The organism is Brucella sp. IR073, assembly GCF_049065735.1.
Taxonomy (GTDB): Bacteria; Pseudomonadota; Alphaproteobacteria; order Rhizobiales; family Rhizobiaceae; genus Paramesorhizobium.
In genome coordinates, this window is the sequence record NZ_JBAKHD010000007.1 from 57,672 (window position 1) to 113,420 (window position 55,749).

The following is a 55,749-nucleotide window of genomic DNA, read 5'->3' on the forward strand; positions in this document are numbered from 1 at the left end:
GACGGCGATGACGGCCGGATAGCTTGGCACCATGAGGCTCACCTTCCGCGACAGTCCCACCGCTGCCAGCGCCTCATCGACCGGTCCGTGAAAACGCCCGCGCCTTGACGAAATGACATGTTCGCAGGCGGCGTATCGCTTGGCGGTGATTGGCTTCTCCGCCAGCAGGGGATGTCCGGCCCGCGCGACGCCGGCGTAGGTGTTTTTAAAGAGCGTCTGGCCGCGCAGCTCCGCCCCGTCGCCGGGAATGACGCCTATGTCCAGATCGATCATCGCATCCCGCAGGGGCTGGATTTGCTTGTCCGGCTTGGGCGCGAAGCACAGCCGTACGCCGGGCGCGGCGCTGGAGACAATAGCACTGAGCCGCGCGGCATGGAGCAGCACGAAGGCGTCGTTTGCGCGGATCGTGAAATCCCGTCCCACCCGCCGGATATCGATGGCGGGCGAGGGGCTGAGCACCGTCCGGGCCGCCGCGGTCAGCGCGTGAACCTGTTCAGCGATGGCTTCGGCGTGCGGCGTGGCGCGCATGCCGCGCCCGGCCTGTACGAGTATCGGGTCGCCAAGCGCCGCCCGCAGCCGCGACAGCGTCCGGCTCATGGCGGAGGTGCTCAAGCCCAGCTTACGCGCCGTCCCCGATACGCTCCGCTCGTTGAGCAGGGCATCCAGGGCCACAAGCAGGTTCAGGTCGATATCAGGCATGTTCTATCCGGTCGAGCAAATTGCTTTCAGACGGGATCACTCGAAACCATTCTAAATCGTTGTCGCGATGGAGATGTCGAGGCATGGATTCCTGTGACAAGCACAGGAATGACGGAAGTGGGATGGCTGCTCCTCAATGAGGACCGCCGTGCATGCTGCGGGGTTGAGATTATCGGTGATATCAAAGCAACCCGTCATTCCTGTGCTTGTCACAGGAATCCATGCCTCAACGTTGCCACCGACACGAGGGTGAAGATACGCACATTGCTTCCGTCTAAAAACAAACAACTCAAGAACGTGATGCGATTAAGCCCATGCGGGCATCCTACTCTAACGAGATATGGCGTCTGGCGCAACGGTGGTTTTCCGGCCTTGCGTCTGGCGCAAATTGCGGACCGGGAATATCGATGGCGCAACGCATAATCGAACAAGGTGATTTCCCATGTCCGTCACATCGGTGGCGAGCCAGGCCCATGACGGGCTTCCGGCTCCGCGGCGCTATCTGGCCGTCGGCCTTTTGCTTCTGACGCTGGTGCTCGTCGTCCTCGACGGCGCCATTGCCAATGTCGCGCTGCCATCCATCGCCGCCTCGCTGGCGGCCGATCCCAGCCGCACGGTCTGGGTCGTCTCAAGCTATCAGCTGGCCGTGCTCATAGCCCTTCTGCCCTGCGGCGCTTTGGGGGAGATTCACGGCCCCCGGCGTGTTTACCTCCTCGGGGTGGCGCTGTTCACGGTCGCTTCCGCGGCCTGCGCCTTTGCCTGGAGCCTGCCCTTTCTGGTGGCCGCGCGGTTCGTGCAAGGGCTGGGCGCGGGGGCCATCATGGCTCTGGCGGTCATGAACCTGCGTTTCGCGGTGCCGCAGCGCATGCTTGGCACCATCATCGGCTTCAATGCGATGACGGTTGCGATTTCCTCTGCCGCCGGTCCCGCCGTAGCCGGGGCGATCCTGTCGATCGCCAGCTGGCCATGGCTCTTCGCCGTCAACATACCGCTTGGGATCATCGTGGTCGTCTGCGGCCGGGTTCTGGGTCCGGTGCCGGGCATCCACCGGCAGGTGAACGCCAAGGTCTTGCTCGCCAACACGCTGATGTTCATGCTTTTTCTCATCGGGGCGGAGCTGATGGCCAAGTCTCCCGTCGGCGGCGTCATCCTCATTGGCGGCTCGGCCCTGTGCCTCCTAGCCTTGCTGCGTCTCGAGCGCGGCAGTCCCGCCCCCATCGTGCCGGTGGATCTTTTGGCCGAGCCTGCATTCCGCGTCGCGGTCATCGCCTCCGTTACCTGCTTTACTGGCCAGATGCTGAGCTATGTGGCCCTGCCATTCTATCTGCAGCATACGCTGGGCATGACACCGGCCCTGACCGGGCTCTACATGATACCCTGGCCTGCGGCGACTGCCATTGTCGCGCCAATCTCGGGGCGGCTTGCGGACCGCTTCAAGACGGCCTGGCTCTGTGCCGGGGGCGGGGCGCTGTTCGCCTGCGGTCTGCTCATTGCAGGCCTCTGTCCGCCCGATCCGCGCGGCATCGCCTTTCTGGCGGGCTCGGTTCTCGCGGGCGCCGGTTTCGGCCTGTTCCAGACACCGAATAACCGGATTCTGCTTCTTTCGGCCCCGAAAGCCCGTAGCGGCGCGGCGGGCGCGATGCAGGGAACGGCACGCCTGCTCGGGCAAACCCTGGGCGCGATCTCAATGTCGATCATCTTCGCCGCCACGCCTGTGACGCGCGCACCCTCCGTCGCGCTCGTTCTCGCCGGCATTTGCGCAGCCATCGCCAGCGTCGTCAGCTTCAGCCGAGCCCGCTACGAGGGTGTGGGGGATACGGGGGAGAGCGGTTAAAAGCGTCGCGAAGGAACTCGCAGATGTAGGGAAAGCTTACAGCGGAAGGATCGAATGCCGCGCATCAAGCAAAATGAGCTGGCGGCAGGATCTATAGCCCTCACTGGTCGGAGTGAGAGGATTCGAACCTCCGACCCCCTCGTCCCGAACGAGGTGCGCTACCAGGCTGCGCTACACTCCGTGACCAGTGAGGCGGCTTATAGCGCCGTGCTTTTTCCGCTGCAAGACGTTTTGTCAAAAAACGCGCGCAATAATAAGTGGGCGATGTCCACATCGGAAGGCGATAATTTTATGTCCGTTGTTCACAAATGGACTTTAATCATATAGGTTCCGCGCAAATTCAAGGCCGCCGCATGTGGCGGCAAGCGGAAAGAGAAACAGGAAACGTATGGCGAAAGAAGAAGTCCTCGAATTTCCCGGCGTCGTGACGGAGCTGCTGCCCAACGCGATGTTTCGGGTCAAACTCGAAAACGAACATGAGATTATTGCCCACACGGCCGGCCGCATGCGCAAGAATCGCATTCGCGTCCTGGCCGGCGATAAGGTGCTTGTCGAGATGACGCCTTATGACTTGACCAAAGGGCGCATTACCTACCGTTTCAAATAATCCGTTTCGCCTGGCATTTCGGCAAGGGATGGACCCAATGAGCGCTCAACAGAAGCTTGTTCTTGCCTCCGGGTCTCCGCGCCGGATCGAGCTTTTGGAGCAGGCGGGCATCGAGCCCGATTTTCTTTATCCGGCGGATATTGATGAAACGCCGCTGCGCGCCGAGCATCCCCGCTCGCTGGCGCGCCGTTTGTCGCGCCTGAAGACGGAAAAGGCCGTCGAGAATCTCCGGGGAGACACCCAGCTGGCCGAAGCTTATGTGCTGGGGGCCGACACGGTGGTGGCCGTCGGCCGCCGGATTCTGCCGAAAACCGAGCTGCAGGACGAAGCGCGGGAATGCCTGCGCCTGCTTTCCGGGCGGTCGCATAAGGTCTTCACCGGCGTTTGCCTCGTCACGCCGAAAGGCCGCGTCCGGCAGACGCTCGTCGAAAGCCGTGTGCGCTTCGAACGGCTGACCCGCGAGCAAATCGACAGCTATCTTGCCTCGGGGGAATGGCGCGGCAAGGCGGGCGGCTATGCGATCCAGGGCTTTGCCGGAAGCTTCGTCGTCAAGCTCGTCGGTTCCTATACCAATGTCGTCGGTCTGCCGCTGCACGAGACGGTCAGCCTTTTGACCGGCGAGGGCTATAAGGTTTATACTGCCTGGACGACGGGCAAGCACTGAAGATTTCATGAGCGGCAAGAAAGCAATATCGGCGGCCCCCGGCGCCAAGGTGACACCTCTGCGCCCGACGCGGCCCTGCCCGGAATGCGGCAAGCCTTCGAGCCGCGATTCCTATCCCTTCTGCTCATCGCGCTGCCGCGATATCGATCTTAACCGCTGGCTGTCGGGCGCTTATGTGATTCCGGCAGTGGAAGGTGCCGAAGATAGCGACGATTCGGATAAGGGCGAGGAATAAGGATCAGGTGGCCGGGTCCGCTTCGGGTATTGGCAAGCGGGAAAGCACGATCCCGATGGCGCGCAGCACCGCGACGCTTTCTGCAATCGGCATCGCAGGCGATTGCGTTTCGCCTGAACGTAGCGCATCCATGACCGCGATTGCCTGGAACTGCAGCCCGCTGCCGGCAAAGGGATAATGCTCGATCTGGCGTCCCCAGAGGCGGCTCACGGATGAGGGAAGGCGGGAGAGAAGTTTTGCCAAAGGCCTCTCACCATCAGCCAGCGGCCCGATGAGCGAGGATTTCATCGCTGATTGCGAATAGACCGTCAGGCGCTGGGCGCTCGGAAGCGGCCCCTCTATCCGCAGCGCGCCGGTAGTGCCTTCGATGAAGAAATGATTCGCTCCGTCGCGGTCGAACCCGCAGGAAAGCTCCGCGTCGGCGTCCGCATAATGCAGATTGATTTCACTGCGCATGTCGACGCCGGTTTTGGCGCTGAACCAGCGGCCCGAGACCTGGTCCGGCTCGCCCAGGAAATACATCGCCAGCGATACGGGATAGACACCGAGATCGAGTGCCGCGCCGCCGCCCATCGCGCGCGAAAAGTACCGGCTTTCGGGATCGAATGCGCGATAGCAGGAGAGATCGGCGGTGATTTTGCGTATGTCCCCGATGGCTCCCGCCTCGACATAGGCCTTCGCGGCCTGGACGGCGGGGAGAAATCGCGTCCACATCGCCTCCATGGCGAAGCTGTTCTGCCGCGCGGCCTCGCGCTCGATCACTTCGGCCTCGGGCGCGGAGGGCGCGAGCGGCTTCTCCGTGAGGATGGCCTTGCGGCTGCGCAAGACCCGCAAGCTCTGTGCCAGGTGCAGGGAATTGGGCGTGGCGATATAGACCGCCTTGATACGCGGGTCGGACAGAAAGTGCTCGATGTTGGAATAGGCTTCCCTGGCGCCGGTCTCGGCGCGAAACTGCTCCGCCTTCTCAGGGTCGCGGGACAGGACCGCTTGCAATACGGCGCCGGGCACGAACGCGAGATCGGAGGCAAAGCGCCGCGCGATTTCGCCCGTCCCAACGATTCCCCACCCGATTGTCTTCACCGCCAGCACCCATCCTCGTCATGCTATAACAGCATGGGAATGGAAATGCGGGGAAACTAGAGCAATTTTAATCATTTGCGCTGCTTTTCCACTGAAATTGGTGAAGAAAATCCTGCCGCCGGCTAAAATCACGCCGCCGAAAAAATCATGAAAATTTTCTGATACGGGTGCTGGACAGCGGGGAATTTAGTGTTATAACCCACGCGCTTCCGGCGGATAGCCACATTCGCCAGCCTGCTTCGGTAGGGAAGCAAGGGATGCCTAGGTAGCTCAGTTGGTAGAGCAGCGGACTGAAAATCCGCGTGTCGGTGGTTCGATTCCGCCCCTAGGCACCATTTGTTTTTCAACAGTATTTAGCGAAACCAAAAGCCTCGGCGCGCATTCTTACAGTTCCACTGTTCGAATCGTTGCTTGATGAGGTGTTAAATTGGAAAGAGCTTTCGGAAGGATCGCGAACACGGTTGCCACTCTCACAGGTCATCCGTTTACCTTTCTCCTCTGCGTGCTTGTGGTGGTCATCTGGGGGGCAACCGGGCCACTCTTCCATTTTTCCGACACGTGGCAATTGATCATCAATACCGGAACGACCATCGTGACGTTCCTGATGGTGTTCCTGATCCAGAACACGCAGAATCGCGACGGCGCGGCGATCCAGGCGAAGCTCGACGAGCTTATCCGCGTGAGCGAGGCGCACAACAGCTTTATCGGGATCGAGCACCTGCCCGTCTCGGAGGTGGAAGAGTTCCGCCGCAAATGCGAGGACGCGGCGAAAATCTTCCGTGAGGCGAGGCTATAGCTCGCCTTACTTCCTGTACTTGCGATGCACCGGCTTATGCTGCGGCGCGGGCGTATCCGCGGCCTGTGCCACATTCTGCCCGGCGCTCTGCGTCGCGTTTACGGCATTGGCAGTGTCCTGTCCGACGCCGCGAATGGTATTGGCGCAGGCCGAAAGGGTGAAGAGCGTGACGGCGAGGGTCGCAATTGTCATGGTCGTTTTCATCGAATCCATCCCATTTTCAAAAAATGTACGCCGGATGAACGTCGGTACCGCTTGAAATGTTCCAATAGCGAATCGGAACCTTTGCCGCACTCCTTATAAGCTATTGGGAACGAAGGGCCTTTTCCGCGCGTTTCGATTCCGGAACCAGTCGGGGAGACATATGATGGCCGGAAAGTCGATTTGGCGAAGCTATAGTTACGCGTGGATAACGCTTGGGTTCTTCATCGTCACGATCGCCGGACATTGGCTGTTCGGCTGGTTCGCCTTCGTGAATGAGCAGCACAGCCATGGCGAGCCGGCGACGTTCGGCCCGTTTTTCGTTGAGATGATGCGCGATACGCTGGAGAACTGGCAGTCGGAGTTCCTGCAACTGCTCTGGCAGGTCGGAGGCCTGGCCTTCCTGCTCTTCCTGGGCTCACCGCAATCGAAAGAGGGCAATGACCGCCTGGAAGCCAAGGTGGACGAGCTGCTCAGGCATCTCGACCCCAAGCGCGGCGAAGCCATTATCAAGGAAATCGACGAGCGCTATTCAGGGCGGCATACAGACAGCCCGCATGCGCACCGGTGAGGTTTATCCTTCCTCGTCGAGCTCAGGATAATGACGGAAGAGGCCGGTCTCGTTGAAGGCCAGCCGCCGCCCCGAAGCGAGATAGCGCTTGATGTTCGGGCGCTCTCTCACCGCGTCATGAATCCCCGCGAGAACAGGATATTGGCTGGCAGAGTCTTTCATGGCGCGGGGAAAGGCATAGCGCAGACCTTCGATCACCTGAAAGAGCGATAGGTCTACATAGCTCAGCCGGTCGCCGACGATGTGCTTGCTGCCCTGAGGGTTCTGCTGCGCCACGCGCTCGAAATAGCCCAGGAATTTCGGCAGGCGCTCTCTCAGGAACTGGATGGAATACGCCTTGGCCGCGTCCTTCTGGTCTTCGTAATAGAGCGAAACCGCGATTGGATGATGGGTGTTGTGAATCTCGGCGAGGAAATCGGTGATCGTCAGCTGCAGCCCGTTTGCAAAATAGCGCAGCGTCTCGTCCTCTGGAACAAGGCCAAGCTTCGGTCCGAGATATAAAAGGATGTTCGCCACATGCGAGACGATCACATCCCCGTCCTTCAGGAAGGGCGGGGCGAAGGGAGGCTCAACATTGCTTTTCATGATCTTCATCATCGCCGCAGTGCCTCCCGGCTCGCGGGCGAAGTCGACATAGTCAGATCCGGCCTCCTCCAGTGCCAACCGGATAAACTCGCCGCGGCCCTGCAGACCGTCCCAATAATAAAGCTGGTATGCCATGCGAGACCTCCATGCGATCAGCCGGCCTGTCAGGCGTGAACGCCGGCGTCGACTGCGTTGAGATAATCGAGAACGTCCTGCCCGCGTCCGCTGCGCACGAGCTCTCTCGCTGTCCGTCCCGAAAAGCCTGGCAGCGGCTGGGATCGATACCAGGCATAGGCCATGAACAAGGAGCCGAAGCGGGGCCTGACCGTCTTCACGATTTCGATCATCTTGCTTTCAACGAGCGCCATCTCGATCATCCCCGGAGCGCTGCCTTGGATAAAGCGATCATAGCGCCTGACAACGTGATGGCCAAGGCGTGATTGCGAGTTCTACCGCAGCGCCTTCCCCTCCTTGTTGAAAAGATGCAGCTTGGCCGGATCGGCTGTCAGGCGCACCTTGTCGCCGCGCTTGAAAGGCTGGGTGCCCGGGAGTTTGGCGATCAGCGGCTCGCTGCCATGGTCGACATCGATATAAAGGAGCGTGACTTCGCCCAGCGCCTCGATGATTCCAATCGTGCCTTCGATGATGAAGGTCCCCCCGTTGGCGACGCTCAGATCCTCGGGCCGTACGCCGAAATGGACGCTTGCGCCTTTTTCGGATTCCGGCGTGGGGATATCGAGCGTCACACTGACGCCTTGCGGCAGCGAGACGGTGGTCTTCGCGCCAGTGGCCGTGATGGTCGCAGGGATGATGTTCATCGCGGGAGAGCCGATGAATTGGGCGACGAACAGGTTTGCGGGCCGCTCGTAGAGTTCGAGCGGCGGGCCGGCCTGCTCAATGCGCCCGCTCGAGAGGACCACGATGCGATCGGCCAGCGTCATCGCCTCCACTTGATCATGCGTCACATAGATCATGGTGGTATCAGGCATCGACTCGTTCAGTTTGGCGATCTCGATGCGGGTTGCGGCGCGTAGCGCGGCGTCGAGGTTTGACAGAGGCTCATCGAACAGGAACACTTTCGGGTCGCGGCAGATGGCCCGGCCGATGGCGACGCGCTGGCGCTGGCCGCCGGAAAGCGCTTTCGGCAGGCGGTCGAGATATGGGGTCAGCTGCAGGATCTCCGCAGCGGACCGCACGCGCCGGTCGATCTCCGCCTTCGATTCCTTGGCGATGCGCATGCCGAAGGCCATGTTGTCGTAGACCGACATATGCGGATAAAGCGCATAGGACTGAAACACCATGGCGATGCCGCGCTTCGATGGCGGTACGTCGTTGACGACCTCGCCGCCGATCTCCAGCGTGCCATCAGAGATAGTCTCGAGCCCGGCGATCATTCGCAAAAGGGTCGACTTGCCGCATCCGGACGGGCCGACGAAGACGACGAATTCGCCTTGCTCGATTTCAAGGTCGATCCCGTGGATCACCTTGTGCGTACCGTAGGACTTTTCGATATTTTTCAGCTTTACGGTTGTCATGCGCCGTTCCCTTGGCTGTTTTGCCGCCCGTCTGTCATCCGCCCTTCACCGATCCGGCCAGAAGGCCGCGCACCAGAAAACGCTGGAGCGTGAAGAAGACGATCAGCGGAACGATGATGGTGATAAAGGCCGCGGCGGTGAGAATTTCCCAATTGCTGCCGCGCGATCCCAGGAGATTGACGAGACGCCCGGTCAGCACCAGCTGGTCATTGCCCGAGCCCAGGAAGACGAGGGCGACGAGCAGATCGTTCCAGGTCCACAGAAACTGGAAAATCGCGAAGGAGGCGAGCGCGGGGAAGGAGAGGGGCAGCACGATCTTGACGAAGATCTCGAAATCGCTGGCGCCGTCGACGCGCGCCGATTCAATCACTTCCCGCGGCAAGCCCGCCATATAGTTCCGCAACAGATAGATGGCGAGCGGGAGGCCGAAGCCCGTATGCGCAAGCCAGATGCCGAGATAGCCTTTAGACGAAAGGCCAAGCGCGGCGCCGATATCATTATACAACCGCAAGAGCGGAATCAGCGACATCTGCAAGGGAACGACGAGCAGCCCCACCACCAGCGCAATGAGAAGCGCGCGCCCGGGAAACCTCATCCACGCCAGCGCATAGGCCGCGAACGCGGCGATGAGAATGGGAATGACGGTGGAAGGGATCGCGACCGTCAGCGAGTTCAGGAACGAGCGGCCAAGCCCCTCGGCAGAAAGCACCTCGCGGTAATTGTCGAGGGTGAACTGCGGCGGCACCGAACGGGTGTAAAAGATGCGCTCGCCACGGTTTCCCTCCATACGCTCAGGGGAGGAAATGATGAAATCGCCGTTCTCCTCCACGGTCAGCGAGACACCCTCGTCGAGCGGCGCGGTCTCGCCTGCCTTGAATTCGTCGGGCGCCTGAACGGTGTCGCCAAAGGCCGAAACGGTGCCTTTGCCTCCGTCGAAGACGTTGCCGCGAATGACGTAGCGGCCATTTTCCTCCACCTGCGTTTCCGGAGAAGGCGCGCGGTAGACGGCATTTTCCTGTGACGGACTGAGAGCCGTCCACCAGCCGGAAACCGCGATCTGCTCTCTGTCGCGGATGGAGGAGATGAGGAGGCCCGCCGTCGGCAGCGTCCATAAAAGGACGATGGCGAGAACCGTGAGATGAACGGCGAGGGTGAGAGGCGAGCGCCGGCTCGAGGTGATCATGTCAGCGTCCCTCCATCTCTTTGGCCGCGTTGCGGATGTTCCAGATCATGATCGGCACCACGAGCACCATGATGACAATGGCGATGGCAGCGCCGCGCCCGAAATCGCCGCCGCCCCGGAACATCCAGTCGAACATCAGATTGGCGAGCACCTGCGTGTCCCATTGGCCATTGGTCATTGCCAGCACGATATCGAAGACCTTGAGGACGAGGATGGTGATGGTGGTCCACACCACGGCGATGGTGCCCCAGATCTGCGGCACCATGATCTTGAAGAAAATCTGCAGGGAATTCGCGCCGTCGATGACCGCGGCCTCGATGGTTTCCTCGGGAATACCGCGCAGCGCCGCCGCGAGGATGACCATGGCAAAGCCGGTCTGGACCCAGATGAGGATGACCATGAGGAAGATGTTGTTCCAGAAGGGCAGCGTGATCCAGGCTTCGGGCATCCCGCCGAAATAAGTGACGACCGCGTTGAGAAGGCCGATCTGCTCCGCGCCTTCCGGGCGGTAATCATAGACGAATTTCCAGATCACCGAGGCGCCGACGAAGGAGATCGCCATCGGCATGAAGATCAGCGACCGGGCGATGTTGCCCCACCATATCCGGTCGGTCAGCGCGGCGATGATGAGGCCCAGAAAGGTCGCGGCGGTGGGGACGATCAGAAGCCAGAGGAAATTGTTCAGGATCGATTGGCGGAATTCGCCGTCCCTGATCATCCACTGGTAATTGGCGAGGCCGACGAATTCCTGGCCATTTTTGCCATGGAAGCTGAGCCAGACCGATTCGATGACGGGATAGATGAGGTAGAGGCCAAGCGCGAGAAGGGCCGGACCGAGGAACAGCCAGGGCCGCACCATATTGGCGATGCGCAGGTTCCGCACCGCGTTTTTGCCGCCACGGCCCTTGGATGGAAATATCCGGTCGAGAATCCAGTTGCTGGCGAAGAAATAGAGGGCGCAACCGGCAACCCCGGCTGCCATGGTGATCAGAGCGAAAAGAAGCTGCTGCATTCGGGTTCCTGCCTTGCCGGATTGAGCGCCCTCCTTCCCCCTTGCGGGGAAGGTGCCCGCGTAGCGGGCGGATGGGGGTGGTAAAGGCAGCTCGCCATGACCTCATAGCTCGCAAATGACGCCACCACCCCCACCCGGCCCTTCGGGCCACCCTCCCCGCAAGGGGGAGGGGAGGCGCTCCCTACTTGATCGCGTCCCAGGAGGACTGCACGTCCTTGGCTGCATCCTCAGCGGATTCGCCGCCGACGAAGTCGATCATGGCTTTCCAGAACGCGCCAGCGCCAATCTTGCCGGGCATCAGGTCGGACCCATCGAAGCGGACGGTGGTCGCATCGAGCAGGATCTGCCCCTGTTTTTTCAGGGTTTCGTTGGCATAGGCGTCAGGATTCACAGCCTTATAGGGCGTGAGGAAGCCGGATTGCGCCATCCAGATTTCGTGGGCAATCGGCGTTTCCAGGAAGTCGATGAAGGCGCGAGCGGCGGGGCTGTCCTTGGTGATCATGGCCAGCGTGCCGGCACTGAGGACCGGCTTGCCGAGCTCCGGCTTGCTGGCATAGGGCGGGAAATAGAAGAAATCAGCATCCTGGCCGAGTTTCACATCCTTCGGGAAGAAGGACGAGATGAACTGCGCCTGGTGCTCGAGATAGCATTGCGGCGGCAGCGTGAAGAGGCCCTTCGCGCCTTCGCGGAAATCCGTCGTGACGACGCCGGTTGGGCCGCCCGCGGCGAATTTCGGATTCTTGGCGAACCAGCCGAATTCATTGATAGCGTTGACCACGGCCGGGTCGGTGAAGGGGATCTCGTTCGTCACCCATTTATCATAGGTTTCCGGCGAGGCGGTGCGCAGCATCAGGTCTTCGACCCAGTCGGTCGCCGGCCAGCCCGTGGCGCCGCCGGAGCCGAGCGCGATGCACCAGGGCGTTCCGCCATCGGCGGCGATCTTCTCGGTGAGTGCCTTCAGTTCCTCCATGGTCTTGGGAACTTCATAGCCCGCATCCTCGAAATTCTCCGGCGAGTACCAGACCAGCGACTTCAGATCCGCCTTGTAGGGAAAAGCGTAGAACTGTTCCTTGCCGTCCTTCCCCTTATACATGCCGAGCTTCACCCAGGAATCGCCAGCGGCATAATTGTCCTTGACGAATTTCTCCGTCTCGTCGCCGAGCGGGGTGAGAAAGCCCTTGGACGCGAGATCGGCGATGAGGCCGGGCTGCGGCAGGATGGCGACATTGGGCGGGCTGCCCGCCTGTGTGTCGATGACGATCTGCTGCTCGTAATTTTCCGATGAGGAGTAATTGAGCTTCGCACCGGTCGCCTCCTCGAAATAGGCGGCGACGGACTTGAACAGCGTCTCGTCCTCCCCACGCCATGGGCCGAACACCGTCAGGGTCTGGCCCTTCAGGTCGTGACCGGCCTTAAACTCCTCATAGCTCTTCCAGTTGAAGCGCTGGTCCTCGCCGGGCTTGAATTTGAGGTCTGCCGCGTGAGCCGAAACAGCGGTCATCAGAGCCGCCGCGATTCCCCAGAGAATTGTTCTTCGCATCGAATGTCCTCCCTCTTCGATCCACAAGATTAAGGACATATTGTCCGCAACCGCAAGTCAATGCAACGGCCAAAGAATGGTTCCCAAGCGAAGCCAACATTTTGCGGCGTTGCAAAAATCTGTAACGTTACAGATTCCAGAGCAGCGCATGTGCAGAAAATTGCGCTGAAAAAATTATCTAATAATTTCAACATATAATGGGAAAATAGCGTTAGAAACGCCTTTCAAAGCTATTTCGGCTCTTGCATGTGCGGCTGTTTTGAATACGATGATCTGAAACGTTTCAGATTTTGGGAGGAACATCGGATGCGTTATGGTCTGATTGCGGCTTTGTCCGCTTCGGTTGCATTTTCCAGCATTTCGCTTGCGCAGGCCGCCGACCTCGAGGTCACCCATTGGTGGACCTCGGGCGGTGAAGCCGCTGCCGTCAAGGTGCTGGCGGAAGAGTTCAACAAGCTCGGCGGCGACAAATGGGTGGATGGTGCGCTGGCCGGCAGCGGCAGCGGCGCGCGCCCGATCATTGTCAGCCGTATCCTCGGCGGCAATCCGATGGGCGCCACGCAGCTGAACCATGGGCGTCAGGCGGAGGAACTGGTGCAGGCGGGGCTGATGACCGACCTGACCGAGCTTGCGGAAAAGGAAGGCTGGAGGAATTTCATCCGTCCCGCGAGCCTGCTCGACTCCTGCACGTTCGAGGGCAAGCTGTATTGCGTGCCGCTCAACATCCATTCCTGGGACTGGATGTGGACCAACCCGGAGGCGTTCAAACAGGCGGGCGTCGAAGCTCCGAAGAATTGGGCGGAATTCGTCGCCGCTGCGCCGAAGCTGAAGGAAAAAGGCATCGTCCCGCTGGCCACCGGCGATGGCTGGCAGGTGAGCGGCATGTTCAACGTGATGACAGCCTCGCTTGGCGGCAAGGATCTTTATTTGAAGGTCAACAAGGACAGGGATAGCGAAGCCTTGCGCGGGCCGGAATTCAAAAAAGTCTTCCAGGCGCTCGCCGATGCGCGTTCCTTTGCCGATCCCGGTTATGTCGGCCGCTCCTGGAACGAGGCGACCAACATGGTGATGACCGGCAAGGCCGGCGGCCAGATCATGGGCGACTGGGCGCAGGGCGAGTTCACCGCGGCCGGCAAGGTCGCGGGCAAGGATTATGACTGCCTGCCGGGGCTAGGCACCCATCCCGTGGTGGAGTCGGGCGGCGATGCCATCTATTTCCCCAAGAACACGGACCCTGAAGTCACCAAGGCACAGCTGAAGCTCGCCAGCATGCTTGTGTCGAAGCAGACGCAGGTCGCCTTCAATCTCGCCAAGGGATCGATCCCGATCCGCGGCGACGTGGACCTCGATACCGCCAGCTCCTGCATGAAGAAGGGCATCGAGCTTCTCAAAAACCCCGATCACATCATTCCCTCAGCCGACCAGCTGCGCGCGCCCGATACGCAGGGCCAGATCGAAGGCCTGATGGCGGAGTTCTTCTCCAATCCCGACATGAGCGTCGATGAGATGCAGGAGCGCTTTGCGGAGATTATGGAAGCGGCGCATTGAGCACCGCCGCCTAAACCCTCCCCGCAAGGGGGAGGGAAGGGCGCGAGCCATCCGCCCGCAGGGCGGTTGGCGGAGGGTAATTGAGCTGTGTGGGACATCCTCACACATTTGGATTTCGCAGGAAACACCATCCATGCCCGGAAAGCCCCCACGCTTTTTCCGCAACCTGAACGCCAAGGTCGCCGCGCTGCCGATGATTGCGACGGTGCTCGTGGTCTTTATCGGCTGCACGCTATGGACCGTGGTTTATTCCTTCACGTCCTCGCGCTCGCTGCCGATGCTGAATTTCGTCGGTTTCGACCAGTATACGCGGCTGTTCGGCGCGTCGCGCTGGGAAGTTTCGATCAAGAATCTTGCCATCTACGGCATCCTGTCGCTGATTTTCTCCCTCGTCATCGGTTTCCTCCTCGCCGCGTTCATGGATCAGAAGATCCGCTTCGAGAACGCCTTCCGCACCATCTTCCTTTATCCCTTCGCGCTGTCACACATCGTCACCGGCCTCGTCTGGCAATGGATATTGAACCCGCTCGGCATCGAGAAGGTTGTGCGGGACTTAGGCTTCGAAAGCTTCAGCTTCGCGCTTCTCTCCAATCGCAGCCTTGCGATCTACGCCATCGTCATCGCCGGCCTGTGGCAGGGGACGGGTCTCGTTATGGCGCTGATGCTGGCGGGGTTGCGCAATATCGATGAGGAAATCTGGAAGGCGGCGCGGGTCGATGGCATCCCGACCTGGAAGACCTATGTCTTCGTCATCCTGCCGATGATGCGCCCGGTCTTCGTCACCACGCTGGTGCTGATCGCGACCGGCATCGTCAAGCTCTACGATCTCGTCGTCGCCATGACCAATGGCGGGCCGGGCATCTCGACGGAGGTTCCGGCGAAATATGTCTACGATTTCATGTTCGGTTGGGCCAATCTCGGCCAGGGGCTCGCCGCCTCGACCGTCATGCTCACCACCGTGCTCATCATCCTCGTTCCCTGGGCGATGATCGAATTCGGCGGCAAGAAAGGGGAGAGGGGCTGATGGCGAATGTGGCAATGGCCGAGGGCTCGGCGCGCTCCCATGCGGAGCCTTGGGGCGCGCGGCCGAAACGGATGTTCTCGCCCCGGACCATCATGGTCTATGGCGTCCTGATCGTGTCGGCGCTCTATTATCTGCTGCCGCTCTATATCATGGTGATGACGTCGCTGAAGGGCATGCCGGAGATACGCCTCGGCAATATCTTCGCCCCGCCGGTCGAAGTCACCTTCGAGCCTTGGGTGAAGGCGTGGAGCCAGGCCTGCACCGGGCTTTATTGCGAGGGCATCCGCACCGGCTTCTGGAACTCGGTGAAGATCACCATCCCGAGCGTGCTGATCTCCATCCTCATCGCCTCGGTGAATGGCTACGCGCTCTCCAACTGGAAGTTTAGGGGATCGGAAGTCTTCTTCACCATCCTGCTTTTCGGCGCGTTTATTCCCTATCAGGTGATGCTCTATCCGCTCGTCATCATCACGCGCGAGCTCGGCATTTTCGGCACGCTCGCCGGGGTCGTCGTCATCCACACCATCTTCGGCATGCCGATCCTGACGCTGCTCTTCCGCAATTATTTCGCAGCGCTGCCGCCGGAACTCTTCAAGGCCGCGCGCGTGGACGGAGCGGGCTTCTGGCGCATCTTCCTGCAGATCATGCTGCCGATGTCGCTGCCGATCTTCGTCGTGGCGATCATCATTCAGGTGACCGGCATCTGGAACGACTTCCTCTTCGGCGTGATCTTCGCGGGCACGCAGAATTTCCCGATGACGGTGCAGCTCAACAACGTCGTGAACTCGGTTCAGGGCGTCAAGGAATACAATGTCAACATGGCCGCGACGATCCTCACGGGCGCGGTGCCGCTCCTCATCTATTTCTTCTCCGGGCGCTATTTCGTCCGGGGCATTGCGGCGGGAGCGGTGAAGGGATGATGCTGATGAAGACCGATACACACGCAGACACGAGCGTTTCGATCAGAGATCTGTCGCTGAATTTCGGCACGGTCAATGTGCTGAAAAAGCTCGATCTCGACATCCGCGAGGGCGAATTCCTCGTGCTGCTCGGGCCATCCGGCTGCGGCAAGTCTACGCTTTTGAACTGCATTGCCGGGCTCCTGGACATTTCCGAGGGGCAGATCTTCATCAAGGGCAAGAACGTCACCTGGGAAGAGCCGAAGGACCGCGGCATCGGCATGGTGTTCCAGTCCTATGCGCTTTATCCGCAAATGACGGTTGAGAAGAACCTGTCCTTCGGCCTGCGCGTCGCGGGCGTGCCGAAGGACGAGATAAAGGAGCGCATCGCCCGCGCCACCGAAATTCTGCAGATCGAGCCGTTCCTGCAGCGCAAGCCCTCCGCGCTCTCCGGCGGTCAGCGGCAGCGCGTGGCGATCGGACGCGCGCTGGTGCGCGATGTGGATGTCTTTTTGTTTGACGAGCCGCTGTCGAACCTCGACGCGAAACTGCGCTCCGAACTGCGCGTCGAGATCAAGCGCCTGCATCACAAGCTCGGCAATACCATGATCTATGTCACCCACGACCAGATCGAGGCGCTGACCTTGGCCGACCGCATCGCCGTCATGAAGGGCGGGGTTGTGCAGCAGCTGGACGACCCGCTGACGATCTACAACAAGCCGCGCAATCTTTTCGTCGCAGGCTTCATCGGCTCGCCCTCGATGAATTTTATCTCCGGCGCGCTTGGGCAGAAGGACGGTAGGCCGGTCTTCCGGTCGGACGCACTTGAAATCCCGCTCGACGGCTATGAGCCAGGCGAGGCGCTGACGCCGGGGCGCGAGGTCGTGCTGGGCGTGCGGCCCGAGCATATCCGCATTGGCGGGGAGGGGGACGGTCACGACGCAACCGTCGATCTCGAGGAGCCGATGGGCGCGGATAGTCTCGTCTGGCTGAAAGCATCAGGCAAGCCGCTCTCCGTGCGCGTGGAATCCGGCAAGCGCTACCGCGCGGGCGATCAGGTCAAGCTGCATTTCAATGCAGGGATGGCTTCGCTGTTCGATGCGCGGACTGAGGAGCGGGTTTAGGCGGATTGTGTTTTGATGGCATCGCGAGGCGCCCCCCTCTGTCCTGCCGGACATCTCCCCCGCAAGGGGGGAGATTGGCTGACACGGCTATCACCGTCCATTCTGCATCGCTCGCGATTGGTGTTGCGCGTCCATGACGGCGTAATCTCCCCCCTTGCGGGGGAGATGTCCGGCAGGACAGAGGGGGGCGCTGTCCYGCCGACCCATTCATTTAAAAAGAATCCAGCATCGTGAACATCCCCACCCACCCAAGCCCCGAACACACCATCGACCTCGCAGGCAACTGGCGGCTGCGCGATGCAAGGGGCCGTCATGACCTCTCCATGGCAGTGCCGGGCGACGCCATATCCGCGCTGCATAAGGCAGGAGCGATTCCCGATCCCTATTTCGGCCGCAATGAATATGGTCTGCGCTGGATTGCCGAAGAGGACTGGCGGATCAGCCGCACATTCGAAATACCCGCAAATGCGCCGCTCGATGGCTGGGTGCTCGATCTCAACTATCTCGATACGGTCGCCGAAATCAGCATCAACGGCAAAACCGTGCTGGAGGCGGCGAACAGTTTCCGGCGGTTTCGCGTCGATGTTTCCCATGCGCTGCAGCCGGGCGAGAACCGCATTGAGATCCTTTTCCGCTCCAATGTCCGGGCCGGGCAGGCGCTGCAGGAGGCGCAGCCTTTCTATGTGCCTTATCATGCGAGCAATTCACCGATCCCGAACGGCAATATGCTGCGCAAGGTCCAGTGCCATTTCGGTTGGGACTGGAACATCGCCATCGCGCCCTTCGGTCTTTACGGGCATATCGAACTCACACGAGCCGAGAATATCCACATCGCGCGGGTTCTGGTTCACCAGCATCATGAGGGTGGGGCTGTCCGCCTCGACGTGGAAATCGACATGGAAGCCCGGCGCGGGGAGACCGTGCCATACGCGATTCACTTCGATGGGCAGGTCCTGTCCGGTGAGGTGACCGTTTCCCCCGGCACTAACCGTCTCACGGAAATCGTTCATATCGATGCACCGAAGCTCTGGTGGCCGGCGGGCAGCGGCGAGCAGCCGCTCCATCGGCTCGATATCCACATCGGGAACGCTACCCAAACCCGCCGCATCGGCCTGCGCCAGATCGAATTGGTGACGGAGCCGGATGAGGCGGGCAACCGCTTCCTTTTCCGTGTCAACGGGCGGGAAATCTTCTGCCGGGGCGCGAACTGGATTCCGCAGGACGCGCTGCCCTCGCGCATAAATCCCGAGGCGACCCGCGATCTCCTCCAATCCGCCGTCGACGCCAACATGAATATGATCCGCGTCTGGGGCGGCGGCTTCTACGAGCCGGACTGGTTCTACGATCTCTGCGACGAGCTCGGGCTGATGGTCTGGCAGGACTTCATGTTCGCCTGCAATCTTTACCCCTCGACGCCGGATTTCCTAACGGAAGTGGACGCGGAAGTGCGCTATCAGGCGGCGCGGCTGTCGCACCACGCCTGCATCGCCCTCTGGTGCGGTGACAATGAGCTCATCGGCGCGCTTAACTGGTTCGAGGAATCGCGTGATAACCGTGATCGTTATCTCGTCAGCTATGACCGGCTCAACCGCGCCATCGAGCGCGCGCTGAAGGAGACGGTGCGGGACGCCGATTGGTGGCCGTCGAGCCCTTCGCCGGGGCCGATGAGCTTCGGCGATGCCTGGCATGACGATTCCTCCGGCGACATGCATTTCTGGAGCGTCTGGCACGAGGGGAAATCTTTTCACGAATACCGGAACGTCAATCCGCGTTTCTGCTCGGAATTCGGTTTTCAGTCCTTCCCTTCGATGTCCGTGATCCGGACATTCGCGGGAGCGCAGGAGATGAACATCGCCTCGCCTGTTATGGAGGCGCATCAGAAGAATGCGGGCGGCAATGCGCGCATCGCCGAGACGATGTTTCGCTATTTCCGCTTCCCCGATGGATTCGAGAATTTCGTCTATTTGAGCCAGATCCAGCAGGGGCTGGCGATCCGCACGGCTGTCGAATATTGGCGCTCGCTGAAGCCCCATTGCATGGGCGCGCTTTACTGGCAATTGAACGACACCTGGCCCGTGGCTTCCTGGTCGAGCCTTGATTATGGCGGGGGCTGGAAGGTGCTGCATTATATGGCGCGGCGCTTCTTTGCGCCGGTGGCGGTGAGTGCGATTCCCGATAGGAGCGGGGCGGACGTCGTCTTCTATGCCGTTAACGACACGTCGCAGCCGGTCGATCTCGGCCTGGAAATCCTCGCGCTCGACATGGCCGGCAAGGTCACACCCTTGCAGCGCGCGCAGGCAACCGTGCCGCCCGACCGCGCGGTGGACATTGCCCGTGTCGCGCTCGATGAGATTCACGAAGGCGCGATCCTTTGCTACCGCTGGTCCGCATCGGATGGCGGTGCGGGCTTGGATCATTTCACGCCGGTTCCCTATAAGGCGCTCGCGCTCGAAAACCCCGGCATCAATATCTCCGTGACGCCCACCGGCGAAGGGCTGTCGATCTCTCTCGAAGCCTCGAGACTGGCGCTGTTCGTGACGCTGGAATGCGAGGCACGGGGCCGATTTTCTGATAATGCGCTGACGCTCTACCCCGGACAGGGCGCGAGCCTCACTTTCACCGCCAGCCCGGAAGAGGCGGCGAAGGCCGCCGCCACATTGCTGGTGCGCGATCTCTATTCGAGCTCCCGAAATCCATCTCATCCAGAAGGACGTGACAAATGACGGAATTTTCCTATCAGCTTTATAGCTCGCGCAATTTCCCGCTGGGCGAAACCTTGTCGATGCTCGCCAAGGCCGGTTATCGCAATGTCGAGGGCTATGGCGGGGTTTACACCGATCTCGCCGGTCTCAAGAAAAGCCTTGATGAAAACGGCCTTGCCATGCCGACCGGCCATTTCGGCATCGACATGCTGGAAAACGAGACGGACCGCGCGCTCGAAATCGCCGGGACGCTCGGCATGAAGGCGATCTATTGCCCGTATCTGCTGCCGGATCTCCGCCCCGTTGACGCTGCGGGCTGGAGCGCCTTCGGCGAACGGCTGCAGAAAGCCGGAGAGCCCTTCCGCAAGGCGGGCTATATTTTCGGCTGGCACAATCATGAATTCGAGTTCCTGCCGCTTGCGGACGGCTCCGTGCCGCAGCAGCGCATCTTCGAAGCCGCACCGGACCTTTCCTGGGAGGCGGATATCGCCTGGATCATTCGCGGCGGCGCGAACGCTCTCGAATGGATCGCCGCCTATGGCGACCGGATCACGGCTGCCCATGTCAAGGATATCGCCCCGGCGGGCGAGAACACGGATGAGGATGGCTGGGCCGATGTCGGCCACGGCACCGTCGACTGGGCCGGCATCATGAAGGTGCTGCACAAGACCCCTGTGCAATATCTCGTCATGGAACACGACAATCCCAGCGACGCCACGCGCTTTGCCACCCGCTCGCTCGAGACGGCCAAGCGCCTTTGGGCGGCGCCTCACTGAACCGGCAAAGGAGCGGTCCAGGATAAGGCCGCTTCATAATTCTGAAATCTGGAGACTTAAATGCGAAAGACCCTCGGTGTCGGCATTATCGGCTGCGGTAATATCTCGACCACCTATCTGAAACTGGCGCCGCTGTTCAAGCGCATCGAGATGCGCGCCTGCGCCGACGCCAACCCCGCTGCCGCGCAGTTGCGGGCAGAGGAATTCGGCATCAAGGCGCAGAGTGTCGATGAGCTGCTCGCGAATGACGAGATCGACATTATCGTCAACCTCACCATCCCCGATGCGCACTACGCGGTGACGAAGCGGATTCTCGAGGCCGGCAAGCACGCCTATTCGGAAAAACCGCTGGTGCTGTCGCTGGAACAGGGGCTGGAGCTCAAGAAGCTCGCCGACGAGAAGGGCCTGAAGGTCGGCTGTGCGCCCGACACCTTCCTCGGCGGCGCGCACCAGCTTGCCCGCAAGGCGATCGACGAGGGCAAGGCCGGCACGATCACGTCGGGCACCTGTCATGTCATGAGCCACGGCATGGAGCATTGGCACCCCAATCCCGACTTCTTCTTCAAGCCCGGCGGTGGCCCGATCCTCGATCTCGGGCCTTATTACATCGCTAATCTCGTCAACCTGCTCGGCCCCGTGAAGCGCGTGGCGGCGGTCACGTCCATGGGGACGCCGACCCGCACCATCTCCTCCGAGCCGCGCAAGGGGGAGACGATTACGGTCGAGACACCGACCACCATCCATGCGATCCTTGAATTCGTTGAAGGCGCGACGGTCACGCTCTCGGCGAGCTGGGATGTCTGGGCGCATCGCCACGGCAATATGGAGCTTTACGGCACCGATGGCTCGCTCTACCTGCCCGACCCGAACTTCTTCGGCGGCGACGTGTTGTTCGTCGGCTCGGATAAGGCGGAACCGACACCTCTCGAAGTATGGGAGCATCCGTTCGGCGTCGCCAATCAGGAGCATCCGCAAGGCGCGATGGCGAACTACCGCACGGCAGGCCTCGCCGACATGGCCGCAGCCATCGTCGAGGGCCGCGACATGCGCTGCTCGCTCGAGCGCGCGCTGCATGGCGTGGACGTGATGCTCTCGATCCTGCGCTCCGGCGAGGAAAAGCGCTTCGTCGAGGTCGAGACGACCTGCACCCGGCCCGAAGCGTTGGGGATCGAAGAGGCGAAGGCGCTGCTGCAGTAATGAAAGCTGGGGACGCATCGGGCGATGCCGGTGCGTCCCTTCATACCTCTTCAGTACGCTCAATCCCAATAATCAGCTTCCGCAATAGCCCGGCCAGCGTCTCACGTTCCCCTGGGGCAAGCGCCTGCAAAAACCGCGATTCGCTGGCCATATCCGCGCGGAAGGCCTTTTCTGCGAGCGCCGCACCTTCTTCTGTAAGAACCACCTCGACGCTGCGTCCATCACTCGGTGATTTCTCGCGCCGGATCAGCGCCGCCTTTTCCAGCCGGTCGAGCCGGTGGGTGAGGCCGCCGGAGGAAATCATCAGCGACGAATACATCTCCGTCGGAGTCAGGCGATAGGGCGGGCCGGAGCGCCGCAGGGTCGAGATCACATCGAATTCGCCGCGGTCGAGCCCCAATCCGGCGAAAGTTTCCTCGATGCTGGGCCGCACAAGGTTCGTCAACCGCAAGGCGCGGCCCAAAATCGCCATCGGCTCGGTATCGAGGTCAGGCAATTCCCGCGCCCATTGCCGCCGGAGCCGGTCGACATGGTCTTCTCCGGCGCGCTTCCCATTCTCATCGGTTTCGTTCGTCATTCTGTCCTCAATAGTCAGCGGGCGGACCATATAGAAAGCCGCAGCGTTCGCAAAGATATCTCGGTGTGAAGATATTTATCTTGACGTGAAGATAATCATATGAAATATCTTCACGTGAAGATAGTCTGAAGTCGAGGAGAGCGACCGCTATGTACAGGACGCTACGCAATAAGCAGCCGCAGCACGGCGACAGCCGCACGGTCCGCTTCGAGGGGCGTGAACTGGGAGGGCCGGTCTCGTTTTTCCTCATCGACGCCGCGCCGGGCAGGGGATCGGCGCTCCATGTCCACCCCTATCAGGAGACATGGATGGTGCGGGAAGGCGAGGCGGAATTCACCGTGGGCGGGGACAAAACCCGTGCCCATGCGGGGGATATCGTCGTCGCGGCGGCCAATGTTCCGCATCGTTTCGAGAATGTCGGCATCGGGCGCTTGGAAATGATCTGTATTCATCCCAGCGACACGATCAGGCAGGAAAACCTGTAATTGAACTTAACCTAGGGAGCCAAGGAGAGCCCAATGTCAAAGATGATTTTCGTTAATCTGCCGGTGAAGGATCTCGCCGCTGCAACCCGCTTCTATGAGGCGATCGGCTGCACGAAGAACCCGCAATTCAGCGATGAGAAAGCATCGTCGATGATGTGGTCCGATACCATCATCTTCATGCTGTTGAAGGAGGAGTTTTTCGCGACTTTCACCACCAAGCCTATTGCCGATGCCCATGAGGCGACGGGTGTGCTGATCGCGCTTTCATGCGACAGCCGCGAGGCGGTGGACCGCATCACCGAAGCCGCGGCTGACGCCGGAGGCAAGGCCGACCCGCGCGCGCCGCAGGATCTGGGCTTCATGTATGGGCGTTCCTTCGAGGATCTCGACGGCCATGTCTTCGAGCCGGTGTGGATGGACATGAGTGCGGCCCCCGCTGCAGGCGAGTAAACATCGGCTCGGCTCCGCGCGCTATTTCGTCAGCTCCCGGTAGATCGCCGGGAGCGCCGAGGGCAGGCGGGTGATCTTGCCGACGATGGCGTAGCCGCCGTGGCCGAAGAGGGTGGGGAAATAGTTTTGCGCCTGCGCATCGATGGTGACGCCGAAGACGGCAATGCCTGCCCGCCGTGCTTCGGCCACTGCGCGGCGCGTGTCCTCGATGCCGAACCGGCCTTCATAATGATCGACATCGTTCGGCTTGCCGTCCGTCAGCACGATCAGCAGGCGTTTGCGGTTTGCTTGCGCGGCGAGCCCCGCCGTCGCGTGGCGCAGGGCCGCGCCGATGCGGGTGTAATAGCCGGGCTTCAGCGCCTCGATGCGCCGCTCGATGCGGGCGCTCATCGGCTCGCCGAAATCCTTCACCGTCTCGACCCGCACCCATGAGCGGCGGCGCGAGGTGAAGGTGAGGATGGAACTGTTGTCACCGCAGGCGGCAAGCCCGTGTGCTAGCGTCATGAGCGCTTCCTTCTCCACGTCGAGCACGCGGTGGCCGTCCACCCAGGCGTCGGTCGAAAGCGACACATCGACGAGCAGCGTCACCGCCAGATCATGCCGCAAGGGCCGGCTCATCTGATGGACGCGGTCGGAACCGGCGCCGCCGGCGCGGATTTCGCTCAAATGACGCACCAGCGCATCCATGTCGATTTCCTCGCCATCGGTTTGCGCCCGCAAGCTCTCGCGGCGGGGCCGCAGCGCCTCGAACTGCCGCCGTACGCGGGCGATGCGCCGCATGGCCGCCGGGTCGGGTGACCATGTTTCTCCTTCCTCGCTTGCCGGCGAGGCGAGGACGCGGCAATGGGCGGGGAGATAGGCTTTGCGCGTATAGTCCCACTCGGGATAGGTCAAAAGGCCGGTAAGAATAGCCGTGTCCACTGCCTCGGGCGGCAGATCGAGATCGAATTTCAGCCGCGCGGCGGGCCTGCTCTGATGACGGCGGGAGATGGTCAGATCCTCGATATCGTCGGCGGCCTTCCGCGCATTCTCATCCTCGTCATCGTCGGACGGGCGGTTGACATTCACCATTTCGGCCAGACTCAGCATCTTTTCGAAACGGTTGAGCACGAAGGGATCGCGCCTTTGCGCCTGATCGTCCTCGCGGCGATGCGCAAGCCGCTTGCGCATATCCACGACCGGGGCAAGCCTGCTGGCCTCCGCCGGCTCATCGCCTTCCGCCGCTGCCTCTGGCGGGCGGTGCGCGACATCGGTCCAGAGCGGCACGGGCAGGAAGGGCTGGTAGCCGAACGGCGCGGAAAGCCGTCCGGCGCGCAGGGCCTCGGAGAGGTCATCAAGGCCGGGCGTATCCTCGCCCCGCAGAAGGCCGGTCACGATGCGCTCGATTTCATTTTCCAAATCAGGCAATTTGCGCTCCGGCCGCGCGGCGGCGAGCGCCGAGGCAAGCGCGCGATAGCAGGGAACAAGGCCCGGACAGGCGGCGATCACGCGGGCAACGGTGTCCCGCGCGGTCAGAAGCGCCGTCACATCGCGCGAGAGCGGATCGGTGTGGCCGCTCGTCGCCGGCGGCACATGGGCGGCGTAGGCGGCCAGCCAGAAATAAGCGAGCCGGTTCAGCCTTTGGGAGGGGAAAAGATCGATCCGCGCGGGCAGGAACAGCGTGCTGGAATCGCGGCGCGGCTGCTCCAGCCGTTCCTCGGTCATGCCGATGCGCTGGCGAAAATTCAGCCGATGGCGAAACGACCGCGCCGCGCTGGCTGCAAGCTGCACCCCCGCCTCGCCGCCCACGCCGCGAAAGAAGACGGCCAGCGGGCCGCGCATCTCTTCCAGCGCTACGCCATGTTCCAGATGGCGCGGATAACTCGCCGCATCGCCTACCAGACGGTGCCAGGCACGGCCGACGGTTTCTTCCAGTTCGAGGAAATCAAGCATGAATATCTCTATGGATGGACACGTTGGCGGAACCGGCCCCCCTCTGTCCTGCCGGACATCTCCCACCCCTCCGGTCGTCATCCTCGGGCTTGACCCGAGGATCCACGGCTGAGGGGCACTGACACTTCAACCGTGTCAACGGGTTCCAGCTAGTAGTGGTGGCCAATATCAGTCGTGATCATTTTACGATCCCGTTGCGAATGATAGTACCATTTCCGCCCCCTTGCCGTGGATCCTCGGGTCAAGCCCGAGGATGACGACCGGAGGGATGGGGGAGATGTCCGGCAGGACAGGGGGTGGCCTCGCACCAACGCTTCCCTCACCCCACCACCGCCCGCGCAATCTCGCTCAGTGCCTCGCGCACATCCGCTTCATCCGTCAGCGGCTCGATCATTGCGGCGCGGATGGCTTCCGCCATGTCCAGCCCGGCGGCTGCCAAGGTGGCGCAGTAGACGATGAGGCGGGTGGAGACGCCTTCTTCCAGATCTTGCCCCTTCAATGCACGTAAACGCCCCGCCAGCCGTACCAAGGGGTACACCTTCTCTTCCGCCAATCCGCCCTCGGCGGCGACGACAGCCACTTCCTGCTCAGGCGGCAGGAAGCTAAACTCGATGGCGATGAAGCGCTGGCGGGTGGAGGGCTTGAGCGCTTTTAACAGGTTCTGGTAGCCGGGATTGTAGGAGACGACGAGCATGAAGCTGTCAGGCGCGCGGATTTCCTCGCCCGTGCGCTCCAGCGGCAGGATGCGGCGGTCGTCGGTGAGGGGGTGGAGCACCACCGCCACATCCTTGCGCGCCTCCACCACCTCATCGAGATAGCAGATGGCGCCCTCCCGCACCGCTCGGGTCAGCGGCCCGTCCAACCATGCCGTCTCGCCGCCCTTCAGGAGATAGCGGCCGGTCAGGTCGGCGGCGGTCAGATCGTCATGGCAGGAGACGGTGGTGAGGTTCAGCCCCAGCCGCGCCGCCATATGGGCGACGAAGCGGGTCTTGCCGCAGCCGGTCGGGCCTTTGAGCAGCACGGGCAGGTTCCGCCGCCATGCATGCTCGAAGAGCGTACATTCATTGCCGGCGGGGACGTAATACGGAATGTCGGGCATGGGACTGTTCATATCCGACTCCTATTCCGCCGCTTGCAGGGCCGGGGTCTGGCGCGTGGCCGAAGCCTTGCCCGGCACGAGCAGCGCCCACAGGAACATCAGCACCGAGACGAGCACCGCCACGCCGGAGCCGAGCCTGATCCAGTAGAACAGCGCGAGCTGGTCCTGCACATCCATGTAGCTCTCGCCCAGCACGCGCTGGAGATGCACCTGCACGACACCGGCGAAGGTGAGTGCGAAGGTCATCACCATCATCGCGGTACACATGATCCAGCAGCTTGCCATGGACAGCCATTGGTTATAGGGCGCGCGGCCTTTCAGCTCCGGCCAGGCATAGGCCATGACGGCGAGGTTGAGCATCACATAGGCGCCGAAGAAGGCCAGATGCCCATGAGCGGCGGTCACCTGCGTGCCGTGGGTGTAGTAATTGACCGACGAAAGCGTGTGCAGGAAGCCCCAGACGCCCGCGCCGAGGAAGGCCATAATCGAGCAGCCGACCGACCAGAGCAGCGCGGCCCGGTTGGGATGGCGGCGTCCGGCCTTCCAGGTCGTGGTCACGGCGAAGACGACCATGGCGAAGAAGGGCGCGACCTCAAGCGTCGAGAACAGCGAGCCGATCCACTGCCAGTAACCGGGGGCACCGATCCAGTAATAATGATGGCCGGTGCCGAGAATGCCGGAGAACAGCGCCAGCCCGATGATGACATAGAGCCACTTTTCCACCACCTCGCGATCGACGCCGTTCAGTTTGATGATGAGGAAGGCGAGGATGGACGCCATGATCAGTTCCCACACGCCCTCGACCCAGAGATGGATGACATACCACCAGTACATCTTGTCGAGCGCGAGATTGGCCGGATTGTAGAAGGCGAAGAGGAAGAACAGCGCCATGCCCCACAGGCCGAGCAGGAGAATGTTCGTCACCGTGGTCTTGCGGCCTTTGAGTGCCGTCATCGTCACGTTGAAGAGGAACATCAGCGCCACGACGACGATGCCGACCTTGATGGCAAAGGGCTGTTCCAGAAACTCCCGCCCCTCATGGATTCGGAAGAGATAGCCCACCACCGCGACGCCCGCCGCCGCGAAGAACAGCCAGAATTGCAGGATGGCGAGCTTGGGGCTGTAAAGCTCCGTCTCGGTTTCCTCCGGCAGCAGATAATAGGTGGAGCCCATGAAGCCCATCAGCAGCCACACGACCAGCGCATTGGTATGGATCATGCGCACGATGTTGAAGGGCAGGAGTTCGGACAGCGTGTTCGGCAGGACATAGATCGTCCCGGCCAGCACGCCGAACAGGATTTGCGCAAGGAACAGGGTGAGAGCGCCGTAGAAATAGAGCAGCGCGATCCGTTGGGTCTTGTACTTCATGATTATCAGCCCGCGTTGTTGGGAGGCCATTTCTGGGTGTTAATGCGGCTCGTCCATTCGAGGAAATCGGCGAGGTCCGAGACTTCGGCGTCCGTCAGGTGGAACTGCGGCATCTGCCGGCGGCCCTCGACGCGCGAGGGCTGGGAGTCCATCCAGGATTTGAGCATCTCCCGCGCTGCCGCCGGGTCCTTGTCGCCGCCCCAGCGCACCCAGAGATTGCCGAGTTCCGGCGCGAAATAGGCGCCTTCGCCGAGCAGCGTGTGGCAATTGATGCAGGCGTTCCTTTCCCACACATGCTTGCCCCGCGCCACCGAGGCGGTGAGCGTGGTTTTGTCCGTGGAAGTGTTGACCATATAGAAATGGCTATGGGCGGTGAGCCCGACGAAGATGATGAAGAAAAACAGCGAGCCGCCGTAAAAGACGTTTCTCGCTGCCGATTTGGTGAGGCTTTCCGCCATCGCGACCCTCTCCGAGGTGATGAATTGAAGCTCGGGGAAAGTAGCGGGGGAAAGGCCGGCGCTCTTTGTTGGCCGACAAGCTGAGGGGGGAAAGGGGGGCACCTCCCTACGTCAAAAAGCAATTCCATACATACGCCAAAAAGAAACTCCCACCCCCGCCCCGCAGACCAGCGCCAGCCACCACCAGAACAACGTCCGCCACATCCGCGGCACATGTCGCAATTCGAGGAAATCGAGGAGGATGAACCGGGCCTTGGCGATGGCGATGAAAAGGACGGTGGTGTTGGCGGCAAGCGCCGGCCAGCCGGCGAAACCCGTGAGCAGCGTCGCGAGGCTCAAGACGACGAGGACAGCCCAGACACGCGCGAGATCGAACGGCATCAGCGCACCAGATAGATGAGGGGGTACATGACGATCCAGACGAGATCGACCATATGCCAGAAGGCGGCCCCGGTCCGTACATTCTCGACCGCGCCCGAAAAGGCGACGACGCCGAGGATGACGATCCCGAGCAGGACATGCAGGAGGTGGAACCCGGTCATGAGAAAATAGAGGGTGAAGAAATTATCGGTTTCGAGCCCGATACCCGCTTCTAGCTTCGTCGCATATTCGAATAGCTTCACCGCCACGAAGACGAGGCCGAAAAACATCGCGCCCGCAAGAAGCAGCCGCGCCGATGACGCGCACCCGTGTTCCCGCGCGCGGACGGCCCAGGTGGCGAGCCAGCCGCTGGTCAGGAGCACGATCGTGTTGAGGCCGCCGATGGCGGGGTTAAGCCTCGCCCGTCCGGCCGCGAAGATATCGGGATAAGCCGCCCGCGCTATGGAGAAGGCGATGAGCATCGCCCCGAAGGCGACGATCTCGCTGAAGATCAGCACCCACATCATCGGATGGCCGGGCAGCTCCGATAACGCGCCCCATCCGCCTGTTTCCGCCGGGCTTTCCGTCTGCGTCCGTTCGCTCATAGGGGTGTGATAGGTGAGGCAAGCGCGTTCTTCATTGTCACGGCACAAACAGCCCGCATTTGCTTTCGGCGATAATGCTGGCATAGACCAAAGGAGGCGGCGTTATTTCATGAGTGAGGCACAGCTTGGACTGACGGTGGCGGCGCCGCTCATCGCTATCTTCGCGCTCGCGATGCACCGTATGGGCGTCGTCAGCACGACAGGCACGGTGACGGCGGTCATCTGCTCCGTCGCGATTGCGGCCGTTCTGTTCTTCACTCAGTAAGGAGCCGCTCGGGCAGAGGGTCGCCCTTCGCCAGCGCGTCGGCGAAGGTGTGATTGATGTCGCGATGGATCGCTTCGTCCTCGCGCATGGCTTTGATGACGTCCCTCAGACGCGCTTCCGGCTCCAGGTCCCAATAGGCGATGGCGGCGGATGGAGCGGGAATGTCCACCTGCTCGCCTCGTTCGATGCAGCCGAGCAAATGCGAATAACCACGCACCGCCGCTTCCGAAAGATAGCCCGCCAGCCGATGGGCGGTGCGCGGAGAGAGAAGATAGAGCAGGAAGAAGGCGTTGTAGAACGCGCCCTGCGCGAGAACGATCAGCAGCCGTTCTAGAGGGATCGGACGGCGAATCGCGACGAAGACCATCAGATGGGCGCGTTGGTTCTCGGCCTCTTCCATGAAGACCCGGACCCAGCCCCGGTCGTCGATCATCCGGCGCAGGCATTTCAGATGCAGCAATGTCGCCGCCACCATGCCGGGCACAGCGGAGATCGTCTCCAGAACGACGGCATGGCTGCCATAGCGCCGTCCGAAAAGTACGCGTGCGGCGGCGGACATCATACACGAAATTCCCGCTGCCGCCCGGTCGGCGAAGGTCGCCGGTTCGCGGTGGCGGACAAGATCCAGCTTGTTGACATCAAGCATCATGGCACTCCGTTCGGATCAGGCTTTGCAAATCAAAACCTACCCATCCTTTTCTTTGAGTCTTTGCCCGGAGACAAAGAGGAAGGTGGGCGTTGATGCCATGTGTATGCCGAACCCTGCCGGTGGGGGCAGGGATGGGGTATATGGGGCGCAGATGGAGCGTCGTTCAGCTCTCGACATCCTAGGAGAGGCGGAGCTTTTCCGGAATGTTCCGGAAGAAGCGCTTCAACGCCTGCACGCGCTCGGATTCTCCGTTCACGTCGCTCAGCATGAGCCGCTGTTTCACCAAGGCGATGAAGCGGCGAGCCTCTATATCGTGCTCGACGGCTATCTGCGGACGACGCAGATGACCCTCTCCGGCCATCAGCTGATTCTGCGCTATCTCGGCCCCGGCGGACTGGCCGGCCATGCCGCCCTCAGCAGCGATCCGCATCATCCCGCCACCGTGGTGGCCGTCCGTGAAAGCCATCTCATTGGCTGGTCCCGCAAGACCATCCGCCAGATCATGGCCGATCATCCCCCCATCGCCATGAATGCCCTTAACATTCTCAACCAGCGCTATCAGGAGATGCAGCAGCGCCTCACGGAGCTTTCCGTCGAAGGCGTCGAGCAGCGCATCGCCCGCACCGTCCTGCGGCTGATCCGCCAGGCAGGGCGGCGCACCGCGCGTGGTATCGAACTGGCCTTCCCGCTCTCCCGGCAGGATCTGGCGGAGATGACGGGGACGACGCTCTACACCGTCAGCCGCACCTTCAGCACCTGGGAGGAGAGGGGCTTCGTCGCCAGCGGCCGGCGGAGGATGATCGTGCGCGAACCGCGCCATCTCGCTACCATCGCGGGTGAAGACGCCTGACTATTCGATCCTCGGCCATTCGTGCCATGAGCGGCTCCCCCTTACGCTCGCCAGCAGGCGCGAGAAGAGCGAGCCTTCGTCATCGTCCCGCACCAGCCTGAAACCGAGATTGGCCGGCGGCGTGCCGACCGAGCAGCCGCCCGAGCGCGGGTCGCGGATGAAATCGGTGATGTAGGAGCGATGCTCGCCCGCCACGACACGCACGCCGCAATTGACCGTCAGCTCACCCTTCGGCGCGCCTTCCGGCCCAAGCGCCTGCCGGGTGAAACAACTATCCGTCCATTCCCAGACATTGCCGGCGATATCGAGCAGGCCGTTTTCATTCATTCCGAAGGAGCCGAAAGGACGCGGCGCTTTTTCCGCCGTGGTCTTGCGCAGCGCTTCCTGATCGTATTTCGCAAGCCAGCGTTCGGCAAAGCCGCCATTGGCGCTTACCCCGAGCGCTTCGTCCTTCGCGCGCGAGCCGGCGGCGAGCCACCATTCCTCATCCGTCGGCAGACGCCAGCGCTGGCCGGTTTGCCGGGACAGCCAGTCGGCATAGGCTGTCGCATCCTGCCAATTGACGCCGACCGCCGGAAAGTCCGGGCGGCTCCCGCCGCCGTCGCGCGCCTGACATGCGCCATCCGCGACGCAAGCGGCATAATCCGCCTCGCTCACCTGCGTTTCCATGATCGAAAACGGCCGCTTTATCTTCATGCGGATGAGGGGGCCATCGACCGGCTGTCCCTCAACTGTGAACTCGCCCGCGACGCGGTAGCGGAATTCGCCCGGCTCGATACGCACCAGAGCGGGTGCCAATGGCGCTGCGGTCGAGGATTTGTCCAGGCCGGATGGAACGCCTGCGCCGAGCAGTGCCGCCGAGCCGAGGGCCAGCAGGGAAATGGGAATTGCGCGCATTGCCGTTGCTCCGTAACCCGCTCTCTCACCCTCGTCCTTCGAGGCTCCGCTTCGCTGCGCACCTCTGGATGAGGGCAAGAGAGCTGCCGTCGCTGCACTTCATCGTCGGGGGAGGCGCCACCGCACTCAACCTCATGGTGAGGTATGGAGCGAAGCGGAGCCTCGAACCACTACATCGTACCGTTTTTAGCCTCGATGGGGCCTGCCGGACGCACCTGCTTCATCAGATCGTCATTCCAGGTGCCCTCGACCTTGAAATGCGCCGCCGCGCCCAGTTCGAAGGCCTCGATGAGGTTGTGGTTGACATAGGCGTAGACGCCGGGCTGCAGGAACGTATAGAGCGCCGCTCCTGCCGAGCCGCCCCGGATGAACCAGGTCTCCAGATCCTTCTCAGGCGGGTTGTTGAACTTGCCGGTCTCCCACACATAGTCGCCATGGCCACCGATCAGGTGGGGGCGCGTGTCGCGGTTGGCCTGCGAATGGACCACGAGGACCGTCTCGCCGACCTTCGCCTTGAGGGCATTTTCGCCGGTCAAGGCCCCGACCTTGCCATTGAAGACGACATGGGTGGGTGTCAGCTTGCGCATCACCTCCAGCGTGTCCTCATAGGCCTCGCCGGGCGAGCCATAGGTCTTGTACTTGCCGTTCTCGTCCTTGGGGACATAAAAGTCGTTCTCGCCGACATAGTAGACCCGGTCATAGCGCAGCGGATTGCCCTTTTCGTCCTTGAGTCCGTCTCGCGGCAGGACCATGACGGTTCCGCTCATGCCCGAGACTACATGCCAGGGCACCATGCCTTCAGGCGCGCAGTGATAGACGAAGGTGCCGGGCCGCGTTGCCTTCCAGCGCAGCACCACCTGCTCGCCCGGATGAACGACCGTCAATCCGCCGCCACCGAGCGCGCCAGTCGCCGAGTGGAAGTCGATATTGTGCGGCATGGAGTTTGTCTCGGGATTGACGAGGGTGAGCTCGACATAATCCCCCTCATGCACCACCATCATCGGGCCGGGGATCGAGCCGTTGAAGGTCATGGCTTGAAGCTTCGTGCCCTCCTTATCGATGACGATTTCCTTTTCCTGAACCGCCATCTTGAACTCCACAATCTTCGGGCCGTCCTTGGCCACCTGTTCGTGCGGGTGGACGAAAGGCGGAACCGCCAACTCGACCTTCTGCCGCGGCAGGTTTTCCACCTCCGCAGGGGTTGCTTCCGCCATGGCGGGCAGGCTCCCCGCCATGAGCGGCGTTGAAATCGCGAGGGCCGCAAGCGCCGAGCTTGTGAGTAGATTGCGCCGGTTTAACATAGGTCGCCTCCAGTCGTTGTTGATGCCTGGAGCATGCACCCATCCCGGTAAGGTATTTTTGCGGGCCAGCAATTAACGGGGGTAAGAAGGCGGAATTTTATATTGGCGCGGCGGAAGCAGCCAAGCTGCTTCGGATAGGCCAAATTGGGCTTTGACGCGTGGAGAGATTCTCCATAAACACGAATCCGGGAAAATGACCGGGAATTTCAATAATGAACATATCGATGATCGGGACGGGATATGTCGGGCTCGTCTCGGGGGTTTGCTTCGCGGAATTCGGCTTTCAAGTCAGTTGCGTCGATTTGAACGAAGCCTTGATCGCAAGACTCTCCGCGGGCGAAGTAACGATCTATGAGCCGGGGCTGGATGAACTTATGGCGCGCAACATGCGTGACGGCCGGCTCTCCTTCACCACCGATCTTGCCGCCAGCGTGGCTGATGCCGATGTCGTTTTCATCGCGGTGGGAACCCCGTCGCGCCGTGGCGACGGCGAGGCGGACCTGCAATATATCGAGGCTGCCGCCGACGCGGTGGCGGCCGCGATGAAGCCTGGCGCGGTCATCGTCATCAAGTCGACCGTCGTGGTCGGCACCAATGCGCGCATTCGCGACCGCATCCGCGCCGCGCGTCCGGGCGTCGAATTCTCGATGGTTTCCAACCCTGAATTCCTGCGCGAAGGTTCCGCCATCGAGGATTTCATGCGGCCCGACCGTGTGGTGGTAGGCGTCGAGGATGCTCGCGGCCGCGAGGTGATGCAGCGCGTCTACAGGCCGCTCTACCTGCGCGAGACGCCGATGGTGGTGACGACGCTGGAGAATGCCGAAATCATCAAATATGCCGCCAACGCCTTCCTGGCGATGAAGGTCACCTTCATCAACCAGGTGGCCGACCTTTGCGAGAAGACAGGCGGAAACGTCCAGGAGGTGGCGAAGGCCATCGGGATGGACAATCGTATCGGCTCGAAATTCCTCCATGCGGGCCCCGGCTTTGGCGGCTCGTGCTTCCCCAAGGACACGCGCGCCTTTGCCGCGACGGGACGGCGTTTCGGTGCGCCCCAAACCCTGATCGAGGAGGTGGTTGATGTCAACGAGGCGCGCAAACAGGCGATGGCTGCGCGAATCGTCGAGGCCGCGCGGGAGAAGGGCGCAACGACCGTCGCCGTGCTCGGCATTGCTTTCAAACCGAACACGGATGATATCCGCGAGTCGCCGGCGCTCGATATCGTGCCTGCGATCCAGAAAGCGGGGCTGACGGTGCGCGCCCATGATCCCGAGGCCATGGAGGTTGCGAAGGGCACGCTGCCTGATGTGATCTGGTGCGCCTCGGCCTATGAGGCAGCGGAAGGCGCGGGCGTCGTTGCGCTTCTAACCGAGTGGAACGCTTATCGTGCGCTCGATTTGAAAAAGATAGCCCGCCTTATGGATGGCAATGTGATGATCGACTTGCGCAATGTCTACAAGCCGGAGGATATTGAGGGCACCGGCCTCGATTACCGGTCGGTGGGCAAAGGCGCGGTTCGTTCGGTCGGAGTCAAGGCATAGCAGGGTCGCGGTGGCATGAGCGGTCTGAAATTCGGAACAAGCGGCCTGCGCGGGCTGGTGACGGAACTGGGCGACGATGTCTGCGCGGCCTATACGGCTGCGTTCTTGAACCATCTCACCAACGGTCACGCCGTTCCGAAAGACGGGCTTCTCCTGATCGGGCATGACTTGCGCGACAGCAGCCCGCGAATGGCCCGCGCCTGCATTGGCGCGGCAAAAGCATTCGGCATGCGGGTGGAAAATTGCGGCCCCTTGCCGACCCCGGCGCTGGCGTTCCGGGCCCTGGAGCTGGGCGCTCCGGCCATCATGGTCACGGGCAGCCATATTCCAGCCGACCGCAACGGCTTGAAATTCTATCGCCCGGATGGCGAGATCGACAAAGCGGACGAAGCCGGCATTCTGGCACATCTGGATTTCAAAGAGCCTGCACGCGCCGGGAATGACGATGAGCCCCGCTCGGGCCGGGCCCTGGAGGACTATGCCGGGCGCTGCGTATCGCTGCTTCGGCCCGGCGCGCTCCGGGGCAAGCGGATCGGCGTTTATCAGCACAGTTCCGTTGCCCGCGATCTTATGATCGATCTTCTAAAAAGCGCTGGGGCGGACGCGGTCGCGGTGGGACGCTCCGATGTCTTCGTGCCCGTCGACACGGAAGCGCTTCGCCCCGAGGATGTTGCCTTCGCCAGGGAAGCCTGCCGGGATTTGCAGCTGGACGCGCTCGTCTCCACGGATGGCGATGCCGACCGGCCGCTTATCGCCGACGAGGCGGGGGACTTTTTGCGCGGCGACATGGTCGGGCTGCTGACGGCCCGCTTCCTTGGCGCCGACGCGGTGGTGACGCCGGTTACCTCCAACACCTCTATCGAGCAATGCGGGCTTTTCGCGCGTGTCTACCGTACGCGTGTCGGCTCCCCCTATGTCATCGAGGGGATGAACAAGACTCGCGCCGAGGGCTGCAGGTGCATCGTCGGGTTCGAGGCGAATGGCGGTGTCTTGCTTGGCTCATCGGTGGATGTGGAAGGCTGCGAGGTCAAAGCCTTGCCGACGCGCGATGCCATGCTGCCGATTTTAAGCGTGCTGGGCATGGCGGCGAGGGAGGGCGCATCGCTGTCGCAGCTCGTGGCGCAATTGCCCTCCCGCTATACCGGCAGCGGGAGGCTCGAGAACATATCCGCTGAAAAGAGCGCTTCCTTCCTGAAAAGCCTTGAAGACGGCCAAGCCATGCAGGCTTTCTTCGCCGATATGGGTTCCGTGCGCGACAGCGACCGTATCGACGGCACGCGTGTTGTCCTCGAAAATGGCGAACTCGTGCATTATCGTGCCTCGGGCAATGCGCCGGAATTGCGCTGCTATACGGAAGCCGGATCGCGCGAACGCGCTGGCGAGCTTCTCGCATGGGGGCTGGAAAGGGCGGCGCGTGCATTGAGCGGCGCAAGTCTTTCTTAGTTACCTGATCTTATTCGTAGGTCAGCATTTGTTCGGGACCACGCTTAGGGAGTTCCACGATGACGAAGATCATACCTGCGATCATGAGCGGCGGCGTTGGTGCCCGTCTGTGGCCCGTTTCGCGGGAGGCGCACCCGAAGCCCTTTATCCGTCTTGCTGACGGAAAGAGCCTTTTGCAGCACACCTTGCTGCGCGCTGCGGCTCTGCCCGATGTCGAACAGGTGCTGACGGTGACCAATCGCGAGCTCTTCTTCAAGACGGAGGACGAGTATCGTGAACTCGACATGCCCCGTGCCGGGTTTACCTATCTTCTGGAGCCGGTCGGTCGCGATACTGCTGCAGCCGCTGCCATCGTGACGCTGCATGTGCAGCAAACCTATGGGGACGATGCCGTCATCGTCCTCTTTCCAGCCGATCACATGGTCACGGATGTGGCGGCTTTCCGCGCCGCGGCGGAAAAGGCGGTCGCGCTTGCTGAAACCGGGCGGCTGGTGACCTTCGGCATCCATCCGGAATATCCGGAAACCGGCTATGGCTATATCGAGGCCGATGGCGAGGATGTCATCCGCTTCGTCGAGAAGCCGGATCTCGGGCGCGCCAGGGAATACCTTGCCTCGGGCCGATTCTATTGGAACTCGGGCATGTTCTGCTTTTCTGCCGGAACGATGGTCCGGCTCATGGAGCAACATTGCCCCGAGATCCTTGCCAGAAGCGGCGAAGCGCTCGCCGCTGCCCGGCAATCCGCGGTCGCGAGCGGCACACGGATCGAGATCGATGCCGAAGATTTCCTGCAAGTGCCGAAGCAATCGATCGACTATGCGGTCTTGGAAAAGGCCAGCAATATCGCCGTTGTCGGCTGCGATATCGGCTGGAGCGATATCGGCTCGTGGAATGCAGTGGCGGAACTGACCGCCCCGGACGGGACGGGCAACCGGATCGTTGGCGATGCGGTCCTTCATGATGTGAAAAATTGTTACATCGACAGCACGGAACGGCTCGTCGGCGCTGTCGGTGTGAAGGACCTGATCATTGTCGATTCGGCGGATGCCTTGCTGGTTGCGCACAAAGATGAGGCGCAGAACGTGAAGCACCTCGTCAAACAGTTAAAAGCGGCCGGTCATGAGGCGTATAATCTTCACCGGACAGTACATCGGCCGTGGGGCACCTATACGATTCTCGAGGAAGGCGAGCGCTTCAAGATTAAGCGCATCGAGGTGAAACCCGGTGCAAGCCTCAGCCTGCAGATGCATTATCACCGCTCGGAGCATTGGGTCGTGGTCAGCGGCACCGCAAAAGTCGTCAACGGCGACCGCGAGCTGATTCTCGGGACGAATGAATCCACCTATATTCCGTGCGGGACGAAGCACCGCCTTGAGAACCCCGGCATCATGCGGCTCGTCATGATCGAAGTGCAAAGCGGAGAGTATTTGGGGGAAGATGACATTGTCCGTTTCGATGATGTTTACGGACGCCGTTGATCGGTGCATATAACGGGCCGAATGCGCCTGATGTCGTGGGGACATTTTAGTTTAGTCGAGGGAAATATACTGTCGTTTCGTTGGCGCTGCGAAATGTGGTCCATCTGCCATCCTTTCGGTAAAGGCGGCTCCGTGGAGGAGTGCGGCCTTCAGAAAATGGTTGAGGCAGGCTGAGCAACTCTTTTCCAACATGACCGTCGGGTCTTGTTTGCGACGTTTATCGAAATTGTGCGGTGCGATGTTTTTCACTAAGATATTTCAAGTTCAGCTTGAGCGTGCTAACCATCATATCTCGTGGGAATGGGTTCATTTGGCGCCCGAGAATCGGGACAAGCCAGCCTTGCACAGAACCGGCGGGGATTCTGTGCGGGAAGAACGGAGTGTTGTGTAATGCCGACGCAGGCCCTCGTCGTCTCGATACTCGCGCTTCCACGCTTGGCAAAGCGGCTGATCGCGCTGATGGTGGACGCCAGCTTCTGCGTGCTGACAGTCTGGCTCGCCTATTGTTTCCGCCTGAATGACTGGGTCGTGCTTGAAGGGGTGCGGTGGCTGCCGGTCGTCGTGTCGCTTTGCCTTGCTCTGCCGATTTTCGTCGTCATGGGCCTCTATCGGGCCATCTTTCGCTATGCGGGCCTCTCGGCATTTATTACCGTCCTGAAAGCGGTGGCTATTTACGGCGTGGCTTTCATGGCGGCGTTCACCGCCATCAGCATTCCCGGCATTCCCAGGACGATCGGCATTCTGCAACCGCTTCTCTTGCTGACAGCCATCGGGCTGTCACGACTGGGAATCCGCTATTGGCTGGGCGACGCTTACCAGCGTGTCCTCAAGAAAAACGCTCTCGCCAAGGTGCTGATCTATGGCGCAGGCTCAACCGGGCGGCAATTGGCCGCAGCGCTGGCGAACAGCGCGGAGCTCAATGTCGTCGGCTATCTCGATGATGACCCCAAGCTGAAGGGCGGAATCATGGGCGGGGTGCCGATCTACGATCCTGCCGATCTGCCGACTCTCGTCGAAACCAGAGGAATCCGGGATGTCCTGCTCGCTCTTCCGGCGGCGAGCCGGCAGCGGCGCAATGAAATCCTCGATGAAATGCGCAAGGCGAGGGTCACGGTCCGCACAGTGCCCGACTTGACGGCGCTGGCACAAGGGCGCGTCACGGTTTCCGATATTCGCGAGCTCGATATCGAAGATCTGCTGGGGCGTGATGCCATCGAGCCGTATCAGGCGCTGCTTGAAAAGAACACCCGCAACAAGGTCGTCATGGTGACGGGAGCCGGGGGATCGATCGGCAGTGAACTCTGCCGTCAGATTTTAAAGAGCGGCCCGTCGCATCTCATTCTCGTCGAACATACGGAATTCGCCCTCTATTCCATCGATGCCGAACTGACAAAGCTGGCGGACGTCTATGGTCTTGGAACGACGCAGATATTGCCGGTCCTCTGCTCGGTGCGTGATGGTCGCCGTATGGCCCAGATTATGCGCGCCTGGCGTCCGCATACGGTCTATCACGCCGCGGCCTATAAGCATGTTCCGCTTGTTGAGCACAACCCCACCGAGGGGATTCGCAACAATGTCTTGGGAACTTTGGAGACTGCGCGCGCGGCGCAGGAGGGCGGCGTTTCCAATTTTGTGCTGATCAGCACGGACAAAGCCGTCCGGCCGACGAATATTATGGGCGCGAGCAAGCGATTGGCGGAAATGGTCCTGCAGGCGCTGGCTGCCGACCAGGCCATTGGCAGGACACGCACGAATTTCTGCATGGTCCGGTTCGGCAATGTGCTCGGCTCTTCCGGGTCGGTGGTGCCTTTGTTCCGCCAGCAGATTCGCGAGGGTGGCCCGATTACGCTGACGCATCCGGAAGTGACACGCTATTTCATGACGATTCCCGAGGCCGCCCAGCTCGTCATTCAGGCTGGCGCCATGGCTGAAGGTGGCGATGTCTTCCTTCTCGATATGGGAGACCCCATCCGCATCGCGGATCTCGCCCGGCGCATGGTAGAACTATCAGGCCTGACGGTGCGCGAAGAAACCAATCCCGACGGCGATATCGAACTTGCCATTACCGGCCTTCGGCCGGGCGAAAAACTCTATGAAGAACTGTTGATAGGCGACAATCCCGAGCCCACCGAACATCCCAGAATCATCAAGGCAAAAGAGGATTTTCTCCGTTGGCCGGAATTGTCGAAACAATTGAAATTGCTCGATGCGTCGCTCGATCGCAACGACATGGCCACTGTTCGAAACATGTTGGCCGATCTGGTATCCGGCTTCAACCCTACCGCTATTGTCGGGAACAGCGCGCTCTGCGCGTCACCGCCCGACTTGCCGAATGGACTCCCCCACGAGGCGCGAATAGTGGCGTAGCCCGGGCAACATCGAGACGGTCGTTCACGTTTCAAGCCTTATGCCGCCCCAAGAAAAACGTGAGCAGCTAACCTAACAGCTGCCATACAGGATGACGCGTTTTCGCTGAGATGCTATGCGCGAAGGCAATTTGGCAAAAAGGGGGGCGTTGATATTGCGTCCCGGGCCAACAGCTTTGGGGATAGGCAGGACAGTTGTCATGTATGAAGTGGGCGGAAAGCGCGTCTTTGATATCGTATTGGCACTCCTTCTTGCCCTGCCTGCACTTTTGCTCTGCGTAGCCTGCATCGTCGCTATCCGGATGGAGCGCACGGGACCGGCAATCTTCCGCCAGGTGCGTGTCGGCCGCGACCAGCGCCCCTTCACGCTCTACAAGCTGCGTACCATGTCGCAGGGCACGGGCGACCGCGCCAGCCATGAGGTGGCGGCGAGCCAGATTACGCGCAGCGGACATTTCCTGCGCCGCACGAAGCTCGACGAGCTGCCGCAACTCATCAACGTCCTTCGCGGGGATATGAGCTTCGTCGGGCCGAGGCCCTGCCTGCCGAGCCAGACTGAACTTATCGCCGAGCGGCAGAAGCGTGGCGTTTTCAAGGTGCGTCCGGGGATTACGGGGCTCGCGCAATTGCAGGGGGTCGACATGTCTACTCCGGCGAAGCTTGCCGAGGTCGATGCTGAATATGCTGCGCATCTGACGCTGGCGCAGGATCTGCGCCACATCGTCAATACGGCTCTCGGAAGGGGCAGCGGAGATGCCGTCAAGGCCTGACGATGGTTCCGGGATCACTCCAGACCCATGGGAGCCTCTTGCACATCGTCCCGCAAAGGCCGTTCTTCCATAGCGATGACAGCCAGGATCGCCAGGAAGAGTCCTGTTGCTGCAGCGATGAAGATCCAGCGGAAGACCAGCGCGATGTCGAGCCCGTGCGATACAAAGCTCTGAGCGAGCGCCTCCATTGTCATATGGCTCGCTGATCCGGATGGAAGGCCCCCCATGAGGATCGCCCCGAAACCGGCCACCAGGAGCGCGCCACCCAGCGAACGGAAGAAGTTCATGGTTGCGGTCGCCGTGCCCATCTGATGCGGCACCACCGCATTCTGGATCGATACCGTCGCGACGGGCAGGAGCGTGCCAAGCCCAAGGCCGGTAATGGCGAGAAGGAGTTCAAGCGCGAGAATGGGCAGGTCCTTGGGGAAGGCGGCGAGGACGGCGAGCCCGGCGATTGCGACGGCGAGGCCGATGATCGGCGTGCGCTTGTAATGGACGACCTTCAGCATCATGCGCCCTGCGGCTGTAGCGCCAATCATGGTGCCCAGCATCAGCGGCATCATAGCCAGACCGGAATTGCTGGCGCTGAAGCCGTACACCGTTTCCAGATAGATCGGTAGATAGATGATGAGGCCGATGAAAGTGCCCATGCTGAAGCAGGCGGCAATGGTTCCCATGGCAACGATCGGGTTCGAAAGGATTTCGGCGGGGATCAGGGGTTCGGGCGCCGTCATGAGCCGTCTGATGAAGGCGACCCAAAGCAGCGCGGACAAAGCGAAAAGTCCGAGAATGACCGGCGAGCTCCAGGGATAGCTGAGGCCGCCCCAATTGAGCGCCAGCATCATCGAGACGGTGGCCGATGCCATCCACGCCGCCCCCCACCAATCGAGATGATGCGGACGCTCGTAGCGAGGCAGCTTCTTCAGGAGCGTGCTGGTCATCCAGAATGCAAGAAGCCCCAGCGGCACATTGATCCAGAAAATGGCCGACCAGTGCAAATGCTCAGCGAAAAAGCCGCCGAGCAGCGGACCTGCGATACTCGAGGTGATGAAGACGGCGGCAATATAGCCTTGATAGCGTCCGCGCTCCTTGGGCGAGACGACATCGGCGATGATCGTCTGCGGCAGCGCGATGAGCCCGCCGCCACCCAAGCCCTGCACGGCACGGGCGGCAATCAGCGTCAGCATATCGGGAGAGAGGGCGCTGGCGACCGAGCCGATGATGAAGAGGCCAACCGCGACGAGAAGCGTTATCCGCCGCCCCGCTATATCGGCCATCTTGCCATAGAGCGGGGTCACCGCCGTGGCCGTTAGAAGATAGGCGGTGACGATCCATGACAGGAGATGAATGTCGCCAAGGTCCCGCCCGATGGTCGGCATGGCGGTGGCCACGATGGTCTGGTCGAGAGACCCGAGCAGCATCGCCAGCATGATGCCGAAGATGATGGATCGCGTCTCTGAATAGGTGAGTGCGGTCTTCGCGGAGGGTTTCGATCTGGCAGCATTCATGAAGAGGTGTTTTCCGACATAATATATTGGTCATCTGCGTTACTAACGTAGTGAGACTTATTACTAAGCGTAATCGATTTGATTCAATTTATATTTTACGCGACTCTATATGTATAGTTAAATATATGTCATAATATTTCTACGACGCGGAAGATGCAGTACCGAAACCTTGCATGCCAATTCGAAGCAGAGCGAGCATCAAGCAGGCATGCGCGGGATGCTGGCGAGCAGGTTGCGTGTATAGGCATGGCGCGGGGCGGCGAGGATGTCGCGTGTCTTGCCGCTTTCGACGATCTTGCCGCGCTCGAGGATGATCGTTTCCTCGCAGAGCGAGGCGACGAGGCCGAGATCGTGCGAGACGAGCACGAAAGTCACGCTCTGCGACAGTTCCTTTAAAAGCTCGACGATGCGGATGCGGGTCGAGAGATCGAGCGCGCTCACCACTTCGTCTGCGAGGATCACGTCCGGCCGCGAGACGATGGCCCGGGCGATGGCGATGCGCTGGCGCTGGCCGCCGGAGAACTCGTGCGGATATCGCGTCGCCGCATCCGGGGCAAGGCCGACCGAGGCGAGGGCCTCCGCAACCGATGTCTTCGTGTCACGGGGGATTTTCAGCGAGCGCAGCGGTTCCGCGATGATATCGAAAACCTTCTGGCGCGGATCGAGTGAGGAATAAGGGTCCTGAAACACCGCCTGCACCGTCCGGCGGAAGCCATGCATGAAGGCGCGATTGCGCGGGTCGAGCGGTGCGCCGTTGACGGTGATCGTTCCCTCGGATGGACGGTTCAAACCGAGCAGCAGGTGCAAGAGCGTCGTCTTTCCGGAGCCGGATTCCCCGACAATGCCGAGATTTGCACCTTGGCGCAGCGTCAGGCTGACATCATCAAGGGTTTTTTGCCCGGACGTATAGCCGAAGGAGACGTTGCGGACGTCGATGAGGCTCATGGCGCGATCTCCAGTGCCGCGTCGAAGGCGCGGGCCGCCGCGACGAGGCTGCGGGTATATTCGTGGGCAGGCTCACGGAAGACGCTCGCGACCGCGCCTTCCTCAACGACCCGGCCATGCCGCAACACGATGACGCGGTCGACGGTGCCAGCGACAACCGGCAGATCATGGCTGATGAAAAGCAGCGCCATATTCCGTTCGCGGACAAGTTTCCCTAGGAGGTTCAGAATTTCCGCCTGCGTGGTGACGTCGAGGGCCGTCGTCGGCTCGTCGGCGATCAGCAGCTGCGGCTTGCAGGCGAGCGCCATGGCAATCGCTGCGCGCTGGCGCTGGCCCCCGGAAATCTCGTGCGGCCAGGATTGGGCAATGCGCTCAGGCTGCGGCAAGGCCACCTGCTCGAGGAGTTCAAGCACCTCGCGCCTGACCGTCGCGTTGTCAGCCGGGCGCCCGTCGCGCCGGGCGCGGCGGCGGAGGGCCTCAGTGACCTGATCGCCGATTTTCATCAGCGGATCGAGCGCTGTGAGGGGTTCCTGAAAAATGGTGGCGGTGATCGTTCCGCGCAGCGGCACGAGATCGCGGTCGCGCGCGCCGATGACCTGTTTGCCGCCGAGGAGAACGGAGCCGCTGGCGTTGAGACTGTCGCCGAGGAGGCCGATGGCGGCGAGCGCCGTCAGCGATTTGCCGGAGCCGGATTCGCCGATGAGGCCGAGCCGCTCGCCGGGCGCGACGGAGAATGACACATCGGAGACGAGTGCCTTGCCGCCCGTATGGACGGAGAGGTTTTCAATGGCAAGAAGGGGGTTCAACGGCGTTTCCTCCTGACCGGGTCGGCAAGGTCGCGCAGGCCATCGGCAAGGAGATTGATGCCGATGACGAGCGAAACGAGCGCGATGCCGGGCGCGATGGCGCCGAAGGGTGCGGTGTAGACGGTGCCCTGAGCTTCCTGCAAAAGCCGCCCCCATGAAGCATTCGGCGGTGGTGTGCCGAGCCCGAGATAGGAGAGCGAGGCTTCCGCGATGACCGCCAGCCCGAATTGCAGGGCGAGATTGACGGTGAGCGTCGGCCAGATGTTCGGCAGGATGTGGATGGCCACAATGCGCGGCCAAGAGGTGCCGGAAATGCGCGCGGCGGTGATGTAATCCATCCGCAGCACCCGCTTGGCGAGGATGCGCGTCAGCCGCGCGACGATGGCCGAATTGGCGATGCCGATGGCGACGATGGCGGTCCAGAGGCTCGCGCCATCACTGGAAGCGACGATGAGCATGGCGAGCAGCAATGTAGGAAAGGCGATGAGGATATCGAGTCCGGCGGCGAGCACATCGTCGAGCGTCTTCGAGGCGAAGGCGGCCAAAAGGCCGATGGTGATGCCAATGACGCCGCCAATGACGACTGCGCCGGTGCCGACGATGAGCGCAATGCGCGAGCCAATCATGATCAGCGTGAAGAGGTCGCGGCCCAGCCGGTCCGTTCCCGCCAGATGGGCGAGGGAGGGCATTGCCAGCCGCCCACCCGACATCGCAGCCGGATCGTAGGGCGTCCAGAACAGGGTGGTTAAACCGGCTAGGAGATGCAGGCCGACGAGCCCCAGCCCGATGATGAAAAGCCACGACAGGCGGTTGCGCGACACGGACGGAGAAATGGCGAGATCAGTCATTTGCCCGCTCCCACCCGCCCGCGCAGCCGCGGATCGATCAGCCGCTGTGCGAGATCTGCGGCAAAGCCGACCAGCAGGACGATCAGCGTCGAGATGAAGAGCACGCCCTGCACATTCGGATAATCCCGCTGCTCGATGCCTAGAAGCAGCATGGAGCCGAGGCCCGGCAGCGAGAAGACACGCTCCACCACGACCGCGCCGAGCAGGGTGGAGGCAAGCTCTATGCCGAGAATGGAGATGACCGGCACGGAACCGTTGCGGATGCCATGGCGGATCAGCGCCTCCGGAAAGCTAGCGCCGAGCGCGCGGGCGGTGCGCAGGTAGTCGCTGCCGAGCACGTCCTGTGTGGCGGAGCGCACATAGCGGATCAGCGAGGCGGACATGACGAGCGCGACGGTGACAACAGGCAGCACCAGCGCCTCCATTGCCGCATCCGGCCTTTGCCAGCCGCGCGAGGGGAAGCCGCCCGAGGGGAAGAGCCGCAAATTCACGGCAAAAAGCGTGACGAGCAGAATGCCGATCCAGAAAACCGGCACGGCAATGCCGAGCTGCGAGACGACCGAGATCAGCGAGCCATACCAGCGGTTCGACTTCACCGCCGCGATGATTCCGAGCGGCAAGGCGATGAGGATCGCCAGGAGAAAGGACATCAGCGTTAAGGGCAGGGTGACGGTGAGCCTCTTGGCGATTTCCGGCAGGACTGGGGCGTGGCTGACGAAGGACTGGCCGAGGTCGAACCGGGCGAGGCTAACGACAAAGCGAATGAATTGCTCTGACAGCGGCAGGTCGGAACCCACCTGCCGGCGTGCGGCCTCGATCTGTTCGGGATCGGCGCCGACCGAGACGAGCGCATTAGCAGGGTCGCCCGGCAGCAGGCGCAAAAGCAGGAACAGCACCGCCGCGGCGATCAGGATCGAGACAAAGAGAATAGCCAGCCGGCGCAGGAAATAGGAAAGAATGGTCACACCCTTTAATCGACAAACCCGCCCGGCGGAGCCGGGCGGGTGAGCTTATAGCGCAATTTTTCGAATTGCCGATGGCTGAATCAGTTCAATCCGCCTTCTTGATGCCGGAAACGAAGAACTGCGAGTTGAGGCCGTTCACGGGATAGCCGGTCACGGATTTCGCCGCCACAACAATCTGCGGATAGAGATAGAGCCAGTTGCTGGCGGCGTCTTCGGCAATGATCGTGTTGGCTTGCTTGAGCTTCGCGGTCTGCTCGTCCGTGGTGGCGCTCTCCTCGGCCTGTTTGATGAGATCCACGACCTCAGGATTGTTGTAACCCCAATAGAAGTCCGGATTGCCGTAAAAGACGATGTCGCGGTGGTTGACATGCTCCTGCAAGGTCGCCTGGAAATCATGCGCCTTGTAGACCTTGGAGTACCATTCATTGGCGGTGATGACATTGATGTTGACCTTGACGCCGACCTTGGCAAGCTCCGTCTGCAGGAACTGCGCGGCGATCGGGTGCGGGTCATAATTGGGCGTGTCGAGCGTAAAGGTGAACCCATCCGGATAGCCGGCCTCGGCGAGCAGCGCCTTGGCGCTTTCCGGATCGTAGGCATCGACCTTGGTAAGGTCCACATACCACGGGTCGGTCGGCGGCACCATCGATCCGATCAGCGTGCCGTAATCGCCCCAGACGGCCTTGAGCAGCTTGGCCTTGTCCACCGCGCGGGCCAATGCCTTGCGCACCTTGACATTGTCGAAGGGCGCGACGCAGTCGTTATAGGCGAGCAGCAGCTTGGTCGTGGATTGGCCTTCAGCAACTGTGAAATCCGGGTTGTCCTTGAACTGCGCGAGCGAATCCGGGCTCTGGACGGAGGTGATGATATCGACCGAGCCGGTCAGCAACGCATTGTTGAGCGCCGTCGCCTCGGTGAAATATTGGAAAACCGCCGCGCCATTGTCCGGCTTTTTGCCCCAATAACCATCGAAGCGCGTTAGTTCCAGCGACGAGCCGCGCCGCCAGTCCTCCAGCTTGTAGGGACCGGTGCCGTCTTCGGTCGCGGTCAGATTGGTGGCCGCGTCGTTGACGATCCAGACATAGGTGAGATTATAGGGCAGCGAGATGGAGCGGGACGAAAGCTTGACAACCACCGTCGCATCGTCAGGCGTCTCGATGCCCGCAATCGGCTTCAGGCTGTTCTTGCGCGAGCTTTTCGATTCCGCCGAAACCACCCGCTCTATGGAAAACTTGACATCCTTCGACGTCAGCGGGTCGCCGGAGTGGAATTTCACGCCCGGCTGAAGCGTGAAGGTGTAGGTGAGGCCGTCGTCGCTCACCTTGTAATCCCTGACAAGCACCGGCTCGACCGTGCCGGAATCGGTGAGGCGGAACAGCGATTCATAGACATTCCCGTTGAACGCCTCGTTGATGCCCTGGCCCGCGCCGGCGGTGTTGTCGAGATTTTGCGGCTCGTAGAGCGACCCGATATTGATGGTTGCGTCGGGGTCGAAATCCTGCGCTTCGGCTGATCCGGCGGCTAGCGCACCGAAAAGCAACGCCGCCGTCATGACGCGGGCATTCAGCCGGCTGGACTTCAGGACTGCGCCGGTGCGGGTCATCAAACCGCTCATTCTCGATACTCCGTTCAGTGGCCGTTGCGGCCATGCAATTACCGGCCCGGAGAATAGCCGGGACACCGTTCGCTTGATGAGAATGGAAGCGCGATTTTATCTGGTGAGGTAGAATTTTTTCCTCTCACATAAGCGTCTGCAACAAAACAATTCCATGGCTGGCGCTTCGCCGCCGATCCGCATAAATCCTTCGTTAATGTACAAACGGAGCGGGCCATGAGCGATATCGACCGGAAACGTGCAGAACAATTGATGCGGCAGGCGGGGCTCGACGCGCTGGTGCTGTTCCAGCCCGAAGCGTTTCGCTACGCCATCGGCGCCCCGGCGGGTGTCGCGACCATGTGGGGCAGGGCGGGCGCGGCGATTGCGCTGGTGCCTGCCTACGCGGCGGCGAGCCTTGCAGCGGTGGTCAGTGACCATGCAGGCGCGGCGATCCGCAAGACCGCGCCGGATGTGGATTTACGCACCCACCGCATTTGGATCGATATGCTTGATATCACCGGCGCGGGCAGCATCGGGGCGATCAACGAAGCCTATCGGCGCGCGGGCAATACCAGGCCGAGGCCCGAGACATTCGACCGTTCCGCCGCTTTCGGGCTGCTTGGCGACATCTTGAAGGAGCGCGGCCTCGACCGGGCGAGGATCGGTGCCGATCTCGAATTCGTCCCCGCCGCCGATTTCGAGGCGCTGAAACGGGCGCTTCCCCATGTCCTATGGGTCGACGGGTCCGAAGTGCTCCGGCGTCTGCGGGCCGTCAAGACGGCGCGCGAGATCGAACGGCTCCGCAACGCTGCCCGGGCTGCGGAAGCCGGCCTCGTTTCCATGGCGGCTGCGGTGAAGTCAGGCGTATCGGTCGGCGAACTTTCTTCCGCTTGGAAAGAGGGCGCTTATGCCGCGGGCGTCCGCTTGAGCGGGCATTGGGATTATATCTCGGTCGGTCCCGATCTCTCAGACATGTCCGCCAGGGTCACGCCCGGCGCGTTGATCAAGGCCGATGTCGGCACGCTTGTCGAAGGCTATTCCTCCGACGGCGCGCGCACCTTCACCTACGGCGCGGCGCCCCCGCTCGCCTGCGATATCTTCAAGGCGCTGGAAAACGCCTTCGCCGCCGGTCTCGAAGAGATCCGGCCCGGCAATTGTTTCGGTGCGGTCTATGCCGCCATGCTCGCCTCGATGCGCAAGGACGGCTTCAGCGAATATTACCGGGGGCATTTCGGCCATTCGGTCGGCGGCAGCGTCGGCATCGAAGAATGGCCGTTCTTTTCCGCCGGTAATCCCGAGATTATCCTGCCGGGCATGGTGGTTGCGCTGGAGACCCCTTTCTACGGGCAAGGTCTCGGGGCATTGATGATCGAGGACCAGTTCCTCGTGACTGACAACGGGGCAGAATGCATGAACACCCTGCCGCGTGGTTTGATCGACGTCACCGCGCAAGGGAGCGCTTGAAACGGGCTTCGAGGTGGGCCTGGCCATATTCGAGCACGACGGAGAGAGCCCAGTAGATCATGGATGCGGTGATGAGCATCTCGATATGCCTGAACTCGGTCTGGCCTTGTGTGCGGGCGAGATACATCAGTTCCCAGACTCCGATCACCGAGACGAGGGACGAATCCTTGAGCATGGCGATGAACTGATTGCCCGTTGGCGGGATGATGACGCGCATCGCCTGCGGGAGGATGACCAGCCACATGATCTGCGTCGGCCCGAGGCCGAGGGCTGCGGCGCCTTCCTGCTGGCCGCGCGGAATGCTCTCGATGCCGGCGCGGAAAATCTCCGTCATGTAGGCGCCATAGCAGAGGGAAAGCGCGAGGACGCCTGCGGGGATGGGGCCGATGACATAGCCCACCTGCGGCAGGCCGAGATAGATGATGTAGATCTGCATCAGGAGCGGCAGGCCGCGGAACAGCGATGTGTAGAAGGTGGTCAAACCGTAGATGACGCCATTCTTGGAAAGCTTCGCCACCGCGCCGATAAGGGCGATGATGGTGGCGAAGAAAATCGAAATCGTCGAGATATAAAGCGTCGTCACGACGCCCTGGCTGATCAGGAAGCTGATCTTCCGGCCTATGAACGCGAACGACAGGTCGAAGGAATAGAAGAAGATCATGAGGAGCAGAAACAGCTCCAGCCACACCGCGGCGATCTGCGCCCGGCGCGGCAGCAATTTCAGCGCATACCAGTTGGCGAAGATGACGATCGTCAGGATGAGGGACGACATCAGCGTCGCTCTGGTGAAGCCGGTTTTGGCGATCTTGGGATCGATGCCGAACCAGCCGGTTACGCTAGAAAACCGCACATTCAGAAAGCAGAACAAGGCGGTGAGGAGAATGAAAAACGCAGCCTGAACGGTACGCCGCGCCGCCTCCGGCCGCGTCAGAAAGAACCTCCCGATCATATTCCCCTCCCTGTTAGCGGGCTTTTCTCTCGTTGAGCCAGTCCTGCATCTGCAGTTTCCAGTATGTCAGCTGTGCGGCGGCAAGTCCGGCGGCTCCCCCCGCCCAGACGAGGCCGAATTTATCGAACAGCCGGTAGCGGTCGCTCTGTCCGCAAATCGCTTCGGCCACCACCTTGCCGCCTATGGCGGTGGTGTTGAGCCCATGGCCGCCAAAGGCGGTGCAATACCACGTGGAACGGTCCAGCTTGCCGATCTGAGGCATGAGATGCCTTGCGTAGGACATGAAGCCGGACCAGGCGAGTTCCGTCTTCAGGGATACCAGCTGCGGATAGGTTCCCACCATTTCGCTGCGCAATTCGCTGATGACACCAGGCGTATCCGCCGCGCGCGTGGTGATGCGTCCGCCCCACAACAGCCGCCGGCCATTGTCGACGATCCGGTAATAATCGCCCGCCCGGCGGTTGTCGCCGATGGCGCAGCTGGTGCGTATGGCCGATGCGATCAGGTCGGGCGCTTCCTCGCTGACCATCACATAGGTGACGATCGGCAGATATGCGCGCCGGAGCTGGGGCACCAGCCCATCGGTATAGCCGCCCGTGGCGATGAGGACCGTTTCGGCATCGACGCCGCCTTTGGCGGTTCTGACGCGCTTGCCGGAGCCTCGATCATCGAGCCCGACGGCGCGGCTATGCTCGAAGATGCGCCCGCCCAGCCTTTCGATCTCGCGGCCCAGCGCCCGCAGATAATTCAGCGGATGGATGTGAAAAGCGCTGGGGTCCCTGACTGACTGGAAATAACGCTTCGAATTCAGGATATTCCGCGTCTCGGCGGTTTCCAGAAAATCGATCCGGTAGCCATAGTCCCGGTATAACTGTTCGGCAAAGCGTTTGAGGTTGTCACCATCGTCGTAGCGGCGCACGCTCATGATGCCCGGCGACATCTGGGCTTGCGCGATGCCGAGCGCTTCGATGTTCTGCCTGACGAAATCGACGCCCTCTATCGATAATTTATGGAGCGCCTTGGCGGCATCCATCCCGGCCCGAGCGGCAATGGCTTCGCTGCTCGTCGAAAAGCCCAGGCTGACGAACCCGCCATTGCGGCCGGACGCGCCGAAACCGATGCTTTCGGCTTCCAGCACGACGATCTTCCTGCCGGCGCGGGACAATTGCAGTGCCGCGGAAAGACCAGCCAGGCCGCCGCCGATAATGGCGACATCAGCGCTGATTTCCTCTTCGAGCGCCGGGCGCGCGAAATCATCCGCTTTGGTGTTGCTGTAATAGGTGGTGGGATAAGTCATCGAAACCCCCGGCAAAGCGCGCGACCGTGAGCCGCCACTGGGCGGCTCACATTTCGATTTGTTTTGACGCATAATCTTGACCGAAAAGTCTGCAACTTTTCGGGATCATGCTATGCGCGGATACTATCAATCCGCGCTATAGTCCTTGCCGTACCATTTGGACGTCAGCTTCGCCAAAGTCCCATCGGTCTTCATCTGCTTGATGATTTCGCCGAGCTTCGCGGTCCATTCAGGATCGTTCTTCTCGGCAATGACGACGAGCGGCTCGCGGAAGGCATATTCGCCTTCGATGATCTTGACCGGATATCCGTTCTTGATGGCGTTCTGCGCGGTCTGTTCTGGGGCGATGATCGCATCGAGCCGGACACCGTCGCCCAGCCGCAAATCGTCGAAGGGCAGCATAGAGTCCGCGAAGGTGCGGATTTCGCCCGGCTCCAGCTTGTATTCGACCGGCGGTAGGCCCGGCGCATCGATTGCCAGCTGACGGCGGGCATAGTCTTCCGACGTGGTCGCGGTCTCGACGCCGATGATCTTGCCCTTCAAATCCGCAGAAGATTTCGCCTGGCTGTCCTTGTGCACGACGAAGACATAGGGGCTGTAATAATAGATGCCGGCGAAATCGATGACATTGGCCCGCGCCTTGGTCGGCGTCACCGATCCAATGCCGACATCGTAGCGTCCCTGCCAGCGCCCGCCCGTCAATGTCGCCCAATCAGGCGTTTGAAATGACACTTCCGCGCCGAGGCGCTTGCCGATCTCGTTGGCCACGTCGATATCGAAGCCGACCAGCTTGTTGGAATCGTCAAGAAAGCTTTGCGGTGGCCAGGCGGCGTTCGTGGCGACGACCAGCGCCTTTTTGCTCATGACACGGTCAAGCGTCTCGCCCGCCTCAGCGGAAAAACCGGCGGCGAGAACCATGCCTGCGGCAAGTAATGCAGTGATGATTTTCTTCATTTTACAAACCCCTCCCTTGGCTTGGATGAAGATCATTGCATAAACCGCAAGAGAAGGGCCAGGCGCGAGTTACGGAGCGTTATGAAATTATTTCATCATGATATGCGGGTTTTGGGGTGAGTGGCGGATGAGAGAAGGCGGGATGACGGCAACCAGGCTTCGTCATCCCGCCTTCTCCGGCGTCAGATCCCGATGCCGCCGGATACGCTCAGGGTCTCGCCGTTGATATAGCCGGCATGGGGGCCGGCGAGGAAGCAGACGGTTTCGGCCACCTCTTCGAGGGTCGCGATGCGGCGGATCGGATGCATGTCGAGGATAGCATCACGGTTCGGAAGCTCGCCCGCCACATCCGCCGCCATGTCCGTGGGCATGATGCCGGGCTGGACGACGTTGACGGTGATGTTGCGGGGGCCAAGGTCGCGTGCGATGCCCTTCGCGTAGCCGGCGATCGCCCATTTGGTGCCGGCATAGTCGGCGACGCCCGAGAAGGGAACGACCGTGCCAAGGCGGGAGCCGATGAAAATGATGCGGCCGCCATCGCTCATTCTGGGCGCCGCCGCGCGCGTGTTGGCGATGGTGCCGAGCACGTTGACCTGCCACTGACGATTATATTTTTCTCCGTCAAGCGTGGGATCGTCCACCATCTGGCCCTGGATCGCAATTGCGGCGTTGTTGACGAGGATGTCGAGCTTGCCGAATTCGGCAATGACCTGATCGATCAGCGGCTTTGCGATGGAAAGATCGGCCTGGTCGCTCTGAATTGCGAGGGCCCGCACGCCCTTCGTCTTCAGCTTTTCCACCACAGCCTTTGCCTTCTCGCCCGATGCGGCATAGCTGATCGCGACATCAGCGCCGTGATCGGCAAGCGCTTCTGCAATTGCAGCGCCGAGGCCGCGGGAACCTCCGGTTACGAGGGCGACTTTGCCCGTCAGTGTTTTAGACATGGATATTCCTTTCGATATGGATCAGGCCGCCGCGCAACCCTCATTGGGGGAGGGGTATTTTGCGTAACGGGCGTTACGATAACGATTGGTATGAAATTTGACAGAGGCGGTCAAGCGATTTAATAATGCCCATTATGAAATCAGCCGGATCGATCTGATGGGACGCCATCGCGAGTTTGATGTTGAGAAAGCGCTCGACGCAGTGCTGTGCGTTTTCTGGCGCAAGGGCTATGAGGGCGCTTCCTACGCTGACTTGGTCGAGGCTACCGGCGTGGAAAGACCTGCGCTTTACTCGGCCTTCGGCAACAAGGAGGCGCTGTTTCGTCAGGCCCTGGAGCGCTATTCTGAACGGTATGCGGATTATTTTCCGCAAGCGCTTCAGCTTCCAACGGCGCGGGAGGTTGCGGCAGGCATCCTCTACGGCGCGGCCGACCTCAACACACGTTACCCCAATCATACGGGATGCCTGGGCATCAACGGCGTCCTGGCGGGGTCGGATGATGCGGAACCGGTGCGGCAAGCCCTCATCGATTTTCGCGCGTCCGGCGAAGCGCAGCTTCGCCAGCGCTTCGAACGGGCAAAGGCGGAGGGCGATTTGCCCGAGGCGGCTCGGCCTGACGCCCTCGCGGCATTCGTCATGGCGGTTACCCACGGCATGGCGGTGCAGGCCAAAGCCGGCTTCAGCCGCGAAATGCTCGAGGCCGTCGCCGAGCAGGCGCTGTCCAACTGGCCCGAGCATTCAGAGCGCGCTTGAAAACTTGCCACATTGCAAGCCATGGCCATGGGTGACATGATGCCCCCTTGCCGGGAGTCGGGCCTGCCCTCCTGGCAGGTCAATGACGACGCCGAATGCAAGGGAATGCAGCTTCGTGAACATCTATGGGAAAATATTGTCGGCCGCACTCGTGGCGACCGCGCTCAACAGCACTGCCGTGGAACAGGTCTTCGCCAAGACCCTCGTCTATTGCTCCGAGGCATCGCCTGAAAACTTCGATGCCGCGCAGACGACTTCAGGCGCGGTCTATGACGCATCGGCGCGCAACATATCGAACGGCCTCATCAAGATAAAACGCGGCTCAACGGAGCTGGAGCCGGGCCTTGCCGAGAGCTGGGAGGTTTCGCCCGGCGGCAAGGAATATACGTTCCACTTGCGCAAGGGCGTCAAGTTCCACACGACGAGCTTTTTCACCCCGACTCGTGAATTCAACGCCGATGACGTGATTTTCTCCTTCGAGCGCCAGAAGGACAAGAACAACCCGTTTTACAACGAAGGCACCTGGCCGCAATTCGGCGCCTATTCCTTCCCTTCGCTGATCGACCGCATCGAGAAGGTGGACGACCACACGGTCAAGTTCGTCCTGACCCATCCCGAAGCGACCTTCATTTCCACGCTGTCGCTGACCTTCGCCGTCATCCAGTCGAAGGAATATGCCGATAAGCTCGTTGCCGAGGGCCGCATTTCGGATTTGAGCCAGCAGCCCATCGGAACCGGGCCATATCAGTTCGTCGCCTATCAGAAGGATAGCGTCATCCGCTATCAGGCAAACCCGGACTATTGGGGCGGCAAGCAGAAGATCGACAACCTCATCTTCGCCATCACGCCGGATGCGGCGGTGCGTCACCAGAAGCTGCAATCGGGCGAGTGCCATGTGATTGCGGCGCCGAACCCGGCCGATATCGCCGAAATGAAGAAGGACCCGGCGATCACGATGCTCCAGAAGGAGGGGCTCAACCTCTCCTTCCTCGCCTACAACACGCTGCAGAAGCCCTTCGACGACGTGCGCGTCCGCAAGGCGCTGAACATGGCGGTCAACAAATCCGCCATCATCGATGCTGTCTATCTCGGTGCGGCGATTCCCTCGGTCAATCCGCTGCCGCCCAGCGTCTGGGGTTACAACAAGGCCGTCAAGGACGATCCTTATGACCCGGAACAAGCGCGCAAGCTGCTGGACGAAGCCGGCGTCAAGGATCTGACGATGAAGATCTGGGCCATGCCTGTCCAGCGGCCCTATATGCCGAACGCCCGCCGGGCGGCGGAACTGATACAGGCCGACCTGGCGAAAGTCGGCGTGAAGGTCGAGATCGTCAGTTACGACTGGGGCGAATATCTCAAGCGCTCGCTGGAAAAGGACCGTGACGGTGCGGTCATGCTCGGCTGGACGGGCGGCATCGCCGATCCCGACAATTTCCTCGCCGCGCTTCTGGGCTGCCAGGCCATCGGCAGCGCCAACCGCGCGAATTGGTGCAATCCGGATTTCGAGAAGCTGATCCAGGCGGCGAAGCTGACGCCCGACAGGGATGAGCGCACCAAGCTTTACGAGCAAGCGCAGGTCATCTTCAAGGAGCAGGCGCCCTGGCTGACCATCGCCCACCAGATCGTGGAGCAGCCGGTCAGCAAAAAGGTCAAGGATTTCCGCATCGATCCCTTCGGCGGCTATCTCTTCGAAGGCGTCGATATCGAAGAGTAATCCCGCGCTTAAAGCCAGACCACGGAATAGCGGGCGGCCTCGCCCGCTATTCTTCATTTTGAGTAAGGCCAAGAACAAGACCCATGGACATCGTAGAACGCTTCCTCGCATATATCAGCATCAACACCACTGCCGTACCCAATGCCGGACAGCTGCCGTCGAGCCCCGGGCAGACGGTGCTTGCCAAACTGCTCGCCGATGAAATGCGGGCCATGGGGATGAGCGTCGAGGAGCGCGATCATTCGATCGTGGTGGGCACCTTGCCCGCCAATGTGAAAAATCCCGACCATAAATTCCC

53 protein-coding genes, 2 tRNA genes and 2 pseudogenes (2 of these 57 running past the window's edge) are annotated in these 55,749 nt (G+C 61.3%); 27 read left to right on the forward strand and 30 right to left on the reverse strand.

The window, feature by feature from the left end; translation table 11 throughout:
• Window positions 1–699, reverse strand: partial view of a LysR family transcriptional regulator gene (locus ACOWVG_RS15385; protein WP_420963175.1) — the 5' portion only. It extends 195 nt beyond the left edge of the window; only the first 699 of its 894 coding nucleotides appear in the window; the start codon lies at window positions 697–699; its stop codon lies off the left edge, out of view.
• Window positions 700–1,141: 442 nt separating this feature from the next.
• Here ACOWVG_RS15385 and ACOWVG_RS15390 point away from each other — a divergent pair, with 442 nt between their 5' ends.
• Window positions 1,142–2,533 carry an MFS transporter gene (locus ACOWVG_RS15390; protein WP_420963176.1) on the forward strand — a complete coding sequence of 464 codons (1,392 nt, stop codon included), beginning with the start codon at window positions 1,142–1,144 and terminating at the stop codon, window positions 2,531–2,533.
• A gap of 104 nt (window positions 2,534–2,637) precedes the next feature.
• Here ACOWVG_RS15390 and ACOWVG_RS15395 read toward each other — a convergent pair.
• Window positions 2,638–2,714: transfer RNA gene (locus ACOWVG_RS15395), tRNA-Pro, on the reverse strand.
• 207 nt (window positions 2,715–2,921) lie between these two features.
• On the opposite strand from ACOWVG_RS15395, the gene infA reads away from it, so the two are divergent.
• The 3 genes from infA to yacG are packed head-to-tail and all read left to right on the forward strand — an operon-like array spanning window position 2,922 to window position 4,039.
• Entirely contained in the window at window positions 2,922–3,140 is a 219-nt protein-coding gene (gene infA / locus ACOWVG_RS15400) for a translation initiation factor IF-1 (RefSeq protein WP_002965531.1), read from the forward strand.
• A 37-nt stretch (window positions 3,141–3,177) separates the two neighbouring features.
• Window positions 3,178–3,804, forward strand: coding sequence for a Maf-like protein (locus ACOWVG_RS15405; RefSeq protein WP_420963178.1), 627 nt, complete (start codon window positions 3,178–3,180; stop codon window positions 3,802–3,804).
• 7 nt (window positions 3,805–3,811) lie between these two features.
• Complete coding sequence (yacG, locus tag ACOWVG_RS15410; protein ID WP_420963180.1) at window positions 3,812–4,039, forward strand: DNA gyrase inhibitor YacG; 228 nt, start codon at window positions 3,812–3,814, stop codon at window positions 4,037–4,039.
• A gap of 3 nt (window positions 4,040–4,042) precedes the next feature.
• Here yacG and ACOWVG_RS15415 read toward each other — a convergent pair whose 3' ends face one another.
• On the reverse strand, window positions 4,043–5,119 hold the full coding sequence (locus ACOWVG_RS15415; RefSeq protein ID WP_420963181.1) for a Gfo/Idh/MocA family protein: 1,077 nt from the start codon (window positions 5,117–5,119) through the stop codon (window positions 4,043–4,045).
• Between the two features lie 259 nt (window positions 5,120–5,378).
• Between ACOWVG_RS15415 and ACOWVG_RS15420 the strand changes: the two genes are divergently transcribed.
• Together ACOWVG_RS15420 and ACOWVG_RS15425 are read left to right on the forward strand one after the other, a co-directional pair.
• Window positions 5,379–5,454, forward strand: a tRNA-Phe gene (locus ACOWVG_RS15420).
• A 92-nt stretch (window positions 5,455–5,546) separates the two neighbouring features.
• Window positions 5,547–5,915: a low affinity iron permease family protein gene (locus tag ACOWVG_RS15425; RefSeq protein ID WP_420963182.1), complete on the forward strand. Its 369-nt coding sequence runs from the start codon at window positions 5,547–5,549 to the stop codon at window positions 5,913–5,915.
• Window positions 5,916–5,972: 57 nt separating this feature from the next.
• Here ACOWVG_RS15425 and ACOWVG_RS15430 read toward each other — a convergent pair.
• Window positions 5,973–6,119 (reverse strand): annotated as a pseudogene (locus tag ACOWVG_RS15430) (entericidin); the annotation flags it as partial.
• Between the two features lie 163 nt (window positions 6,120–6,282).
• Here ACOWVG_RS15430 and ACOWVG_RS15435 point away from each other — a divergent pair.
• Window positions 6,283–6,687 (forward strand): DUF6766 family protein, encoded by a 405-nt coding sequence (locus tag ACOWVG_RS15435; protein WP_420963183.1) that lies wholly within the window; start codon window positions 6,283–6,285, stop codon window positions 6,685–6,687.
• A 3-nt stretch (window positions 6,688–6,690) separates the two neighbouring features.
• On the opposite strand, the gene ACOWVG_RS15440 is transcribed toward ACOWVG_RS15435, so the two are convergent.
• The 6 genes and pseudogenes from ACOWVG_RS15440 to ACOWVG_RS15465 all read right to left on the reverse strand — a co-directional run bounded on the left by ACOWVG_RS15440 (window position 6,691) and on the right by ACOWVG_RS15465 (window position 12,542).
• Entirely contained in the window at window positions 6,691–7,407 is a 717-nt protein-coding gene (locus tag ACOWVG_RS15440) for a glutathione S-transferase (protein WP_420963185.1), read from the reverse strand.
• 29 nt (window positions 7,408–7,436) lie between these two features.
• A pseudogene (locus ACOWVG_RS15445) lies at window positions 7,437–7,613 on the reverse strand (MbcA/ParS/Xre antitoxin family protein); the annotation flags it as partial.
• 108 nt (window positions 7,614–7,721) lie between these two features.
• A complete protein-coding gene (locus ACOWVG_RS15450) occupies window positions 7,722–8,807 on the reverse strand; it encodes an ABC transporter ATP-binding protein (RefSeq protein WP_420963187.1) in 1,086 nt (361 codons plus the stop codon).
• Between the two features lie 34 nt (window positions 8,808–8,841).
• Window positions 8,842–9,987: a carbohydrate ABC transporter permease gene (locus ACOWVG_RS15455; RefSeq protein ID WP_420963306.1), complete on the reverse strand. Its 1,146-nt coding sequence runs from the start codon at window positions 9,985–9,987 to the stop codon at window positions 8,842–8,844.
• A gap of 4 nt (window positions 9,988–9,991) precedes the next feature.
• On the reverse strand, window positions 9,992–11,002 hold the full coding sequence (locus ACOWVG_RS15460) for a carbohydrate ABC transporter permease (RefSeq protein ID WP_420963188.1): 1,011 nt from the start codon (window positions 11,000–11,002) through the stop codon (window positions 9,992–9,994).
• A gap of 181 nt (window positions 11,003–11,183) precedes the next feature.
• Window positions 11,184–12,542 (reverse strand): ABC transporter substrate-binding protein, encoded by a 1,359-nt coding sequence (locus ACOWVG_RS15465; RefSeq protein ID WP_420963190.1) that lies wholly within the window; start codon window positions 12,540–12,542, stop codon window positions 11,184–11,186.
• A 306-nt stretch (window positions 12,543–12,848) separates the two neighbouring features.
• Here ACOWVG_RS15465 and ACOWVG_RS15470 point away from each other — a divergent pair, with 306 nt between their 5' ends.
• The 7 genes from ACOWVG_RS15470 (at window position 12,849) to ACOWVG_RS15500 (ending at window position 21,812) form a co-directional block, all read left to right on the forward strand.
• Complete coding sequence (locus ACOWVG_RS15470; protein ID WP_420963191.1) at window positions 12,849–14,090, forward strand: ABC transporter substrate-binding protein; 1,242 nt, start codon at window positions 12,849–12,851, stop codon at window positions 14,088–14,090.
• Window positions 14,091–14,223: 133 nt separating this feature from the next.
• Window positions 14,224–15,114 carry a carbohydrate ABC transporter permease gene (locus tag ACOWVG_RS15475; RefSeq protein WP_420963193.1) on the forward strand — a complete coding sequence of 297 codons (891 nt, stop codon included), beginning with the start codon at window positions 14,224–14,226 and terminating at the stop codon, window positions 15,112–15,114.
• Window positions 15,114–16,034 carry a carbohydrate ABC transporter permease gene (locus ACOWVG_RS15480; RefSeq protein ID WP_420963195.1) on the forward strand — a complete coding sequence of 307 codons (921 nt, stop codon included), beginning with the start codon at window positions 15,114–15,116 and terminating at the stop codon, window positions 16,032–16,034. Before ACOWVG_RS15475 ends, ACOWVG_RS15480 begins: the two co-directional genes overlap by 1 nt.
• Window positions 16,035–16,039: 5 nt before the next feature.
• Window positions 16,040–17,137, forward strand: coding sequence for an ABC transporter ATP-binding protein (locus ACOWVG_RS15485; protein WP_420963196.1), 1,098 nt, complete (start codon window positions 16,040–16,042; stop codon window positions 17,135–17,137).
• A 236-nt stretch (window positions 17,138–17,373) separates the two neighbouring features.
• Entirely contained in the window at window positions 17,374–19,860 is a 2,487-nt protein-coding gene (locus ACOWVG_RS15490) for a glycosyl hydrolase 2 galactose-binding domain-containing protein (protein WP_420963307.1), read from the forward strand.
• On the forward strand, window positions 19,857–20,615 hold the full coding sequence (locus ACOWVG_RS15495; RefSeq protein ID WP_420963197.1) for a sugar phosphate isomerase/epimerase family protein: 759 nt from the start codon (window positions 19,857–19,859) through the stop codon (window positions 20,613–20,615). Before ACOWVG_RS15490 ends, ACOWVG_RS15495 begins: the two co-directional genes overlap by 4 nt.
• A 60-nt stretch (window positions 20,616–20,675) precedes the next feature.
• The gene (locus tag ACOWVG_RS15500) at window positions 20,676–21,812 is read left to right on the forward strand and encodes a Gfo/Idh/MocA family protein (RefSeq protein ID WP_420963199.1); all 1,137 of its coding nucleotides are present in this window, start codon (window positions 20,676–20,678) and stop codon (window positions 21,810–21,812) included.
• 40 nt (window positions 21,813–21,852) lie between these two features.
• Here the strand turns inward: ACOWVG_RS15500 and ACOWVG_RS15505 are convergent, their stop codons facing one another.
• A complete protein-coding gene (locus tag ACOWVG_RS15505; protein ID WP_420963200.1) occupies window positions 21,853–22,389 on the reverse strand; it encodes a MarR family winged helix-turn-helix transcriptional regulator in 537 nt (178 codons plus the stop codon).
• A gap of 149 nt (window positions 22,390–22,538) precedes the next feature.
• Between ACOWVG_RS15505 and ACOWVG_RS15510 the strand changes: the two genes are divergently transcribed.
• Both ACOWVG_RS15510 and ACOWVG_RS15515 read left to right on the forward strand, forming a co-directional pair.
• Window positions 22,539–22,874 carry a cupin domain-containing protein gene (locus ACOWVG_RS15510; protein ID WP_420963201.1) on the forward strand — a complete coding sequence of 112 codons (336 nt, stop codon included), beginning with the start codon at window positions 22,539–22,541 and terminating at the stop codon, window positions 22,872–22,874.
• A 33-nt stretch (window positions 22,875–22,907) separates the two neighbouring features.
• Window positions 22,908–23,324 (forward strand): VOC family protein, encoded by a 417-nt coding sequence (locus tag ACOWVG_RS15515; protein ID WP_420963203.1) that lies wholly within the window; start codon window positions 22,908–22,910, stop codon window positions 23,322–23,324.
• 21 nt (window positions 23,325–23,345) lie between these two features.
• On the opposite strand, the gene ACOWVG_RS15520 is transcribed toward ACOWVG_RS15515, so the two are convergent.
• The 6 genes from ACOWVG_RS15520 to ACOWVG_RS15545 form a co-directional block, all read right to left on the reverse strand.
• Window positions 23,346–25,256: a nitric oxide reductase activation protein NorD gene (locus ACOWVG_RS15520; protein ID WP_420963205.1), complete on the reverse strand. Its 1,911-nt coding sequence runs from the start codon at window positions 25,254–25,256 to the stop codon at window positions 23,346–23,348.
• A 319-nt stretch (window positions 25,257–25,575) separates the two neighbouring features.
• Window positions 25,576–26,367 carry a CbbQ/NirQ/NorQ/GpvN family protein gene (locus ACOWVG_RS15525; RefSeq protein ID WP_420963207.1) on the reverse strand — a complete coding sequence of 264 codons (792 nt, stop codon included), beginning with the start codon at window positions 26,365–26,367 and terminating at the stop codon, window positions 25,576–25,578.
• 9 nt (window positions 26,368–26,376) lie between these two features.
• Window positions 26,377–27,723 (reverse strand): cbb3-type cytochrome c oxidase subunit I, encoded by a 1,347-nt coding sequence (locus ACOWVG_RS15530; RefSeq protein ID WP_420963208.1) that lies wholly within the window; start codon window positions 27,721–27,723, stop codon window positions 26,377–26,379.
• 5 nt (window positions 27,724–27,728) lie between these two features.
• Window positions 27,729–28,181, reverse strand: a complete 453-nt coding sequence (locus tag ACOWVG_RS15535; protein ID WP_420963210.1) for a c-type cytochrome — start codon at window positions 28,179–28,181, stop codon at window positions 27,729–27,731.
• Window positions 28,182–28,292: 111 nt separating this feature from the next.
• Window positions 28,293–28,562, reverse strand: coding sequence for a cytochrome C oxidase subunit IV family protein (locus ACOWVG_RS15540; protein WP_420963212.1), 270 nt, complete (start codon window positions 28,560–28,562; stop codon window positions 28,293–28,295).
• Window positions 28,562–29,146, reverse strand: a complete 585-nt coding sequence (locus tag ACOWVG_RS15545; protein ID WP_420963213.1) for a cytochrome c oxidase subunit 3 family protein — start codon at window positions 29,144–29,146, stop codon at window positions 28,562–28,564. Before ACOWVG_RS15545 ends, ACOWVG_RS15540 begins: the two co-directional genes overlap by 1 nt.
• Before the next feature lie 109 nt (window positions 29,147–29,255).
• Between ACOWVG_RS15545 and ACOWVG_RS15550 the strand changes: the two genes are divergently transcribed.
• A complete protein-coding gene (locus tag ACOWVG_RS15550; protein WP_420963214.1) occupies window positions 29,256–29,411 on the forward strand; it encodes a hypothetical protein in 156 nt (51 codons plus the stop codon).
• Here ACOWVG_RS15550 and ACOWVG_RS15555 read toward each other — a convergent pair.
• Window positions 29,401–30,060, reverse strand: coding sequence for an alternative oxidase (locus ACOWVG_RS15555; RefSeq protein ID WP_420963215.1), 660 nt, complete (start codon window positions 30,058–30,060; stop codon window positions 29,401–29,403). The two genes, ACOWVG_RS15550 and ACOWVG_RS15555, sit on opposite strands and share 11 nt — an antisense overlap.
• Before the next feature lie 151 nt (window positions 30,061–30,211).
• On the opposite strand from ACOWVG_RS15555, the gene ACOWVG_RS15560 reads away from it, so the two are divergent.
• Window positions 30,212–30,910: a Crp/Fnr family transcriptional regulator gene (locus ACOWVG_RS15560; protein WP_420963216.1), complete on the forward strand. Its 699-nt coding sequence runs from the start codon at window positions 30,212–30,214 to the stop codon at window positions 30,908–30,910.
• Here ACOWVG_RS15560 and ACOWVG_RS15565 read toward each other — a convergent pair whose 3' ends face one another.
• Window positions 30,911–31,807, reverse strand: a complete 897-nt coding sequence (locus ACOWVG_RS15565) for an SUMF1/EgtB/PvdO family nonheme iron enzyme (RefSeq protein WP_420963217.1) — start codon at window positions 31,805–31,807, stop codon at window positions 30,911–30,913.
• Between the two features lie 170 nt (window positions 31,808–31,977).
• Complete coding sequence (gene nirK / locus ACOWVG_RS15570) at window positions 31,978–33,108, reverse strand: copper-containing nitrite reductase (RefSeq protein WP_420963219.1); 1,131 nt, start codon at window positions 33,106–33,108, stop codon at window positions 31,978–31,980.
• Between the two features lie 212 nt (window positions 33,109–33,320).
• Between nirK and ACOWVG_RS15575 the strand changes: the two genes are divergently transcribed.
• The 5 genes from ACOWVG_RS15575 to ACOWVG_RS15595 all read left to right on the forward strand — a co-directional run bounded on the left by ACOWVG_RS15575 (window position 33,321) and on the right by ACOWVG_RS15595 (window position 40,706).
• Window positions 33,321–34,649 (forward strand): UDP-glucose dehydrogenase family protein, encoded by a 1,329-nt coding sequence (locus ACOWVG_RS15575; protein ID WP_420963221.1) that lies wholly within the window; start codon window positions 33,321–33,323, stop codon window positions 34,647–34,649.
• Window positions 34,650–34,664: 15 nt separating this feature from the next.
• The gene (locus ACOWVG_RS15580) at window positions 34,665–36,092 is read left to right on the forward strand and encodes a phosphomannomutase (RefSeq protein ID WP_420963222.1); all 1,428 of its coding nucleotides are present in this window, start codon (window positions 34,665–34,667) and stop codon (window positions 36,090–36,092) included.
• Between the two features lie 59 nt (window positions 36,093–36,151).
• Entirely contained in the window at window positions 36,152–37,570 is a 1,419-nt protein-coding gene (locus ACOWVG_RS15585; protein ID WP_420963224.1) for a mannose-1-phosphate guanylyltransferase/mannose-6-phosphate isomerase, read from the forward strand.
• A 390-nt stretch (window positions 37,571–37,960) separates the two neighbouring features.
• On the forward strand, window positions 37,961–39,937 hold the full coding sequence (locus tag ACOWVG_RS15590) for a polysaccharide biosynthesis protein (protein ID WP_420963225.1): 1,977 nt from the start codon (window positions 37,961–37,963) through the stop codon (window positions 39,935–39,937).
• A 199-nt stretch (window positions 39,938–40,136) separates the two neighbouring features.
• Window positions 40,137–40,706 (forward strand): sugar transferase, encoded by a 570-nt coding sequence (locus ACOWVG_RS15595; protein ID WP_420963227.1) that lies wholly within the window; start codon window positions 40,137–40,139, stop codon window positions 40,704–40,706.
• 14 nt (window positions 40,707–40,720) lie between these two features.
• On the opposite strand, the gene ACOWVG_RS15600 is transcribed toward ACOWVG_RS15595, so the two are convergent.
• The 6 genes from ACOWVG_RS15600 to ACOWVG_RS15625 form a co-directional block, all read right to left on the reverse strand.
• On the reverse strand, window positions 40,721–42,214 hold the full coding sequence (locus tag ACOWVG_RS15600) for an MDR family MFS transporter (RefSeq protein ID WP_420963228.1): 1,494 nt from the start codon (window positions 42,212–42,214) through the stop codon (window positions 40,721–40,723).
• A 198-nt stretch (window positions 42,215–42,412) separates the two neighbouring features.
• Window positions 42,413–43,159, reverse strand: a complete 747-nt coding sequence (locus ACOWVG_RS15605) for an ABC transporter ATP-binding protein (protein ID WP_420963229.1) — start codon at window positions 43,157–43,159, stop codon at window positions 42,413–42,415.
• Window positions 43,156–43,965, reverse strand: coding sequence for an ATP-binding cassette domain-containing protein (locus ACOWVG_RS15610; protein ID WP_420963230.1), 810 nt, complete (start codon window positions 43,963–43,965; stop codon window positions 43,156–43,158). Before ACOWVG_RS15610 ends, ACOWVG_RS15605 begins: the two co-directional genes overlap by 4 nt.
• Window positions 43,962–44,813, reverse strand: a complete 852-nt coding sequence (locus ACOWVG_RS15615; RefSeq protein WP_420963231.1) for an ABC transporter permease — start codon at window positions 44,811–44,813, stop codon at window positions 43,962–43,964. Before ACOWVG_RS15615 ends, ACOWVG_RS15610 begins: the two co-directional genes overlap by 4 nt.
• The gene (locus tag ACOWVG_RS15620; protein WP_420963232.1) at window positions 44,810–45,778 is read right to left on the reverse strand and encodes an ABC transporter permease; all 969 of its coding nucleotides are present in this window, start codon (window positions 45,776–45,778) and stop codon (window positions 44,810–44,812) included. Before ACOWVG_RS15620 ends, ACOWVG_RS15615 begins: the two co-directional genes overlap by 4 nt.
• An 85-nt stretch (window positions 45,779–45,863) precedes the next feature.
• Window positions 45,864–47,330: an ABC transporter substrate-binding protein gene (locus ACOWVG_RS15625; RefSeq protein ID WP_420963308.1), complete on the reverse strand. Its 1,467-nt coding sequence runs from the start codon at window positions 47,328–47,330 to the stop codon at window positions 45,864–45,866.
• 279 nt (window positions 47,331–47,609) lie between these two features.
• On the opposite strand from ACOWVG_RS15625, the gene ACOWVG_RS15630 reads away from it, so the two are divergent.
• Window positions 47,610–48,839 carry a M24 family metallopeptidase gene (locus ACOWVG_RS15630; RefSeq protein WP_420963233.1) on the forward strand — a complete coding sequence of 410 codons (1,230 nt, stop codon included), beginning with the start codon at window positions 47,610–47,612 and terminating at the stop codon, window positions 48,837–48,839.
• Here the strand turns inward: ACOWVG_RS15630 and ACOWVG_RS15635 are convergent.
• From ACOWVG_RS15635 to ACOWVG_RS15650, 4 genes are all read right to left on the reverse strand, one after another.
• Entirely contained in the window at window positions 48,817–49,788 is a 972-nt protein-coding gene (locus ACOWVG_RS15635) for an amino acid ABC transporter permease (RefSeq protein ID WP_420963234.1), read from the reverse strand. The two genes, ACOWVG_RS15630 and ACOWVG_RS15635, sit on opposite strands and share 23 nt — an antisense overlap.
• Before the next feature lie 13 nt (window positions 49,789–49,801).
• Window positions 49,802–51,085 carry an NAD(P)/FAD-dependent oxidoreductase gene (locus ACOWVG_RS15640; protein WP_420963235.1) on the reverse strand — a complete coding sequence of 428 codons (1,284 nt, stop codon included), beginning with the start codon at window positions 51,083–51,085 and terminating at the stop codon, window positions 49,802–49,804.
• Between the two features lie 126 nt (window positions 51,086–51,211).
• Window positions 51,212–52,039, reverse strand: a complete 828-nt coding sequence (locus ACOWVG_RS15645) for a transporter substrate-binding domain-containing protein (RefSeq protein WP_420963236.1) — start codon at window positions 52,037–52,039, stop codon at window positions 51,212–51,214.
• A 182-nt stretch (window positions 52,040–52,221) separates the two neighbouring features.
• The gene (locus tag ACOWVG_RS15650) at window positions 52,222–52,983 is read right to left on the reverse strand and encodes an SDR family NAD(P)-dependent oxidoreductase (RefSeq protein ID WP_420963237.1); all 762 of its coding nucleotides are present in this window, start codon (window positions 52,981–52,983) and stop codon (window positions 52,222–52,224) included.
• Window positions 52,984–53,140: 157 nt separating this feature from the next.
• Here ACOWVG_RS15650 and ACOWVG_RS15655 point away from each other — a divergent pair, with 157 nt between their 5' ends.
• The 3 genes from ACOWVG_RS15655 to pepT all read left to right on the forward strand — a co-directional run.
• Window positions 53,141–53,737, forward strand: coding sequence for a TetR/AcrR family transcriptional regulator (locus tag ACOWVG_RS15655; protein WP_420963239.1), 597 nt, complete (start codon window positions 53,141–53,143; stop codon window positions 53,735–53,737).
• 115 nt (window positions 53,738–53,852) lie between these two features.
• Window positions 53,853–55,451, forward strand: coding sequence for an ABC transporter substrate-binding protein (locus ACOWVG_RS15660; RefSeq protein WP_420963241.1), 1,599 nt, complete (start codon window positions 53,853–53,855; stop codon window positions 55,449–55,451).
• Window positions 55,452–55,534: 83 nt separating this feature from the next.
• A protein-coding gene (gene pepT / locus ACOWVG_RS15665; protein ID WP_420963242.1) for a peptidase T crosses the window boundary here: on the forward strand, window positions 55,535–55,749 show its beginning. The gene runs 1,018 nt beyond the window's last position; the window shows 215 of its 1,233 coding nt (coding positions 1–215); its start codon is at window positions 55,535–55,537; the stop codon falls past the right edge of the window.

Bases quoted from the DNA above. Each gene is read 5' to 3' on its own strand.
- ACOWVG_RS15515 (WP_420963203.1), top strand. From the start codon at position 22,908: ATGTCAAAGATGATTTTCGTTAATCTGCCGGTGAAGGATCTCGCCGCT.
- ACOWVG_RS15580 (WP_420963222.1), top strand. From the start codon at position 34,665: ATGAGCGGTCTGAAATTCGGAACAAGCGGCCTGCGCGGGCTGGTGACG.
- ACOWVG_RS15535 (WP_420963210.1), bottom strand. From the start codon at position 28,181: ATGGCGGAAAGCCTCACCAAATCGGCAGCGAGAAACGTCTTTTACGGC.
- ACOWVG_RS15505 (WP_420963200.1), bottom strand. From the start codon at position 22,389: ATGACGAACGAAACCGATGAGAATGGGAAGCGCGCCGGAGAAGACCAT.
- ACOWVG_RS15555 (WP_420963215.1), bottom strand. From the start codon at position 30,060: ATGATGCTTGATGTCAACAAGCTGGATCTTGTCCGCCACCGCGAACCG.
- ACOWVG_RS15540 (WP_420963212.1), bottom strand. From the start codon at position 28,562: ATGCCGTTCGATCTCGCGCGTGTCTGGGCTGTCCTCGTCGTCTTGAGC.
- ACOWVG_RS15475 (WP_420963193.1), top strand. From the start codon at position 14,224: ATGCCCGGAAAGCCCCCACGCTTTTTCCGCAACCTGAACGCCAAGGTC.
- ACOWVG_RS15390 (WP_420963176.1), top strand. From the start codon at position 1,142: ATGTCCGTCACATCGGTGGCGAGCCAGGCCCATGACGGGCTTCCGGCT.
- ACOWVG_RS15550 (WP_420963214.1), top strand. From the start codon at position 29,256: ATGAGTGAGGCACAGCTTGGACTGACGGTGGCGGCGCCGCTCATCGCT.
- ACOWVG_RS15465 (WP_420963190.1), bottom strand. From the start codon at position 12,542: ATGCGAAGAACAATTCTCTGGGGAATCGCGGCGGCTCTGATGACCGCT.
- ACOWVG_RS15645 (WP_420963236.1), bottom strand. From the start codon at position 52,039: ATGAAGAAAATCATCACTGCATTACTTGCCGCAGGCATGGTTCTCGCC.
- ACOWVG_RS15655 (WP_420963239.1), top strand. From the start codon at position 53,141: ATGGGACGCCATCGCGAGTTTGATGTTGAGAAAGCGCTCGACGCAGTG.
- ACOWVG_RS15605 (WP_420963229.1), bottom strand. From the start codon at position 43,159: ATGAGCCTCATCGACGTCCGCAACGTCTCCTTCGGCTATACGTCCGGG.
- ACOWVG_RS15450 (WP_420963187.1), bottom strand. From the start codon at position 8,807: ATGACAACCGTAAAGCTGAAAAATATCGAAAAGTCCTACGGTACGCAC.
- ACOWVG_RS15585 (WP_420963224.1), top strand. From the start codon at position 36,152: ATGACGAAGATCATACCTGCGATCATGAGCGGCGGCGTTGGTGCCCGT.
- ACOWVG_RS15625 (WP_420963308.1), bottom strand. From the start codon at position 47,330: ATGACGGCGGCGTTGCTTTTCGGTGCGCTAGCCGCCGGATCAGCCGAA.
- ACOWVG_RS15615 (WP_420963231.1), bottom strand. From the start codon at position 44,813: ATGACTGATCTCGCCATTTCTCCGTCCGTGTCGCGCAACCGCCTGTCG.
- ACOWVG_RS15495 (WP_420963197.1), top strand. From the start codon at position 19,857: ATGACGGAATTTTCCTATCAGCTTTATAGCTCGCGCAATTTCCCGCTG.
- ACOWVG_RS15460 (WP_420963188.1), bottom strand. From the start codon at position 11,002: ATGCAGCAGCTTCTTTTCGCTCTGATCACCATGGCAGCCGGGGTTGCC.
- ACOWVG_RS15575 (WP_420963221.1), top strand. From the start codon at position 33,321: ATGAACATATCGATGATCGGGACGGGATATGTCGGGCTCGTCTCGGGG.
- ACOWVG_RS15525 (WP_420963207.1), bottom strand. From the start codon at position 26,367: ATGAACAGTCCCATGCCCGACATTCCGTATTACGTCCCCGCCGGCAAT.
- ACOWVG_RS15440 (WP_420963185.1), bottom strand. From the start codon at position 7,407: ATGGCATACCAGCTTTATTATTGGGACGGTCTGCAGGGCCGCGGCGAG.
- ACOWVG_RS15510 (WP_420963201.1), top strand. From the start codon at position 22,539: ATGTACAGGACGCTACGCAATAAGCAGCCGCAGCACGGCGACAGCCGC.
- ACOWVG_RS15530 (WP_420963208.1), bottom strand. From the start codon at position 27,723: ATGAAGTACAAGACCCAACGGATCGCGCTGCTCTATTTCTACGGCGCT.
- ACOWVG_RS15640 (WP_420963235.1), bottom strand. From the start codon at position 51,085: ATGACTTATCCCACCACCTATTACAGCAACACCAAAGCGGATGATTTC.
- ACOWVG_RS15470 (WP_420963191.1), top strand. From the start codon at position 12,849: ATGCGTTATGGTCTGATTGCGGCTTTGTCCGCTTCGGTTGCATTTTCC.
- ACOWVG_RS15480 (WP_420963195.1), top strand. From the start codon at position 15,114: ATGGCGAATGTGGCAATGGCCGAGGGCTCGGCGCGCTCCCATGCGGAG.
- nirK (WP_420963219.1), bottom strand. From the start codon at position 33,108: ATGTTAAACCGGCGCAATCTACTCACAAGCTCGGCGCTTGCGGCCCTC.
- ACOWVG_RS15565 (WP_420963217.1), bottom strand. From the start codon at position 31,807: ATGCGCGCAATTCCCATTTCCCTGCTGGCCCTCGGCTCGGCGGCACTG.
- ACOWVG_RS15635 (WP_420963234.1), bottom strand. From the start codon at position 49,788: ATGATCGGGAGGTTCTTTCTGACGCGGCCGGAGGCGGCGCGGCGTACC.
- ACOWVG_RS15600 (WP_420963228.1), bottom strand. From the start codon at position 42,214: ATGAATGCTGCCAGATCGAAACCCTCCGCGAAGACCGCACTCACCTAT.
- ACOWVG_RS15500 (WP_420963199.1), top strand. From the start codon at position 20,676: ATGCGAAAGACCCTCGGTGTCGGCATTATCGGCTGCGGTAATATCTCG.
- ACOWVG_RS15560 (WP_420963216.1), top strand. From the start codon at position 30,212: ATGGAGCGTCGTTCAGCTCTCGACATCCTAGGAGAGGCGGAGCTTTTC.
- ACOWVG_RS15485 (WP_420963196.1), top strand. From the start codon at position 16,040: ATGAAGACCGATACACACGCAGACACGAGCGTTTCGATCAGAGATCTG.
- ACOWVG_RS15595 (WP_420963227.1), top strand. From the start codon at position 40,137: ATGTATGAAGTGGGCGGAAAGCGCGTCTTTGATATCGTATTGGCACTC.
- ACOWVG_RS15545 (WP_420963213.1), bottom strand. From the start codon at position 29,146: ATGAGCGAACGGACGCAGACGGAAAGCCCGGCGGAAACAGGCGGATGG.
- ACOWVG_RS15630 (WP_420963233.1), top strand. From the start codon at position 47,610: ATGAGCGATATCGACCGGAAACGTGCAGAACAATTGATGCGGCAGGCG.
- yacG (WP_420963180.1), top strand. From the start codon at position 3,812: ATGAGCGGCAAGAAAGCAATATCGGCGGCCCCCGGCGCCAAGGTGACA.
- ACOWVG_RS15650 (WP_420963237.1), bottom strand. From the start codon at position 52,983: ATGTCTAAAACACTGACGGGCAAAGTCGCCCTCGTAACCGGAGGTTCC.
- ACOWVG_RS15520 (WP_420963205.1), bottom strand. From the start codon at position 25,256: ATGCTTGATTTCCTCGAACTGGAAGAAACCGTCGGCCGTGCCTGGCAC.
- infA (WP_002965531.1), top strand. From the start codon at position 2,922: ATGGCGAAAGAAGAAGTCCTCGAATTTCCCGGCGTCGTGACGGAGCTG.
- ACOWVG_RS15435 (WP_420963183.1), top strand. From the start codon at position 6,283: ATGGCCGGAAAGTCGATTTGGCGAAGCTATAGTTACGCGTGGATAACG.
- ACOWVG_RS15590 (WP_420963225.1), top strand. From the start codon at position 37,961: ATGCCGACGCAGGCCCTCGTCGTCTCGATACTCGCGCTTCCACGCTTG.
- ACOWVG_RS15405 (WP_420963178.1), top strand. From the start codon at position 3,178: ATGAGCGCTCAACAGAAGCTTGTTCTTGCCTCCGGGTCTCCGCGCCGG.